Source organism: Pseudomonas sp. ATCC 43928 (assembly GCF_005938665.2).
Classification (GTDB): Bacteria; Pseudomonadota; Gammaproteobacteria; order Pseudomonadales; family Pseudomonadaceae; genus Aquipseudomonas.
In genome coordinates this window covers 6,010,001-6,067,033 of sequence record NZ_CP041753.1, presented here as the reverse complement: position 1 = coordinate 6,067,033, position 57,033 = coordinate 6,010,001, and the positions used below count along the sequence as shown (strand labels likewise).

At 59.4% G+C, this 57,033-nt stretch carries 51 protein-coding genes (2 of these 51 only partly in view); 25 read left to right on the top strand and 26 right to left on the bottom strand.

Features of this window, described 5'->3' with window-relative positions:
* The 4 genes from FFH90_RS28015 to rpsU all read right to left on the bottom strand — a co-directional run.
* A protein-coding gene (locus FFH90_RS28015; protein ID WP_138866400.1) for a bifunctional diguanylate cyclase/phosphodiesterase crosses the window boundary here: on the bottom strand, window positions 1-3,500 show its 5' portion. Its footprint begins 247 nt before the window's first position; only the first 3,500 of its 3,747 coding nucleotides appear in the window; the start codon lies at window positions 3,498-3,500; its stop codon lies beyond the left edge, outside the window.
* A 123-nt stretch (window positions 3,501-3,623) separates the two neighbouring features.
* The gene (gene rpoD / locus FFH90_RS28010) at window positions 3,624-5,471 is read right to left on the bottom strand and encodes an RNA polymerase sigma factor RpoD (RefSeq protein ID WP_007936542.1); all 1,848 of its coding nucleotides are present in this window, start codon (window positions 5,469-5,471) and stop codon (window positions 3,624-3,626) included.
* Between the two features lie 67 nt (window positions 5,472-5,538).
* Window positions 5,539-7,506: a DNA primase gene (gene dnaG, locus FFH90_RS28005; protein WP_138866814.1), complete on the bottom strand. Its 1,968-nt coding sequence runs from the start codon at window positions 7,504-7,506 to the stop codon at window positions 5,539-5,541.
* A 483-nt stretch (window positions 7,507-7,989) separates the two neighbouring features.
* On the bottom strand, window positions 7,990-8,205 hold the full coding sequence (gene rpsU / locus FFH90_RS28000; RefSeq protein ID WP_002551877.1) for a 30S ribosomal protein S21: 216 nt from the start codon (window positions 8,203-8,205) through the stop codon (window positions 7,990-7,992).
* A gap of 199 nt (window positions 8,206-8,404) precedes the next feature.
* On the opposite strand from rpsU, the gene tsaD reads away from it, so the two are divergent.
* Window positions 8,405-9,430, top strand: coding sequence for a tRNA (adenosine(37)-N6)-threonylcarbamoyltransferase complex transferase subunit TsaD (gene tsaD / locus FFH90_RS27995; RefSeq protein ID WP_018928841.1), 1,026 nt, complete (start codon window positions 8,405-8,407; stop codon window positions 9,428-9,430).
* A 23-nt stretch (window positions 9,431-9,453) separates the two neighbouring features.
* On the opposite strand, the gene plsY is transcribed toward tsaD, so the two are convergent.
* Window positions 9,454-10,023 carry a glycerol-3-phosphate 1-O-acyltransferase PlsY gene (gene plsY, locus FFH90_RS27990; RefSeq protein WP_018928842.1) on the bottom strand — a complete coding sequence of 190 codons (570 nt, stop codon included), beginning with the start codon at window positions 10,021-10,023 and terminating at the stop codon, window positions 9,454-9,456.
* A gap of 74 nt (window positions 10,024-10,097) precedes the next feature.
* On the opposite strand from plsY, the gene folB reads away from it, so the two are divergent.
* Both folB and folK read left to right on the top strand, forming a co-directional pair.
* Window positions 10,098-10,451, top strand: coding sequence for a dihydroneopterin aldolase (gene folB, locus FFH90_RS27985; protein ID WP_018928843.1), 354 nt, complete (start codon window positions 10,098-10,100; stop codon window positions 10,449-10,451).
* Window positions 10,442-10,960: a 2-amino-4-hydroxy-6-hydroxymethyldihydropteridine diphosphokinase gene (gene folK / locus FFH90_RS27980; protein ID WP_138866399.1), complete on the top strand. Its 519-nt coding sequence runs from the start codon at window positions 10,442-10,444 to the stop codon at window positions 10,958-10,960. Before folB ends, folK begins: the two co-directional genes overlap by 10 nt.
* A gap of 79 nt (window positions 10,961-11,039) precedes the next feature.
* Here folK and FFH90_RS27975 read toward each other — a convergent pair whose 3' ends face one another.
* The 11 genes from FFH90_RS27975 to FFH90_RS27925 form a co-directional block, all read right to left on the bottom strand.
* A complete protein-coding gene (locus tag FFH90_RS27975) occupies window positions 11,040-12,263 on the bottom strand; it encodes a multifunctional CCA addition/repair protein (protein ID WP_138866398.1) in 1,224 nt (407 codons plus the stop codon).
* A gap of 63 nt (window positions 12,264-12,326) precedes the next feature.
* Window positions 12,327-13,889 (bottom strand): SpoVR family protein, encoded by a 1,563-nt coding sequence (locus FFH90_RS27970; RefSeq protein WP_138866397.1) that lies wholly within the window; start codon window positions 13,887-13,889, stop codon window positions 12,327-12,329.
* The gene (locus FFH90_RS27965; protein WP_018928847.1) at window positions 13,886-15,157 is read right to left on the bottom strand and encodes a YeaH/YhbH family protein; all 1,272 of its coding nucleotides are present in this window, start codon (window positions 15,155-15,157) and stop codon (window positions 13,886-13,888) included. Before FFH90_RS27965 ends, FFH90_RS27970 begins: the two co-directional genes overlap by 4 nt.
* Before the next feature lie 203 nt (window positions 15,158-15,360).
* A complete protein-coding gene (locus FFH90_RS27960) occupies window positions 15,361-17,283 on the bottom strand; it encodes a PrkA family serine protein kinase (protein WP_007904259.1) in 1,923 nt (640 codons plus the stop codon).
* A gap of 296 nt (window positions 17,284-17,579) precedes the next feature.
* Window positions 17,580-17,909 carry a thiosulfate sulfurtransferase GlpE gene (gene glpE / locus FFH90_RS27955; RefSeq protein ID WP_018928848.1) on the bottom strand — a complete coding sequence of 110 codons (330 nt, stop codon included), beginning with the start codon at window positions 17,907-17,909 and terminating at the stop codon, window positions 17,580-17,582.
* 33 nt (window positions 17,910-17,942) lie between these two features.
* Entirely contained in the window at window positions 17,943-18,824 is an 882-nt protein-coding gene (locus FFH90_RS27950; RefSeq protein ID WP_111452917.1) for a symmetrical bis(5'-nucleosyl)-tetraphosphatase, read from the bottom strand.
* Window positions 18,824-19,204, bottom strand: a complete 381-nt coding sequence (gene apaG / locus FFH90_RS27945; protein ID WP_018928850.1) for a Co2+/Mg2+ efflux protein ApaG — start codon at window positions 19,202-19,204, stop codon at window positions 18,824-18,826. The genes FFH90_RS27950 and apaG overlap by 1 nt, the downstream gene beginning before the upstream one ends.
* 115 nt (window positions 19,205-19,319) lie before the next feature.
* Window positions 19,320-20,138, bottom strand: a complete 819-nt coding sequence (gene rsmA / locus FFH90_RS27940; RefSeq protein ID WP_018928851.1) for a 16S rRNA (adenine(1518)-N(6)/adenine(1519)-N(6))-dimethyltransferase RsmA — start codon at window positions 20,136-20,138, stop codon at window positions 19,320-19,322.
* Complete coding sequence (pdxA, locus tag FFH90_RS27935; protein ID WP_019580736.1) at window positions 20,135-21,124, bottom strand: 4-hydroxythreonine-4-phosphate dehydrogenase PdxA; 990 nt, start codon at window positions 21,122-21,124, stop codon at window positions 20,135-20,137. The genes rsmA and pdxA overlap by 4 nt, the downstream gene beginning before the upstream one ends.
* Window positions 21,121-22,437, bottom strand: coding sequence for a peptidylprolyl isomerase SurA (surA, locus tag FFH90_RS27930; RefSeq protein ID WP_138866396.1), 1,317 nt, complete (start codon window positions 22,435-22,437; stop codon window positions 21,121-21,123). The genes pdxA and surA overlap by 4 nt, the downstream gene beginning before the upstream one ends.
* On the bottom strand, window positions 22,418-25,219 hold the full coding sequence (locus FFH90_RS27925; RefSeq protein ID WP_138866395.1) for an LPS-assembly protein LptD: 2,802 nt from the start codon (window positions 25,217-25,219) through the stop codon (window positions 22,418-22,420). Before FFH90_RS27925 ends, surA begins: the two co-directional genes overlap by 20 nt.
* A gap of 130 nt (window positions 25,220-25,349) precedes the next feature.
* On the opposite strand from FFH90_RS27925, the gene FFH90_RS27920 reads away from it, so the two are divergent.
* Genes FFH90_RS27920 through FFH90_RS27910 form a run of 3 tightly spaced genes read left to right on the top strand, consistent with a single transcriptional unit; the run spans window position 25,350 to window position 27,803 of the window.
* Window positions 25,350-26,369 carry an aminoglycoside phosphotransferase family protein gene (locus FFH90_RS27920; RefSeq protein WP_138866394.1) on the top strand — a complete coding sequence of 340 codons (1,020 nt, stop codon included), beginning with the start codon at window positions 25,350-25,352 and terminating at the stop codon, window positions 26,367-26,369.
* Window positions 26,366-27,037, top strand: a complete 672-nt coding sequence (gene murU, locus FFH90_RS27915) for an N-acetylmuramate alpha-1-phosphate uridylyltransferase MurU (protein ID WP_138866393.1) — start codon at window positions 26,366-26,368, stop codon at window positions 27,035-27,037. The genes FFH90_RS27920 and murU overlap by 4 nt, the downstream gene beginning before the upstream one ends.
* A gap of 1 nt (window position 27,038) precedes the next feature.
* Window positions 27,039-27,803, top strand: a complete 765-nt coding sequence (locus FFH90_RS27910; protein WP_064620755.1) for a TerB family tellurite resistance protein — start codon at window positions 27,039-27,041, stop codon at window positions 27,801-27,803.
* A 43-nt stretch (window positions 27,804-27,846) separates the two neighbouring features.
* Here the strand turns inward: FFH90_RS27910 and FFH90_RS27905 are convergent, their stop codons facing one another.
* Window positions 27,847-28,839 (bottom strand): alpha/beta hydrolase family protein, encoded by a 993-nt coding sequence (locus FFH90_RS27905; RefSeq protein ID WP_138866392.1) that lies wholly within the window; start codon window positions 28,837-28,839, stop codon window positions 27,847-27,849.
* A gap of 74 nt (window positions 28,840-28,913) precedes the next feature.
* On the opposite strand from FFH90_RS27905, the gene FFH90_RS27900 reads away from it, so the two are divergent.
* From FFH90_RS27900 to FFH90_RS27835, 14 genes are all read left to right on the top strand, one after another.
* Window positions 28,914-31,310: a PAS domain S-box protein gene (locus FFH90_RS27900; protein WP_138866391.1), complete on the top strand. Its 2,397-nt coding sequence runs from the start codon at window positions 28,914-28,916 to the stop codon at window positions 31,308-31,310.
* A 72-nt stretch (window positions 31,311-31,382) separates the two neighbouring features.
* Window positions 31,383-32,024 carry a response regulator transcription factor gene (locus tag FFH90_RS27895; RefSeq protein WP_172901164.1) on the top strand — a complete coding sequence of 214 codons (642 nt, stop codon included), beginning with the start codon at window positions 31,383-31,385 and terminating at the stop codon, window positions 32,022-32,024.
* Between the two features lie 339 nt (window positions 32,025-32,363).
* Window positions 32,364-33,488: an ABC transporter ATP-binding protein gene (locus tag FFH90_RS27890; protein WP_018928861.1), complete on the top strand. Its 1,125-nt coding sequence runs from the start codon at window positions 32,364-32,366 to the stop codon at window positions 33,486-33,488.
* Window positions 33,489-33,543: 55 nt separating this feature from the next.
* The gene (locus tag FFH90_RS27885; protein WP_018928862.1) at window positions 33,544-34,587 is read left to right on the top strand and encodes an ABC transporter substrate-binding protein; all 1,044 of its coding nucleotides are present in this window, start codon (window positions 33,544-33,546) and stop codon (window positions 34,585-34,587) included.
* 120 nt (window positions 34,588-34,707) lie between these two features.
* The gene (locus FFH90_RS27880; RefSeq protein ID WP_018928863.1) at window positions 34,708-35,955 is read left to right on the top strand and encodes an ABC transporter permease; all 1,248 of its coding nucleotides are present in this window, start codon (window positions 34,708-34,710) and stop codon (window positions 35,953-35,955) included.
* Between the two features lie 12 nt (window positions 35,956-35,967).
* Entirely contained in the window at window positions 35,968-36,792 is an 825-nt protein-coding gene (locus FFH90_RS27875) for an ABC transporter permease (protein WP_018928864.1), read from the top strand.
* Window positions 36,793-36,931: 139 nt separating this feature from the next.
* A complete protein-coding gene (locus tag FFH90_RS27870; RefSeq protein WP_019580746.1) occupies window positions 36,932-38,080 on the top strand; it encodes an iron-containing alcohol dehydrogenase in 1,149 nt (382 codons plus the stop codon).
* A gap of 91 nt (window positions 38,081-38,171) precedes the next feature.
* Window positions 38,172-38,846 (top strand): ribulose-phosphate 3-epimerase, encoded by a 675-nt coding sequence (gene rpe / locus FFH90_RS27865; protein WP_007941649.1) that lies wholly within the window; start codon window positions 38,172-38,174, stop codon window positions 38,844-38,846.
* Window positions 38,843-39,661: a phosphoglycolate phosphatase gene (locus FFH90_RS27860; RefSeq protein WP_028940282.1), complete on the top strand. Its 819-nt coding sequence runs from the start codon at window positions 38,843-38,845 to the stop codon at window positions 39,659-39,661. Before rpe ends, FFH90_RS27860 begins: the two co-directional genes overlap by 4 nt.
* A gap of 70 nt (window positions 39,662-39,731) precedes the next feature.
* Window positions 39,732-41,213, top strand: a complete 1,482-nt coding sequence (gene trpE, locus FFH90_RS27855) for an anthranilate synthase component I (protein WP_111452910.1) — start codon at window positions 39,732-39,734, stop codon at window positions 41,211-41,213.
* A gap of 467 nt (window positions 41,214-41,680) precedes the next feature.
* On the top strand, window positions 41,681-42,274 hold the full coding sequence (locus tag FFH90_RS27850; RefSeq protein ID WP_018928869.1) for an aminodeoxychorismate/anthranilate synthase component II: 594 nt from the start codon (window positions 41,681-41,683) through the stop codon (window positions 42,272-42,274).
* A gap of 9 nt (window positions 42,275-42,283) precedes the next feature.
* Complete coding sequence (gene trpD, locus FFH90_RS27845; protein WP_111452909.1) at window positions 42,284-43,333, top strand: anthranilate phosphoribosyltransferase; 1,050 nt, start codon at window positions 42,284-42,286, stop codon at window positions 43,331-43,333.
* Window positions 43,330-44,166, top strand: a complete 837-nt coding sequence (gene trpC, locus FFH90_RS27840; protein ID WP_111452908.1) for an indole-3-glycerol phosphate synthase TrpC — start codon at window positions 43,330-43,332, stop codon at window positions 44,164-44,166. Before trpD ends, trpC begins: the two co-directional genes overlap by 4 nt.
* A 98-nt stretch (window positions 44,167-44,264) precedes the next feature.
* Window positions 44,265-44,966, top strand: coding sequence for a lipoate--protein ligase family protein (locus tag FFH90_RS27835; RefSeq protein ID WP_138866390.1), 702 nt, complete (start codon window positions 44,265-44,267; stop codon window positions 44,964-44,966).
* A 26-nt stretch (window positions 44,967-44,992) separates the two neighbouring features.
* Here the strand turns inward: FFH90_RS27835 and crp are convergent, their stop codons facing one another.
* On the bottom strand, window positions 44,993-45,637 hold the full coding sequence (gene crp, locus FFH90_RS27830) for a cAMP-activated global transcriptional regulator CRP (protein ID WP_018928873.1): 645 nt from the start codon (window positions 45,635-45,637) through the stop codon (window positions 44,993-44,995).
* Between the two features lie 246 nt (window positions 45,638-45,883).
* Between crp and FFH90_RS27825 the strand changes: the two genes are divergently transcribed.
* Together FFH90_RS27825 and speD are read left to right on the top strand one after the other, a co-directional pair.
* On the top strand, window positions 45,884-46,306 hold the full coding sequence (locus FFH90_RS27825) for an OsmC family protein (RefSeq protein WP_007941657.1): 423 nt from the start codon (window positions 45,884-45,886) through the stop codon (window positions 46,304-46,306).
* A 238-nt stretch (window positions 46,307-46,544) separates the two neighbouring features.
* Window positions 46,545-47,339: an adenosylmethionine decarboxylase gene (gene speD, locus FFH90_RS27820; RefSeq protein WP_018928874.1), complete on the top strand. Its 795-nt coding sequence runs from the start codon at window positions 46,545-46,547 to the stop codon at window positions 47,337-47,339.
* 93 nt (window positions 47,340-47,432) lie between these two features.
* On the opposite strand, the gene coq7 is transcribed toward speD, so the two are convergent.
* The 6 genes from coq7 to hemJ all read right to left on the bottom strand — a co-directional run bounded on the left by coq7 (window position 47,433) and on the right by hemJ (window position 51,956).
* Window positions 47,433-48,080: a 2-polyprenyl-3-methyl-6-methoxy-1,4-benzoquinone monooxygenase gene (gene coq7 / locus FFH90_RS27815; RefSeq protein WP_018928875.1), complete on the bottom strand. Its 648-nt coding sequence runs from the start codon at window positions 48,078-48,080 to the stop codon at window positions 47,433-47,435.
* A gap of 121 nt (window positions 48,081-48,201) precedes the next feature.
* Entirely contained in the window at window positions 48,202-48,540 is a 339-nt protein-coding gene (locus tag FFH90_RS27810; protein WP_007906873.1) for a histidine triad nucleotide-binding protein, read from the bottom strand.
* A gap of 80 nt (window positions 48,541-48,620) precedes the next feature.
* Window positions 48,621-49,409, bottom strand: coding sequence for an SDR family oxidoreductase (locus FFH90_RS27805; protein ID WP_018928876.1), 789 nt, complete (start codon window positions 49,407-49,409; stop codon window positions 48,621-48,623).
* A gap of 62 nt (window positions 49,410-49,471) precedes the next feature.
* Window positions 49,472-50,431 carry a DUF805 domain-containing protein gene (locus FFH90_RS27800; protein WP_064620732.1) on the bottom strand — a complete coding sequence of 320 codons (960 nt, stop codon included), beginning with the start codon at window positions 50,429-50,431 and terminating at the stop codon, window positions 49,472-49,474.
* Between the two features lie 91 nt (window positions 50,432-50,522).
* The gene (locus FFH90_RS27795; protein ID WP_019650353.1) at window positions 50,523-51,491 is read right to left on the bottom strand and encodes a nitronate monooxygenase family protein; all 969 of its coding nucleotides are present in this window, start codon (window positions 51,489-51,491) and stop codon (window positions 50,523-50,525) included.
* Window positions 51,492-51,524: 33 nt separating this feature from the next.
* Window positions 51,525-51,956 (bottom strand): protoporphyrinogen oxidase HemJ, encoded by a 432-nt coding sequence (hemJ, locus tag FFH90_RS27790; RefSeq protein WP_018928879.1) that lies wholly within the window; start codon window positions 51,954-51,956, stop codon window positions 51,525-51,527.
* A 135-nt stretch (window positions 51,957-52,091) separates the two neighbouring features.
* Between hemJ and argC the strand changes: the two genes are divergently transcribed.
* The gene (gene argC, locus FFH90_RS27785; RefSeq protein ID WP_138866389.1) at window positions 52,092-53,126 is read left to right on the top strand and encodes an N-acetyl-gamma-glutamyl-phosphate reductase; all 1,035 of its coding nucleotides are present in this window, start codon (window positions 52,092-52,094) and stop codon (window positions 53,124-53,126) included.
* A 167-nt stretch (window positions 53,127-53,293) separates the two neighbouring features.
* The gene (erpA, locus tag FFH90_RS27780) at window positions 53,294-53,644 is read left to right on the top strand and encodes an iron-sulfur cluster insertion protein ErpA (RefSeq protein WP_007906865.1); all 351 of its coding nucleotides are present in this window, start codon (window positions 53,294-53,296) and stop codon (window positions 53,642-53,644) included.
* Window positions 53,645-53,717: 73 nt separating this feature from the next.
* Here the strand turns inward: erpA and FFH90_RS27775 are convergent, their stop codons facing one another.
* Both FFH90_RS27775 and FFH90_RS27770 read right to left on the bottom strand, forming a co-directional pair.
* Window positions 53,718-54,809 (bottom strand): anhydro-N-acetylmuramic acid kinase, encoded by a 1,092-nt coding sequence (locus FFH90_RS27775; protein WP_138866388.1) that lies wholly within the window; start codon window positions 54,807-54,809, stop codon window positions 53,718-53,720.
* A gap of 3 nt (window positions 54,810-54,812) precedes the next feature.
* Window positions 54,813-56,231, bottom strand: coding sequence for a peptidoglycan DD-metalloendopeptidase family protein (locus FFH90_RS27770; protein ID WP_138866387.1), 1,419 nt, complete (start codon window positions 56,229-56,231; stop codon window positions 54,813-54,815).
* Window positions 56,232-56,441: 210 nt separating this feature from the next.
* On the opposite strand from FFH90_RS27770, the gene tyrS reads away from it, so the two are divergent.
* Window positions 56,442-57,033, top strand: partial view of a tyrosine--tRNA ligase gene (gene tyrS / locus FFH90_RS27765; protein ID WP_064620726.1) — the start only. Its footprint extends 608 nt past the window's final position; only the first 592 of its 1,200 coding nucleotides appear in the window; its start codon is at window positions 56,442-56,444; the stop codon falls past the right edge of the window.

The following is a 57,033-nucleotide window of genomic DNA, read 5'->3' as shown; positions in this document are numbered from 1 at the left end:
GGCAAGCCGCGGACGAAGGACTGGTCGATCTTGAGGATGTCCAGCGGCAGGCGTTTGAGGTAGCTCAGGGACGAATAACCGGTGCCGAAATCGTCGATCGCCAGCTGCACGCCCAGGCGTTTGAGTTGGTGCAGGACCGTCAGCGCTTCTTCGGCCTGGCTCATGATAAAGTTTTCGGTAATCTCCAGTTGCAGAAAATCAGGTTTGAGGCGGTTGTCCTTGAGCAATTGCTCGATCCGGCCGAGCAGGTTCGGCTGGCGTAATTGAGCGCCCGCCAGGTTGACCGAGAGTGGGCCGAGGCACTCATAGACCTGATTCCACTCGTACATCTGCTGGCAGGCAGTCTCCAATACCCAATCACCGATTTGCAGGATCATGCCGTTTTCTTCGGCCAGGGGAATGAAGTGCTCGGGGGGCACATCGCCGAAGGTCGGGTGATGCCAGCGAATCAGCGCTTCGGCACCGACCAGCCGATGATCCTTGAGGCTGATTTTGGGCTGGTAGTACAAAAACAGCTCATTGCGCTCGATGGCGCGTCGCAGTTCATGCTCCAGTGCCACGCGTTCGCTGGCCTGGGCGGTGAGGTCGCGGGTGTAGCTTTCAACCCGGTTACGGCCCTTGGCCTTGGAGCGATACATCGCGGCATCGGCGTTCTTGACCAGCGTGGCAACGTCGCAGCCGTCCTTGGGATACAGGCTGGTGCCGATACTGGCGCTGATGAAAAACTCATGCTCACCGGCCTGGAAAGGGGCGCTGAAGCAATTGAGCAGCTTGGTGGCAATGTTGTCGGCATCGCTGGCCTGTTGCAGGCCGGGGAGCAGGATGATGAATTCGTCGCCACCCAGTCGCGCCACGGTATCGATATCGCGCAACTGCTCCTTGAGGCGCACGGCGATGCCTTTTAGCAGCAGGTCGCCGACCGGGTGACCGAGGCTGTCGTTGATGTGTTTGAAACGGTCCAGGTCCAGGAACAGCACGGCGCCCTGGCCACCGTTTTCCTGCTGGTTGTTCAGCGCGGTCAGCAGACGGCTTTCGAACAATGTACGGTTTGGCAGGCCGGTCAACGGATCGTGGTGCGCCTGGTAGTCGAGTTTGGCTTGCGCGTGCTTGAGGCTGGAAATGTCCGCGAACACCGCGACAAAGTGGGTGATGAGATTGTCCCGGTTGCGCACGGCGCTGATGGTCAGCCAGCTCGGGTAGAGCTCGCCGTTCTTGCGCCGGTTGGAAATCTCGCCTTGCCAATGACCTTCGGCGGTCAGTTGATGCCACATCGCAGCATAGAAGGCGCTGTCGTGCAGGCCCGAGGCGAGCAGGCGAGGGGTGTGGCCCAGTGCTTCGGTCTCGCTGTAGCCGGTGATTTCGGTGAATGCCCGATTGACCGCGCTGATGTGCTGTTGGGTGTCGGTGATCAAGACGCCCTCGGCGGTGCTTTCGAACACGGTGGCGGCCTGTTGCAGTTTTTCCTGCATCAGGTGCCGCTCGGTAATGTCCCGGGCGATGGTCAGCATGCAGTCTTCATCGCCGATGGGCAGTGGCCGGCTTGAAACTTCGCAGAGCCGGATCTGCCCGTCCTTGCGGCGGATGTGGCAACTGAAATCGCGGACGAAACCATCCCGGTGCAGCAATTCGAGCATCTGTTTGCGCTCGTTGAGATTGACCCAGATCCCCAGGTCCAGCGCCGACCGATCTACCGACATCGCACTGTTGAACCCGGTTATACGGCTGAAACCTTCGTTGACCTCCAGCAGCAAGCCGTCGCTCTGCCGGGACAGCAGCAAGCCGTCGGGGGAGGCGTGGAAGGCCTTGGCGAATTTCTCTTCGGAGGTTTGCAGCTGTTGCTGGGTTTCCTTGAGCTGACTGATGTCTCGTACGACGACCACCAGGGCCGGGGTCGTGTCGAGGTCGAAAGGCTCGGCGGAGATCAGGCCGGTAAACACCTGGCCATTGTTGCGGCGAAAGGGCATCTCCAGGTTGCGGATACTGCCGGCCTGCAATCGCTGCAGCAAACCCGGTCCCACGCCAGGAACGCCCCAGATGTTCAGGTCGGTGGCCGTCTGGCCTATGACGTCTTCGGCCTTGAGGCCGATCTGTTCCTCGAACGCTTCGTTGACTTCCAGCAGGCAGCCATCGGAAAGCCGTGCGATCACCAGAATATCCGGGCATTGCTGGAACACTGAGGCGAACTTCTGTTCCGACAGGCGCAGCGCCTCTTCGGTGCGTTTGGCTTCGCTGATATCGATCATCAGCCCGCGCAGGACCGGTTCACGGCCATGTTCGATCAGGCTGACGATATCGCGGACCCACAGGCAACGGCCATCAGCGGTGATGACCCGGTAATCGACACTGTGATCGCGCCCGGCCGCCACTTCACGGTCGCAGAAGGCCTGGGCCCGGGTGAGGTCCGCGGGGTGGATGATGTTGCGCCAGAAGCCCGGAATCAGCCAATGGGACAGGGGATAACCGAGGAGGTCCTGGGCATGGGGCGACACGTAACTGTAGGTGTAATCGCTGATCTGCGCTTCCCAGGCGATGGCTGAAAGACTCTCCACCAGCCCGCGGTAATGGTATTCGCTGCTGCGCAGCTCCTGTTCCAGATTGACCCTGCGGGCTATTTCCGAGCTCAGTCGGCGGTTGATCCGGATAACCACTGCCAGAACGACGATCAGAAGCAGTAGTCCTGGGAGGCCGTACATCAGCACATCGGACCAGAAGGTTCGATGATCGAGGACATTACCGACCCAATGTTCCTGGATGGCACTGATTTCACTCGGGCTCATGTCTGCCAGGACTTTGTCCAGGATACTGACCAGCAGCTTGTCGTTCGGCGGGACGGCCATCGCCAATTGATAGCGGTAGGGCGTTTCACCGCTGACGTAGAGCCCTTCGAGCTTGAGCTGGCGCAGGCTCCAGACGCTGGAGGCAAGATCGCCCACGACGGCGTCCACCGCATCGGTGGCAAGTGCCTGCAGCGCCGAGCTGACATTGGGCATTGCCACCAGATTCAAGTCGGGATGCTGGGTGCGCAACAGTTCATGGGGAGCGTAGTTTTCCACCACGGCGATCTTCAGCCCGTACAGATCTTTGAGTTTGCGCGGTTGGGGGCCTCCGACGTGGGCCAGAATGACAATCGGAAAATCGAGGTAGGGGCGGGTGAACGACAGATAGGTCTGGCGCTCGGGGGTCGACATGATGCCCGGCAAGATGTCTAGCTTGCCTTGTTTGGCCTGCTGCAGCACTTCAGTCCAGCTGACCGGTTCGATGGGCGTGAGTTTGATGGCCAGCCGTTGCCGGATGACGTTGATATAGTCCGCTGCCAGGCCCTGATAACGCCCATGATCGTCGCGAAACTCAAACGGCGGCCAGGAGGCATCGACGCCCAGGCGCAATTCCGGGTGAGCCGCCAGCCAGCTACGTTCTTCGTCGGTCAGAGTCAGCGCGCCAGCCGTTGCGGTCCAGGTCATCAGCGACAGCAAAAAAAGCACGGTCGACCATCTGGGCATAACGGTCTCGTTATGGCTTTGGGGGAATGCTTCGAGTGTAGACGGGCTATTCGGCGGGTGGGACGTGCGGGGCATTTAATCTGCATAAAGCAAAACCCCCGGCCTGGGCCGGGGGTTCTGTGATCACTCGTCGAGGAAGGAGCGCAAATGCTCGCTTCTCGTCGGGTGGCGCAGCTTGCGCAGCGCCTTGGCTTCGATCTGACGAATCCGTTCACGGGTCACGTCGAACTGCTTACCAACCTCCTCGAGGGTGTGGTCGGTATTCATGTCGATACCGAAACGCATGCGCAAAACCTTGGCTTCACGGGCAGTGAGGCCGGACAGGACTTCGCGAGTCGCTTCTTTAAGGCTCTCAACGGTGGCGACATCGATTGGCGACTGCATGGTCGAGTCTTCGATGAAGTCACCCAGATGGGAGTCTTCGTCATCACCGATCGGGGTTTCCATGGAGATCGGCTCTTTAGCGATCTTCAATACCTTGCGGATCTTGTCCTCAGGCATTTCCATGCGTTCGCCCAGCTCTTCCGGGGTCGGTTCGCGACCCATTTCCTGCAACATCTGCCGGGAAATACGGTTGAGCTTGTTGATCGTCTCGATCATGTGCACCGGAATACGGATGGTGCGGGCCTGGTCGGCGATCGAGCGAGTGATCGCCTGACGGATCCACCAGGTGGCATAAGTCGAGAATTTGTAGCCGCGGCGGTATTCGAACTTGTCTACCGCTTTCATCAAGCCAATGTTGCCTTCCTGGATCAGATCGAGGAACTGCAGGCCACGGTTGGTGTACTTCTTGGCGATGGAGATCACCAGACGCAAGTTCGCTTCGACCATCTCTTTCTTCGCGCGGCGGGCCTTGGCCTCACCGATCGACATGCGACGGTTGATGTCCTTGATCTCGGCGATCGTCAAACCGGTTTCGGTTTCCAGCGCGGTCAGCTTCTGCTGGCAACGAATGATGTCCGGTTGCAGGCGACCAATGGCTTCAGCGTATTTGCTTTTGCCTTTGGCCAGTGCATCGCTCCAGCTTTCGTCGACTTCATTGCCCGGGAACTGGCGCAGGAAGTCGGCACGCGGCATGCGGGCATCACGAACGCACAATTGCATGATCGCGCGCTCTTGCTGACGCAGACGATCCAAGGCGCTGCGAACACGCTCGACCAGGCCTTCGAATTGCTTCGGCACCAGTTTGATCGGCATGAACAGCTCAGCCAGGGCCAACAGCTCGGCAATCGCAGCCTTGTTGTAGCGACCGTGCTTTTTCAGCGCCTTGCGGGTGATTTCCATCTGATCGGCGACAGCGCCAAAACGCTGTGCGGCGATGACCGGATCCGGACCGCTTTCGGCTTCTTCTTCGTCATCGCTTGCTTCGGCGTCATCGTCGTCGGTGTCGTCGTCCGCTTTCACGGCTTTCGGGTCGACAGGCGGTGGCACTTCGGCTGCAGGCGGCGCAATGCCGTCGTCCGGGTCGATATAACCGCTCAGGACGTCGGACAGGCGGCCACCTTCGGTGGTGACGCGAGTGTACTCGGAGAGAATATGGTCAACCGTGCCAGGGAAGTGCGCGATTGCGCCCATCACTTCGCGGATGCCCTCTTCAATACGCTTGGCGATTTCGATTTCGCCTTCACGTGTGAGGAGCTCTACCGTACCCATTTCACGCATGTACATGCGCACTGGGTCGGTGGTGCGACCAATGTCGGTCTCGACCGCTGCCAACGCTGCTGCTGCCTCTTCGGCCGCGGCTTCGTCGGTATCGGCGTCGGCCAGCATAAGGGAATCCTTATCTGGCGCAACCTCGAATACGTTGATCCCCATGTCATTGATCATGCGGATGATGTCTTCCACCTGTTCCGGATCTGAAATATCCTCCGGCAGGTGGTCGTTGACCTCCGCGTAAGTCAGGTAGCCCTGCTCACGACCAAGTGTGATCAACTCTTTGATACGAGACTGCTGTTGCGCTTTTCCGGACATAACACCCTATCCACTGAAGGTCTTGGCGGGCAAAAAACAAGCCGAGGATTATACCTGAGCTATGACCTCACGCGCCAGTTGAGGTCGGGTTTGATGCGCAAACATTGCGGCTTAAAAGGTCGCGCAGTTGATTTTTCTCTTCGGCACTCAACTCACTTTGACGCGCTTTTCGAAGAAGTTGTTCCAGATTTCGCTCGCGTTGGCGGGCTGACAAGCTAGTAATGGTGTCGAAAAACTGTTGTTCAAGGTTATCTCCATCAATCAGCCATTCCTTTTCTGCCAGCGCTTTCAGCAGTCGGCCCTGTTCAGTGCCGTGCCAACGCGCAATCAGTTGAAATGAGTTTAGCTTGGGATTCTTCTGTACGGCTTCGAGCAGGGCGACCAGCAGTTGCGTGTTAGTGTGGTCTTCGGCCGCAAAGTGCCCGGCATCCTCGACTTTTTCGGCCAGTTGCGGGTGATGCAGCAACGTGCGCAAGGCGGCCAGGGTGGGTGGCTCTACAGCAGCCGGTACCCGTGGCGCGCGCGGTTGATCGCGATCGCCGCCACGTTTGCCGTTCTTGTCCCACGGCTTCTTGTCCCATTTCTTGCCGCCAGCGCCGGGTTTTTTCGGCGTCCACTCCTGCTGCGGCACATACATCTCTTGCGCCTGCGGCTGATGGTAGTCGCTGTAATCGGGCATGGCGTCGTAATCAATGCCCGGGTCGTAAGCCGGTGGTGCTTCCTGAGGTGCGCTTTGCACCAGTTGACTCACGGCTTCACCGCTGAGCCCGGTAATTTCGGTCAGGCGCTGGCGCATCAGAATGCGTAGGTTGGCGCCCGGAACCTTGTCGATCAGTGGCGCGGCGAGGGTAGCCATGTGGGCCTTGCCTTCAAGCGAGCGCGGGTCCGATTCCTCGGTCAGCTGTTGGAAAAAATAATCGGCCAATGGCTGTGCATGCTGATTGATCCGCGCGCGGAAGGCGTCAGTGCCTTCGGAGCGGACCAGCGTGTCCGGGTCTTCGCCTTCGGGCAGGAATAGAAAGCGTGCGCGCCGTCCGTCCTGCAGGCTCGGCAACGTCGCTTCCAGTGCACGCCAGGCAGCGTTGCGGCCGGCCTGGTCGCCGTCGAAGCAGAACAGTACGTTGGGTACGACGCGAAACAGTCGCTTCAAGTGCTCTTCGCTGGTGGCGGTGCCCAGGGTTGCCACAGCATTGCGCAGGCCTTGCTGGGCGAGGGCGATGACGTCCATGTAGCCTTCGACGACGATGATTTCGTCGAGGTTGCGGTTGTTCTTGCGCGCTTCGTAAAGGCCATAGAGTTCCTGGCTCTTATGGAAAACCGGGGTTTCCGGTGAGTTCAGGTATTTCGGCTTGTCGTCGCCCAGTACCCGGCCGCCGAAGGCGATGATGCGCCCGCGACTGTCGCGGATCGGGAACATCACGCGATCGCGGAAGCGGTCATAGCGCTTGCCGGTTTCGGTGTTCTCCACCAGCAGGCCGGCATCGATCATGGCCTTTTGCTGCAGGGTGTCGCTGCTCAGATGCTTGAACAGATTGTCCCAGCCGGGCGGAGCGAAACCGAGGCCGAAATCCCGAGCAATTTCGCCGGTCAATCCACGACCTTTCAAGTAATCCACGGCCGCTTTGCGCGCCGGATGGCTTTTCAGGGCCTGGCGGTAAAAGTCGGCGGCAGCGGTGAGCAGCGGATACAGCGGCGAATCGGTGGGCTGCCGCGGTTTGTGCGGTCGGCCGCTTTCTTCGCGGGGGATTTCCATGCCGGCGGCTTTGGCCAGTTCTTCGACTGCCTGGGGGAAGTCCAGGTTGTCGTGGTCCATGATGAAGCCGAGGGCGTTACCGCCAGCGCCGCAACCGAAGCAGTAATAGAACTGTTTGTCGGGGCTGACGCTGAAGGAGGGGGTTTTCTCTTTGTGAAACGGGCAGCAGGCAGTGTAGTTCTTGCCGGCCTTTTTCATTTGCAGGCGCGAGCTGACCACATCGACGATGTCGGTGCGGTTCAGAAGGTCGTCAATGAAGCTCTGGGGAATTAGCCCGGCCATGGCGTTCTCGTCATCTGCGCTGAAATGGACCCGAAACGAAGTGCGGCCGAACGCAGGTCGTTGTTTGAGGCGCGCAGGGTGTGCGGCTCGACCGGTGTCGTCTGCGTAATCGCTGTCGGGAAGTGTATCTGCCGAAAATCCACTGACGTTAGTACCAATCAGCATTCGACTATTCGAAAGTGTTTCGCTGAGTCCGGCGACGGCCAATCTATGGCCTCGGATAGCTCAATAAGCGGGCACGCAAGAAGGTGCCTTGGGCTGATCGTCGTGAGAGGAATCAGTGGGTGTGCTCGTCAGTAGCCTTGAAAGGCTCGTCAGAAAAGACGTGCACCGCTGGCAAAAGAGCCAGGTCTGACGCTGTGAAGCAGGTTTGTCTCGGTCGCGTCTGCGGCTTTGACGGTGAAGCATCAAGCGTTGTCCGCAAATGCCATTAGCCCGGCTGAGGGCCGGGCTTGGCAGAAGCTTGCTACGATCGTCTGTGTATTAGTACAGACGAACGGCGCGGCGCTGTTCGCGCTGTACTTTCTTGGCGTGACGCTTAACAGCGGCTGCTGCTTTGCGCTTACGCTCAGAAGTAGGCTTCTCGTAAAATTCGCGGCTACGAACTTCAGCCAGTACACCGGCTTTTTCGCAGGAGCGCTTGAAACGACGCAGAGCTACGTCGAAGGGTTCGTTCTCTTTAACTTTGACGGCTGGCATCCAGAGCTACCTTCATTCATTACCGGGGTCAACATCCTCGCGGCAAAAGAGCACTTGAAGACGTCGGTTTTTAAGGGTTGCGGATGTTAACCCCTCATCGCTCGGAATGCAAAGCCTCTGATCGAAAACCGCTGGTCGGGGCATCACGCGACGACTATTATGCGCGCCTTCGAATTCAGCCTCTACAAGGCGCAAACCCATGCTAGTACTGGGATTAGAAACCTCTTGCGACGAAACCGGTGTCGCACTTTACGACAGTGAACGCGGGTTGTTGGCCGATGCGCTGTTCAGTCAGATCGACCTGCATCGCGCTTATGGCGGCGTTGTGCCGGAGCTGGCTTCGCGCGATCACGTCAAACGCATGCTGCCCTTGATCCGTCAGGTGCTGGCGGAGGCCGACTGCGTGCCGACCGAGATCGACGCCATCGCTTATACCGCCGGCCCCGGCCTGGTCGGAGCCCTGCTGGTAGGGGCTTCCTGCGCGCAGGCGCTGGCTTTTGCCTGGGGTATCCCGGCACTGGGCGTGCACCACATGGAAGGTCACTTGCTGGCGCCGATGCTGGAGCCGCAGCCACCGGAGTTCCCGTTCGTCGCTTTGTTGGTCTCGGGCGGTCATACGCAGCTGGTTCAGGTCGACGGGATCGGTCAGTACACGCTCTTGGGCGAGACCCTCGACGATGCCGCCGGCGAAGCGTTCGACAAAACTGCAAAAATGATGGGCCTCAATTACCCGGGCGGTCCGGAGATCGCTCGTCTGGCGGCGCAAGGCGTTGACGGACGTTTCGTCTTCCCGCGTCCGATGTGTGATCGTCCGGGCCTGGCGTTTAGCTTCAGCGGTTTGAAAACCTTCGCCTTGAACACCTGGCAGCAATGCGTCAGCGCCGGGGACGACGGCGAGCAAGCCCGTTGCGACATCTCGCTGGCGTTCCAGCAGGCCGTGGTGGAGACTTTGACCATCAAGTGCAAGCGTGCCCTGAAACAGGCTGGCATGAAGCGTCTGGTGATCGCTGGTGGCGTCAGCGCCAACAAGGCGTTGCGTACGTCACTGGAAAAAATGCTCGGCGACATGAGGGGCGATGTGTTTTATGCCCGTCCGGAGTTCTGTACCGACAACGGTGCGATGATTGCGTTTGCCGGCTGCCAGCGCTTGCGGGCCGGTCAGCACGAAAGCCTGGCAATCAGCGTGCAGGCGCGCTGGCCGATGGAGCAGTTGTCGGCTCTGTGATGAGTGGCGCTCACGTGCGGTATTTAAAAATGCCGTTCGCGCCCGGCAAACAGGTCGCGTAGATTGCCGCGATGACGCCAGACGATCAGCCCCGTGAGTGCGCTCATGGGCAGCAGTGCCGCCGGTTCTTGCCAGGCGAGCAGCGGCAGGGTCAGGGGTGTGGCAATCAGGGCGGCGAGTGAGCTGGTGCGGGTCAGGTAGAACGTCAACAGCCAGGCACAGACCGCCAGCAGCGCAGCGGGTGGATAGAGCCCCAGCAGCATGCCGGCCGCGGTGGCGACACCCTTGCCGCCGCGAAAGCGGAAGTACAGTGGAAACAGGTGACCGATGACGGCGAAGACGCCGATCCAGGCCTGTTCCTGCAGTGAAAGGCCCATTGCACCTGCGACCAGCACTGGCAGCAGGCCTTTGCAGAGGTCGCCGAGCAAGGTCAGGATGGCGAGTTTTTTGCCGGCCAGACGAAACATATTGGTGGCACCGGCATTGCCCGAGCCACTCATTCGCGGATCGGGGTTACCGGTCAGGCGGCTGAGCAAAATGGCGAAGGACAGAGAGCCGAGCAGGTAGGCGAAAATCGCCAGTGACCAAAACATGCTAACTATTCCGGGCGAGGACGCCCTGATTCTAACGGCGCATTGCGCCCTTGTCGTGCAGCGGAGAGAAGTGCTTGGACAGAGTGTTTATCGAGGGCCTGGAAGTCGACACCGTGATTGGTGCCTACGACTGGGAACGAGGCATCCGACAGTGTCTGCGACTTGATCTGAGCTTCGCCTGGGACAATCGTCCGGCCGCTGCTGGTGATGACCTGACTCTGGCGCTCGACTACGCGAGCGTTTCGTCACGCATCCAGGCTTTTGCCGAGCAGGCGCAGTTCCAGCTGGTCGAGACGTTTGCCGAGCGTCTGACAGAAGTGCTGATGAGTGAGTTCAAGATCACCTGGATGCACCTCAAGCTGACCAAGCCAGGTGCCGTTCCGGCGGCCAAGGGCGTGGGTGTGGAGATCGAGCGCGGATGTCGCTGACTCAGGTGTACCTCGGGCTCGGTAGCAATATCGAGCGCGAATCCCATTTGCAGGCTGGCCTGGACGCCCTGGCGGGTTTCCTGGTGGATATGCGCTGCTCGGCGGTGTTCGAAAGCCAGCCGGTGGGGATCAAGAGCGGGCCGTTTTTCAACTTTGTGGTCTCGGCCTATACCGATCTACCGTTGATGGAGCTGGATCGACGGCTGAAATTCATCGAGGCGGATAACGGCCGTTACGCGCCGGACCGCAAGGGCTTGCCGCTGGATATCGACGTGCTGCTGTTCGGCGATCTGGTGGGCAATTTCGATGGTTTGGTCTTGCCGCGGGTAGAGATTCTGAAAAACGCATTCGTGCTGTGGCCGTTGTCGCTGATTGCGCCGGACAGAGTGCATCCGGGTGTAGGCAAAAGCTTTGCGACCTTGTGGAGCGAGGCGCGGATCGATCAGGTGTTGGCGCCGGTGGCTTTTGAGTGGCGCGGTGAGCAGTTGACCCCTTCCGATATGCTGTAAAGCAAAAGATCGCAGCCTGCGGCAACTTCTACGCCGATCTCTGTAGGAGTTGCCGCAGGCTGCGATCTTTTGCCCTTGCTTATGCTTTTTCTTTGTAGGCCTTCAGCGCCTTGAGCCGCTCGCGCTTGATCGCCTCGCCCAATTCCGGCCCCTTGAATCCCTTCTCCAGCAACGGCTGAACCGCCACGCTTCGCGCTGCAGTCGCCGCACCGCGCAAATAATCCGCCTGTGGATAACTTCGCTGCTCCAGGCCTTTGCGCCCTCGAGCGTCCATCTCGCACGCCGCAATAAACTCCTCAAAGCGCTGAGGTCGACGATAGACGTCGAAACTCTGCAGCAACTCCAGCAAGGTCGACGGTTTCAGTTCCAGAGCCCGGTGGCCATGGGTGTGATACTCGCCCACCAGCAGTGCCAATTCCTGACAATCCTTCGGTGCCTTGAAGCGCTCGTTGACCGCTTTGATCAGCTTCAGGCCTTTTTGCTCGTGGGCGATGTGGCGGGGCCATTCCTCCTCGGGCGTCAGTCCTTTGCCCAAGTCGTGCAGCAGGCAGGCCCAGCGCACGGTCAGCGGATGTTTGTGCTGTGCCGCTTGCTCCAGCACGCTCAGGGTATGCACGCCTGTGTCGATTTCCGGGTGATGGGCCTCGGGTTGCGGTACACCGAACAGCGCATCGACTTCCGGCATCAGCACTTTGAGCGCACCGCACTCGCGCAGCACCTGGATGAACACCTGGGGTTGGTCTTCCATCAGCGCACGGGCGATTTCTTTCCAGCTGCGTTCCGCGGTCAGTGCCTCCAGTTCACCCGATTCGCTGAGTTGCCTCATCAGCGCCAGTGTCTCGGGGGCGACGGTGAAGCCCAGTCCTGCATAACGCGCGGCGAAGCGGGCAACGCGCAGAACGCGGAGCGGATCTTCGGCGAACGCGGGGGAAACGTGACGAAGCAGGCGAGCCTCGAGATCCCGCTGGCCATGGTAGGGGTCGGTCAGGTTCTGCTGATCGTCTTCGGCCATGGCGTTGATCGTCAGGTCACGACGAATCAGGTCTTCTTCGAGCGTGACTTCGGGGCTGGCGTGAAAGGTGAAGCCGCCGTAACCGCGCCCGCTTTTGCGTTCGGTGCGGGCGAGGGCGTATTCCTCACCGCTTTTGGGGTGAAGAAATACCGGAAAATCCGCACCCACCGGGCGAAAGCCCTTGGCGAGCATTTCTTCGGTGGTGGCGCCTACCACGACCCAGTCGATATCGGTGACAGGCCTGCCCAGCAGGCGATCGCGTACCGCACCACCGACTTTATAAATCTGCATAAAAAACCTCCGTTAGCCCGACAGAATAACCTTTGCGTCGAACTTCCGGAGGCCGAAACAGGATCAAAGATGAATGACAGCCAAGTCTAGCCGGCCGTAGTCTCCCTCGCCGTGTTCGCTTCTGGGTGGAACATGGTGGGTTTTCACCACCTGATCCCCTTGCAGGGTTTCCAGGTGAATGTCGAAGCCCCAGAGCCGATGCAGGTGCTTGAGCACTTCCTCGGTGGAATCGCCGAGCGGCTTGCGGTCGTGCTGCTGGTGACGCAGGGTCAGCGAGCGGTCCCCGCGCCGGTCGATGCTGTAGATCTGGATGTTGGGTTCGCGATTGCCCAGGTTGTATTGCGCCGCCAGGGTTTCGCGGATGGTTCGATAGCCCTCTTCGTCGTGGATCGCCTGAACCAGCAGATCATCCTTTTGGTCGTCATCGAGGATGCTGAACAGCTTCAGGTCGCGGATCACCTTGGGTGACAGGTACTGCAGGATGAAGCTCTCGTCTTTGAAGCTGCTCATGGCGAATTTGATGCTGGACAGCCAGTCTGTGCCGGCGATTTCCGGGAACCAGCGGTAGTCCTCTTCGGTAGGCTGTTCGCATATCCGCCGGATATCGCGATACATGGCAAAACCGAGGGTGTAGGGGTTGATTCCGCTGTAGTAGGGACTGTCGAAGCCCGGCTGGAACACCACGCTGGTATGGGACGTCAGGAACTCCATCATGAAGCCATCGGTGACCAGGCCTTCGTCATACAAGTCGTTCATCAAGGTGTAGTGCCAGAAGGTGGCCCAGCCTTCGTTCATCACCTGTGTCTGGCGCTGTGGATAAAAATACTGGGCGATCTTGCGCACGATCCGCACGATTTCACGTTGCCATGGCTCCAGCAGCGGGGCGTGTTTTTCGATGAAATACAGGATGTTTTCCTGAGGCTCGGCGGGGAAGCGTGCGTTGTCCTTGTCGCTGAATTTGTCCGCGCCTTTTGGAATGGTCCGCCACAAATCGTTGATCTGCTTTTGCAGATGTTCTTCCCGATCCTTCTGCCGACGGCGTTCTTCTTCGGCGGAAATCGGATAAGGGCGTTTGTAACGGTCGACCCCGTAATTCATCAGCGCATGGCAGGAATCGAGCAAGTCCTCTACCGCGTCGATACCGTGGCGTTCTTCGCACTGCATGATGTACTGCTTGGCGAACACCAGGTAATCGATGATCGAGCTGGCGTCGGTCCAGGTGCGGAACAGGTAATTACCCTTGAAGAAGCTGTTATGGCCATAGCAGGCGTGAGCCACCACCAGGGCCTGCATGCAGATGGTGTTTTCTTCCATCAGATAGGCGATGCAAGGGTCCGAGTTGATCACAATCTCGTAGGCCAGCCCCATCTGGCCGCGGCTGTAGGATTTTTCGGTACTTAGGAAGTGTTTGCCATAGGACCAATGGTGATAACCCAGGGGCATGCCCACAGAGGCGTAGGCGTCCATCATCTGTTCGGCAGTGATGACTTCGATCTGGTTGGGGTAGGTATCGAGCGCATAGCGGGCCGCGAGACGACTGATTTCGCGGTCGTAGGCCTGGATCAGCTCGAACGTCCATTCGGAGCCGGTGGAAATGGGTTGGCGCTTTTGCTCTTTGGCGGTCATGTCACTAACCTGCGCTGGAAGAGTTCACGGAAGACCGGATAGATATCCCCGGCCGAGACCAGTTGCTGCTGGGCAAAAGTGTCAGAGAAGGCTTCGGCGATGCGTTCGTACTCGAACCACAGGGCCTGGTGTTCGCGCGGGGTAATCTCTACATAAGTGTAGTACTGCACGAACGGCATGATCTGATTGATCAGAATGTCGCGGCAGATCGGCGAGTCGTCGTTCCAGTTATCGCCGTCGGACGCCTGGGCGGCATAGATATTCCACTCATTGCTCGGATAACGCTCGGCCATGATCTCCTGCATCAGTTTAAGGGCGCTGGAAACGATGGTACCGCCGGTTTCCCGGGAGTAGAAAAACTCCTCCTCATCCACTTCGCGGGCACTGGTGTGGTGGCGGATGAACACAACGTCGATTTTGTCGTAGTTCCGCTTGAGGAACAGGTACAGCAGGATGAAGAAGCGCTTGGCGATGTCCTTGGTCGCCTGGGTCATGGAGCCGGACACGTCCATCAGGCAGAACATCACTGCTTTGGAGCTCGGGTTCGGCTGTTTGATCAACAGGTTGTACTTGAGGTCAAAGGTGTCGAGAAATGGCACTCGGTGAATGCGCGCACTGAGCTTCTCGATTTCCGCTTCGAGTTCCTGGATGTCGCCGAAGTTGTCCGGCTCCTCCCGTCTAAGCCGGGCGAGCTCCTCTTTGACTTCGCGCAGTTTTGCCCGGCTGCTGCCGGACAGGGCGATTCGCCGGGCATGGGCCGAGCGCAGCGTACGGATAATGTTGATCCGTGACGGGTTGCCCTCGTTGCTGATGCCCGCGCGTACGGTCTTGAAGGTGTCGGTGCCGGTCAGGTGACGTTTGACCAGGTTAGGCAGTTCAAGGTCCTCGAACATGAATTCGAGGAATTCTTCCTGGGTGATCTGGAAGACGAACTCGTCCATCCCTTCACCCGAGTTACCGGCCTTACCGGGGCCTCTGCCGCCGCCACCTCCGGGCGGGCGGGCAATGTGCTCGCCGCTGGTGAACTCCTTGTTGCCCGGGTGCACGATGGTCTGCTTGCCGCCCCGGCCATGGTGAAGCACCGGCTCGTCGATGTCGCGGCCGGGAATGCTGATTTGCTCGCCGTGTTCCATATCGGTAATGGAACGCCGGCCTACCGCCTCTTCGACGGCCTTTTTGATGTGATCACGGTAGCGCCGCAGAAACCGCTGACGGTTTACCGTGCTCTTGTTCTTGCCATTGAGACGTCGGTCGATCACATAGCTCATGACTGCTCCTTAGAAGCTGTCCTGAAAGGGGCGAGCGGTTATGCAGCATCGACCTGTGCCGAGGGATGTTCACGCTCCCCCAAGCGCTTCTGGATGCTGCCTGAACCTCGTTACCGACTTTCGAACACCTCCCAGAGGTCTGTGTAACAGAAAATGCGTACACAGGCCTCTGGCTAACGACAACCGGTCTGACCGGCAGCGGGTTACTGTGATTTTCTGACCCGCAAGTACCACTCGGACAGCAGTCGTACCTGTTTGTCGGTGTAGCCCCGCTCGACCATCCGTGTGACGAAGTCGTTGTGCTTCTGCTGGTCCTCTTTGCTGGCCTTGGCGTTGAAGCTGATGACCGGCAGAAGGTCCTCGGTGTTGGAGAACATTTTCTTCTCGATGACCACCCGCAGTTTTTCGTAGCTGAGCCAGGTTGGGTTCTTGCCGTTGTTGTTGGCACGGGCGCGCAGTACGAAGTTGACGATTTCGTTGCGGAAATCCTTCGGATTGCTGATGCCGGCCGGTTTCTCGATTTTCTCCAGTTCCTCGTTCAGGGCTACGCGGTTGAGGATCTCGCCGGTTTCCGGATCGCGGTATTCCTGATCCTGAATCCAGAAGTCGGCGTACAGCACATAGCGATCGAAGATGTTCTGGCCGTACTCGCTGTAAGACTCGAGATAGGCAGTCTGGATCTCCTTGCCGATGAACTCGATGTAACGCGGCGCCAGGTACTCTTTCAGGAAGCGCAGATAGCGTTCGCGGGTCTCGGCCTGGAATTGTTCCTGTTCGATCTGCTGTTCCAGCACGTAGAGCAGATGCACTGGGTTGGCGGCGATTTCGTGCGGATCGAAGTTGAAGACCTTCGACAGGATCTTGAAGGCGAAGCGGGTCGACAGACCGTTCATGCCTTCGTCGACACCTGCTGCATCGCGGTATTCCTGGATCGACTTGGCCTTCGGATCGGTGTCCTTGAGGTTTTCGCCGTCATACACGCGCATCTTGGAGTAGATGTTGGAGTTTTCCGGCTCTTTAAGGCGCGAGAGCACGGTGAACTGAGCGAGCATTTTCAGCGTGTCGGGTGCGCAATGGGCCTTGGCCAGCGAGCTGTTGAACAGCAGCTTGTCGTAGATCTTCACCTCGTCGCTGACGCGCAGGCAATACGGCACTTTGACGATATAGATCCGGTCGATGAAGGCTTCGTTGTTCTTGTTGTTCCGGAAAGTGTGCCATTCCGATTCGTTGGAGTGGGCCAGCAGAATCCCGGTGAACGGAATTGCCCCCAAGCCTTCGGTGCTGTTGTAGTTGCCTTCCTGAGTGGCCGTCAGCAATGGGTGCAGCACCTTGATCGGTGCCTTGAACATTTCGACGAATTCCATCAGGCCCTGGTTGGCCCGGCACAGCGCACCCGAATAGCTGTAGGCATCGGCGTCGTTCTGCGGGAACTCTTCCAGTTTGCGAATATCGACCTTGCCCACCAGTGCCGAGATGTCCTGGTTGTTTTCATCGCCCGGTTCGGTTTTCGCAACTGCAATCTGGTTGAGGATCGACGGATAGAGTTTCACCACGCGGAACTGGCTGATGTCGCCGCCGAATTCGGCCAGGCGCTTGGTAGCCCATGGCGACATGATGGTGTTGAGGTAGCGCCGGGGAATGCCGAAGTCTTCCTCGAGGATCGCGCCATCTTCAGTGGCGTTGAACAGACCCAGGGGGGACTCGAAAACCGGCGAGCCCTTGATTGCGTAAAAGGGCACTTTCTCGATCAGCTGTTTGAGCTTTTCGGCCAAAGATGACTTACCGCCACCGACTGGGCCAAGCAGGTAGAGGATCTGTTTCTTTTCTTCCAGACCCTGAGCGGCATGGCGGAAATACGACACGATCTGGTCGATGCATTCTTCCATCCCGTGGAAGTCTTCAAAGGCCGGATAGCGGCGGATCACCTTGTTGGAAAAGATGCGCGACAGCCTCGAGTTGGTTGAGGTGTCGAGCAGTTCCGGTTCGCCGATGGCCAGCAATAGACGCTCGGCCGCGGAAACGTAGGCGCTGCGGTCCTTTTTGCACAGTTCAAGATACTCTTGCAGCGAGAGTTCTTCCTGGCGCGTGGACTCGAAGCGTTGTTGGAAGTGGCTAAAGATACTCATGACGTCACCTCGCTCGATACGTGGAGCCGACGCCGGATCACTCAGTCGATGCTGGCAGCAACCGAACAGGCAGTTGCTGTTTACCCCCCAGAACTCTTCCGGAGCTGACTACTCCGAAAGCTACTCCCGATGACCCGTGCGCCGGTGTACCGGCTCTCCCCTGTTTTGGATGGCCTGCGCTTAAGGATAGTTGGGAATTTGGGAGGTAAAGGCAAGATACGTAATTAGTTGTGGCGGACCGTTCGTCTGTAATCGCGCGAGCCCACGGGGGCCGGGGCTTGCGCATTACAAAATAATTATTCGGAAGTGCCTTGCGCCGTTTCCGAAGGATAGGTCGTACGCCACAGCTCAAAACCGCCGTCCATGCTGTAGACGTCGGAAAAGCCCTGGCTGATCAGATAAGCAGCTGCGCCCTGGCTGGAATTTCCGTGATAGCAGACCACTACCGTCGGTGCATCCAGATCGGCGCCCTGGATGAAAGCATGCAGAGAATGGTTATCCAGATGCTTCGAACCGGTGATGTGCAGTGCGGCAAATGTTGCCGGGTCGCGGACATCGACCACCACCGCGCCTTGTTCGCGCAGGGCCTGGGCCTGTTCTGGGGGGATACGTTTGAATTCGCTCATGGCGGGCTCCTGTGGCTCGGCTGAAAGCGCAGTCTAGCGCGGGGCGCTGGCTGACGTTTGTTCGGGAATAGAGGTGGCGACTGCCGGTCGAAGGTGGCCATGGGCGTCGCATTTGCATTGCAGGCGCTCAAAGGTGTCGACATTCATCAGGGTCATGGCACCACCCCAGACGCAACCGCTGTCGAGGGCAAAGAGCCCCGGTTCGTTGCACTGGCCTTCGAGCGCCGCCCAATGGCCGAAGATGATCTTCAGGCCTTTGGTTTTACGCTCCTTGTGCGCGAACCACGGCGCATAGCCCGGCGGTGCGGTGTCGATGCCTTCCTTGCCCTTGAGGTCGAGTTTGCCGTCGCTGGTGCAAAAACGCATCCGGGTGAAATAGTTGGTGATGACTCGCAGGCGGGCGGCGCCTTTGAGGTCGCTATTCCATTTCACCGGCTCGTTGCCGTACATGCCGTCAAGGTAAGGCGCGAAGCGGTTGTCATCGTGCAGGGCTTCTTCGACTTCGGCGGCGCACTTCAAGGCTTTGCGCAGCGACCATTGCGGCGGGATACCGGCATGGACCAGGGCGATATCGCGTTGTTCATCGTAGTGCATGAGCTTTTGCTGGCGAACCCACTCCAGCAGGTCCGCGCTATCGGGTGCTTCGAGGATCTCACGCAAGGTATCGGCTTTCTTCAGGCGCTCAATGTTTTGCCCGACGGCCAGCAAGTGCAGGTCATGGTTGCCGAGTACGCATACCAGCGACTCGCGGATGCCATAGAGGAAGCGCAGGGTTTCCAGCGACTGTGGGCCACGGTTGACGAGATCACCCACCAGCCACAGGCGATCTCGGGCAGGGTCGAAGGCCACTTGCTTGAGCAGGCATTTGAGCGGTTCAAGGCAACCTTGGACATCACCGACGGCATACGTCGCCATCAGTGCAACGCCCCTGGGACCGCCAGACGGAACGGCGCGATGATGGCGTCGAAGTGCTTACCGTCTTCGGCGAGCATCTGGTAGGTGCCCTGCATCGTGCCGACCTTGGATGTCATGACGGTGCCGCTGCTGTACGTGTGGCTCTTGCCCACCTCGATCAACGGCTGCTGGCCGACGACGCCCGCACCGCGAACCTCCTCGACATGGCCGTCACCGTCGGTGATGACCCAATGCCGTGAAAGCAGTCTGGCGGGTAGCAGGCCATTGTTTTGCACGGTGATGGTGTAGGCGAAGGCAAAGCGGTCTTGCTCGGGTTGCGATTGTTCTGCCAGATAGCGGGTGACGACGCTGACGTCGACCTGGTAACGAGGATCGGACATGCAAAAGGCCTTAGAAACGAAGCGGAACGCGGGGCGTAGCTGATAGAACTCAGTCTAGGCCAAGTATCGGGTAGTAAACCAGAGTGGCGTCCTACCCGATAGCGCTCATCGCCTGTCAGTCAGTGGCAGGCTTTTGTAGGGCTTGTTCACTGAGCTTGTCGGCCAGGCGTACGAAGGCGGCCAGGTCGAGTTGCTCGGGGCGCAAGCTGCCATCGACGCCGGCAGCTTCGATTTCGGCATTGCTCAGCAAAAGTTTCAGTGTGTTGCGCAGGGTCTTGCGGCGCTGGTTGAAGGCTTCACGCACAACGCGCTCCAGCAGGCGATGATCCTTGGCCGGGTGCGGCAGTACCGCGTGGGGCACCAGGCGCACGATCGCGGAGTCGACTTTCGGCGGAGGATTGAACGCGCCCGGGCCGACGTTGAACAGATGCTCGACCCGGCAATGGTACTGAACCATGATCGACAGGCGACCCCAGTCACCGCCACCCGGACCCGCCGCCAGACGTTCGACCACTTCCTTTTGCAGCATGAAGTGCATGTCGCGAATCAGGTTGGCGTTGTTCAGCAGATGAAAGATCAGCGGCGTCGAGATGTTGTACGGCAGGTTACCGACCACTCGCAGGCTGTTTGGCGCAGCGTTCAGGCTGTTGAAGTCGAACTTCAGCGCGTCACCCTGATGCAGGTTGAAGTTGCTCTTGCCGGCGAACTGCTGATTGAGAATCGGGATCAGGTCCTTGTCCAGCTCTACGACGTCCAGTTGAGCGCCGCTGTTGAGCAGGCCGGCGGTCAATGCACCCTGGCCCGGACCGATTTCCAGCAGGCGGTCTTCAGGTTTGGCGTGAATGGAGCGCAGGATGCGATCGATAACGCCGGCATCGTGCAGGAAGTTCTGGCCGAAGCGCTTGCGCGCCCGGTGTTGGTAATGCTCGGTCATAAACGGGTCTCGGCCATCTGGTAGGCGGTTTCCAGGGCGACTTGCAGGCTGCCGGTGTCGATGTTGCCGCTGCCGGCCAGGTCCAGGGCGGTGCCGTGGTCGACCGATGTGCGGATGATCGGCAAGCCGAGGGTCACGTTGACTGCCGCGCCGAAGCCTTTGTATTTCAGCACAGGCAAGCCCTGGTCGTGGTACATCGCCAGCACCGCGTCGCAGTGCTCCAGATATTTGGGGGTAAACAGAGTGTCGGCGGGCAGGGGGCCGCGAAGGTCCATGCCCTCGCCGCGCAGGCGCTCTAATGTAGGTTCGATGATGTCGATTTCTTCATGGCCCAGATGACCGCCTTCACCGGCGTGCGGGTTGAGCCCGCAAACCAGGATGCGTGGCTGGGCGATGCCGAATTTTTCTTTCAGGTCGGTGTGCAGGATCCGCGTGACCCGCTCCAGCCGCTCCGGCGTGATCGCGTCGGCAATCTCGCGAAGAGGCAGGTGAGTGGTGACCAGCGCCACGCGCAAACCGCGGGTGGCGAGCATCATCACTACTTGCGCGGTGTGGGTCAGGTCAGCGAGAAACTCCGTGTGCCCGGAAAAGGCGATCCCGGATTCGTTGATCACGCCCTTGTGCACCGGCGCGGTGATCATGCCGGCGAAATGCCCATCCAGACAGCCCTGGCCAGCACGGGTCAGGGTTTCCAGAACGAAAGCCGCATTGGCCTTGTCCAGTTGCCCGGCGGTGACCTTGGCGTTGAGGGGCGTATCCCACACATACAGGCTGTTGGCGGGTGCAGGAGCATCCGGCCAGCTGTCCGGCGTTACCGGCAGCAGATCGACAACCACGCCCAGCTGCGCGGCCCGCTCAAGGAGCAGGTCGCGGCTGGTAATGGCAATCAGGGGGTGTGGCTGGGCTTGCGAGGCGAGCAGCAGGCACAGGTCGGGACCTATGCCGGCTGGTTCGCCGGGGGTCAGCGCGAAACGCTTGGGTTTCACTGCGCTGCCTGGTCTGCACCAGGGAGTTTGATTTCTACGTACGCTTCGTCACGGATCTGACGCAGCCAGGTTTGCAGCTCTTCGTCGTATTTGCGGTTACGCAGTACGGTCATCGCTTGCTGCTCACGGGCCTGGGCGGTGCTGTCGGTGGCGCGGCGGCCAAGAACTTCCAGTACGTGCCAGCCATATTGGGTCTTGAACGGCTTTGACAGCTGACCTTGCGGGGTCTTGGCCATCACTTCGCGGAATTCAGGCACCAGCGCGTTCGGGTCGATCCAGTTCAGGTCGCCACCGTTGAGGGCGGAACCCGGATCCTCCGAGAAGCTTTTCGCCAGCTCGCCGAAATCTTCGCCCGCTGCGATACGGGTATAGAGCGACTGAGCCAGGGCCTTGGTTTTTTCTTCGTCGCGAATCGGACTCGGTTTGACCAGGATGTGCCGCACGTGGACTTCGTCACGCACCTGGGATTCGCCGCCACGCTTGTCGAGGATCTTCAGGATAATGAAGCCGCCCGGTGTGCGCATTGGTTGGGTCACGTCGCCAACGGCCATGGTGCCGAGCAAACGATCGAACGGAGGTGGCAGTTGAGCGGCTTTACGCCAGCCCATGTCGCCGCCTTCCAGCGCGGTTTCGCTGGCGGACTTGGCGATTGCCAACTGACCGAAGTCAGCGCCTTGCTTGAGTTGCTGGTAAACCGCGTCGGCTTGCTTGGCGGCATTCTGAATCGCGTCGGAGTTGGCGCTTTCCGGCGTAGGAATCAGGATGTTGGCCAGGCGGAACTCTTCGGACAGCTGCATTTTGCCCAGATCGGATGCCAGGAAGTTCTTCACTTCCTGCTCGGACACCTGGATGCGCTCCGCCACACGGCGCTGACGCACACGGCTGATGATCATTTCGCGGCGGATCTGGTCACGGGCATCGTCATAAGACAGGCCGTCGCGAGCCAAAGCGGCGCGGAATTGTTCGATCGACATGTTGTTGCGCTGGGCAATGGTGCCGACAGCCTGGTTCAGCTCTTCATCGGTAATGCGGATGCCGGAACGCTCGCCGATCTGCAATTGCAGGTTTTCGACGATCAGACGCTCGAGCACCTGCTGATCCAGTACGCCGGTAGGCGGTACGGCAGCACCGCGTTTGGCGATGGTTTGCTGAACTTCGTGAACGCGCCGGTCCAGTTGGCTCTGCATGACCACGTCATTGTCGACGATGGCCACCACTTTATCGATGGACTGTACCGCGGCGTTGGCCGCGGTACCCAGGAACAGCGCGCCCAGCATCAGCGGGCGCAGACAATCAGAAAGCTTGGTCTTCACGTTCACGATAACCTTGGATGCCTTTGTCGAGGAAACTCTCTACTTTGGCGCCGGTGAGGCCGCCGAGTCCCTTCAGAACAATTTGGAGGAAGACGCCGTGGTCGCCTTTTTCGTTTTGTGGAGCTTCCTGACTGAATTCGTCATAGGAAACCCAGTAACGGTTGATCAGGCGTAGTTTCCAGCAGCAGTTGTCGTACTCGAAACCACCAAAGGCTTCCAGGGTACGGTTGCGGTTGTAGTCATACTGCCAGCGGCTGATGGCGTTCCATTGCGGCACGATCGGCCAGATCACCGAGAAGTCGTGCTGTTTGATCTTGTAGTAGTCCTTCACGTAGCCAGGTTGGCCCGGGGTGCCGTAATCGCCACCGCCCACCGACCATTTACCGGTGTTCTGGTCATAACGGACCTGGTCATTGCGATAGCGATAGCCGGCGTTGATGACCTTGTTCGGGTTGTCTTCAGGCTGGTAGTGGAACATCGCGCTGCCCGAGCGAGGGCTGCGGCTGTCCGGGTCCCAGTTGTAGTCGGCCGTGGTACGCCAGTCGCGGTTCCAGCGGTATTCGTATTCCAGTGCATATGGCGAAACGTTGGCCTTGGCATCGTCACGATCATCGAAAGCAATGCCTGGCAGTTGGACTTTACGGTCCTTGAAGTACAAGGCCTGGCCGACGCTGATGCGTTGACGTTCGAAACCATTGTCTTCGATCCAGCGGCTGGTCACGCCCAGGGACAGTTTGTTCTCGTCGCCGACACGGTCGGAGCCGGAGAAACGGTTGTCACGGAAGAGCGACGCGTAATTGAAGGTGTATTCGCTGGTGTCGAACACTGGAATATCCTTCTGGTCTTCCTCAGGTACATAGAGGTAGAACAGACGCGGTTCCAGGGTCTGACGGTAGTTTTTTCCGAACCAGGAAGTGTTGCGGTCAAAGTAAAGACCGCTGTCGATGCTGGCGATCGGTACCCCACGGTTCTGGTTGCTGCTGAATGTGCCGTTGAGCCTGTCCTGCTCCGCGCTTTGCGAAGCGATTTCGCTTTTGCCCCGGCCGTCCAGATCCAGTTGATACTGTGTGTACTGGTACTTGAGCGATGGCTTGAAGAAACCATAGGTCCAGTACAGCGGCAGGCTGACACCTGGTTTGAGATTCAAACGGTCGCCGTTGGCGCGTGCCAGACCAAAGATGTTGTTATCCAGACGTGACTCAGTGGTAATCCCGTCCTGCTGGACGAATGTTCCAGTCTTCAGATCCCGGTCAAATCGAACGATCTCTGTCTCGTAATCGAAGTCCAAACCTTCCGGATGATACGGCAGCTGACCATTAAAGGTGATCTGCGGCAAACGGTCATACGGCGTGATGTTCGAAACGGTCGCCAGCTGATAGGCCTGGGCGTTCAAGCGAGCGGTGTAGCTGTCGCCACGATAGGTGACAGAGCCCTGCTGGTTCACGTAGTCAGCGCTTTTCACGCCAATCTGGTCAGTCTGCAGATCCTGGAAGTAATACGGATCGCTGATCTTGGTGTAGTCAACCTGCGTAAAGACGCGCGAGTCGAGGCCACCCTTGTGCTGCCAGTTGTACATGTAGCGGTTTTTTTCGTAGTCGGTCTGCTTGCTGCGTTCGGTATCTTCGTCGTTGAGGTAGGCGGCGCCGAACTGACCTTCGCTGGACTTGGTCAGGTAGCGGAATTCGCCTTCCATCAACAAACCGTGCTTGTCCATGTAGCGCGGGTACAACGTGGCGTCGTAGTTTGGCGCCAGGTTGAAGTAGTACGGAGTGACCAGCAGGAAGCCGGTATCGCTGCCGGTACCGATGGTCGGCGGCAGGAAGCCGGACTGGCGACGGTCATCGATCGGGAAATAGATGTACGGCGTGTACAGAACCGGAATGTCCTTGACCCGCAACGTCACGTTGGTCGCGGTACCGAAACCGGTGGCCGGGTTCAAGGTGATGTTGTTGCCCTTGAGCTGCCAGGCGTTGCTGTTCGGTTCGCACGTGGTGTACGTACCATCCTTGAGGCGGATGATCGCGTTCTCGGCACGTTTGGCATATAGCGCGTTACCGCGGATACGCGACTTGTGCATCACGTACTCGGCGTTGTCGACCTTGGCTTCACCGGTGTCGAGCTGTACGTCGGCGTGATCGCCGACGATCAGCGCGCCATTGTCGCGAATGCGCACGTTGCCGGCCAGTTCGCCACGGCTCTCGGCCTGGTACAGGTTCGCTTCGTCGGCTTCGACCTGCATGCTGCCCTGACGCATGACCACGTCACCGGCCAGGGTCGCGACCTGCTCTTCCTGCTTATAGCGGGAGGCCTTGGCGCCGATAAAGGTTGGAGCGTCACTTTTATTCGTCTTGTCGTTCATGCCAGGACGAATCGGTTCGATATAGGAACCAGAGCAGTAAGGACCGGTTTCGGCCAATTGCGCTGCGGTGAGCTTCTCGCGCGGAACCCAGTCGAGGTGGCTGTAGTCTTCACTACGCGACTTCAGGCCGCGGCCCTTGGACTCGGTAACCAGCACAGGCTTGGCACCGGTGTCTTCGCTGGAGGCGGTGCCTGCCGGGGTTTCTCCAGTAGCGGAAACTGCGCTGCCTTCATGCACGGGGCGCGGCGGCAATGCAGCGGCCGGTGCCTTTGGCGCACAGTCCCAGGCACCCGAAGCAGATACTGAGCAGTCATACTGTTCCGCGGCGACCACGAACGACGTGGCCAGGGGTTGCAGGGCCAGCAGACTGCCGGTAACCAACAACGGAAATTTTTTACGAAACGCGGGGGATTTCAATGCCATCTTATTAGTCCGGGCTTCCTGCGTGCCATCTGCCCGCGGTGTGGGCCGCACGCCTCTCGATGGTCTGAAAAAGATGCTGGATAATAAAGCATGACCCGCTTGACGGCTAGCGCCGTCGGAGACCCTTGCAATGCCTGACCAAGATGTACGCTTGCAACACCTGAAAGTTTGGCTCGATGAACAGTTGGCTATCCTCTTTGCAGAACAAGGTTGGGGCACCGTGCCCCCGGCCACGTTGACCGCGGCCAGTAGCGACGCGAGTTTTCGGCGCTATTTCCGCTGGGAAGGCGCAGGCAGAAGTTTCGTCGTGATGGACGCGCCACCGCCCCAGGAAAACTGCAAACCCTTTGTGGATATCGCTTTTCTGCTGGCGAAATCCGGCATAAACGTGCCGAAAATTTATGCCGAGGACCTCGAGCGCGGTTTCCTTTTGCTCAATGACTTGGGCAACAAGACTTATCTGGACGTGATCGACAGCGAAAATGCCGACGATTTGTTCAAGGATGCCCTGCAAGCGTTGGTGGCTTTCCAGCAATTGCCGATGGTGGCGCCGCTGCCGAGTTATGACGTCGCGCTGCTGCGTCGCGAGCTCGAACTGTTCCCCGAGTGGTACGTGAAGCGCGAACTGGGTATCGAGTTCGATGCTGCGCAGCAGGTGCTCTGGCAGCAGGTCAGCGACCTGCTGATCGACAGCGCTCTGGCTCAGCCTAAAGTCCTGGTGCATCGCGACTACATGCCGCGCAACCTGATGATCAGCGAGCCGAATCCTGGCGTGCTGGATTTCCAGGACGCAGTCTACGGGCCGGTGACCTATGACGTGACCTGCCTGTTCAAGGACGCCTTCCTCAGCTGGCCTGAAGAACGCGTGCGCGGCTGGCTGGAAGATTACTGGCAGCAAGCCGGTGCGCTCGACATCCCGGTTCAGCCGGACTTTGAAGACTTTCTGCGCGCCAGCGACCTGATGGGCGTGCAGCGTCACTTGAAAGTCATCGGCATCTTCGCCCGCATTTGCCATCGCGACGGCAAGCCACGCTATCTCGGCGATGTGCCGCGTTTCTTTGCTTATATAGACGCGGTCATTGCCCGTCGTCCTGAACTGGCTGAGCTGGATGTGTTGCTGGCCAGTCTGCGTGCTGGAGTGAAGGCATGAAGGCAATGATTCTGGCGGCGGGTAAAGGCGAGCGCATGCGTCCGCTGACCCTGACCACGCCAAAACCACTGGTTCGTGCCGGCGGAGCGCCCTTGATCGAGTATCACCTGCACGCGCTGGCGGCTGCGGGGTTTACCGAGATCGTGATCAACCATGCCTGGCTCGGTCAGCAGATCGAAGATTATCTGGGCGATGGCTCGAAATATGGCGTGAGCATTCAATATTCGCCGGAAGGTGAACCGCTGGAAACCGGTGGCGGTATTTTCCGCGCGTTGCCTTTGTTGGGGGATGAGGCTTTTGTGGTGGTCAATGGCGACATCTGGACCGACTACGACTTCAGCGTGTTGCACCAGCCCATCGTCGGGCTCGCCCATTTGATCCTGGCGGACAACCCGGCGCATCACCCGAACGGGGATTTCACCCTGGTCGATGGCCATGTGCAGGACGGTCAGCCGGGTACCTCAACCCTGACCTACAGCGGCATCGCCGTGCTGCACCCGCAGCTGTTTGACGGTTGCTCGGCCGGGGCCTTCAAGCTTGCGCCATTGTTGCGCAAAGCCATGGCCGATGGACAAGTGACGGGCGAGCGCCTGAATGGACATTGGGTGGATGTCGGCACTCACGAGCGCCTGGCTGAAGTAGAAACCTTGATAGAAGCGAGACGCTGACATGTTGTGGCCAGGGACTCTGATTGGAGCCGGAGCGGGCTTTGCCATAGCCAGCATTCCGGGGGCCATGCTCGGTGCTTTATTGGGACAGGCGCTGGATCGGCGCTTGCACCTGCAGAGCTGGGCGCATTTATGGGAAAAATTCGGTGGCCGCTCGGTGCTGCGCAACGATGAACTGCTGTTCGTGTTGCTGGGCCGATTGGCCAAGAGTGATGGGCGGGTAGTGGATGGCCACATTCAGCAGGCGCGACAGGAAATGCGTGCGCTGGAGATGACCGAGTCGGCGCAACGTCGGGCGATAGCGGCGTTCAACCGCGGCAAGTCGGGGCGTGATCGGTTGCGTGGCTATCTGCGACGCTTGAGTGCTCAGCCCCATGCCGCGGAAGGCGTGTTGCGTGCCTGTTGGCGGATGGTCTGGGCCGATGGCCGCGCCGGTAGCAGCGAGCGCGAACTGATTGCCCAGTGGGGCAAATGGTTGGGCTGGACGCCGCAACAGGTACAGGCACTGGCGAGTGACTACGAGCCGAAGCGACCATTGGTCAGCAGCGCGATTACGTATCAGGACGCCTTGCGGCTATTGGGCGTGTCGGCGACCAGCGAGCCAGCACAGATCAAACGCGCCTATCGACGCCTGCTCAGTCGCCATCATCCGGACAAGATTGCCGGCAGCGGTGCGACGGCGTTGCAGGTTCGTGAGGCGACGGACAAGACTCGTGAATTGCACAACGCCTACACGTTGATTCGTGAACGGCGGGACTTTCGATAGCAGGGCAGAGTTGTGTCGCCCGCGAATGGGGCGACGCGATCCATCAGTCCGCCGCAGGCTGCGGATTCAACCATCCCCGCACCCGGCGAACCAACTGCTCTTGCTCAGCCTTGGCATTGCCCGGCAGTGCCTTGAGCGAGACCTGGCTGAACGCCGATGTCTTCAAGCGTTTATTGGCCTGCAAGCGTTCCAGTGCCGCGTTGCGATCCAGTGGTTTGTCCATATAGAAGATGTCGGCAGTCGGCAGCTTGATCGTCGGCGTCAACTCGGCAAGCTCAGGCTTCGCCGTAACAGGCGTCTGGGCGGCGACCATCACGAACTTCTCGACTTGCGATGGCTGCTTCTCGCTCAGATAGCGCGCGGCCCAGTAAGCGCCGGTGCCATGCCCCAGCACGACGACTTTGCGAGCGCTTTGCTGTTCGGCATAAGCGATGGCCGCGTCGATGCGGGCGAAAATTCGCTCGGCGTCGGCTTTGGCGTGTTCTTCGGTGGTTTCGGCGATAGCCTTGTCGGCCACCTCCGCTTCGCCGCCGGCGGCCTGTTCGATGGGCGCCGCGGTGGTCGAGTCTTTGCTGCCGGTATCAGGCGCTTTGGGCGCTGGTGCCACTTCGACGATACGTGGCGCAATGGCTTCGCTTTGCAGGTCCGGCAAGGTGATACTCAGGCTGCTCCACTCGGCGTCCGGCAATTGGCGGCGCAACGGGCTGATCGCTTGCGGCCAGTCAACGGTTTCGCCGGCACCCGGGATGATAATCACCGCGCCTTTGGGGTCGGCGGTATTGGCCGGCTTCCACAGGGCGAGAAAACTGTCGGTACCGGCTTGCAGTTGCTGCTGTTCCTGCGCAGGAATTTGTCGCTCAAGTGCCGTCGATTCTTCCTGGCTACGCTCAAGCAGCGGCTGGCGTTCGACCGGTTTTTCTTCGGCGGGCTTTTCCGCAGTGGCAGGTGCCGGGTCGGCCGCCTCGACGGAAAAGGCGCACGGCAGGATCAGCGACAGGCACAATGCTGGCAGTGCCAGGCGGTAGACAGGGGGCATCGGATATTCCAGGCCAGAAGTTAATTCCGGCAGCCTAATGGGTTGGTCAGTATTTGTCAGTGTGTGAGACTTCGATGATGCATTTTCGCTGCCTGTGGGTTATCGGCTGTTTGTGGTTTCCCTTGATGGGCTGGGCTGCTCCCGCGCCACCGGCGCATGTCGTGTCATTGTCTTCGGCGCAACAGCAATGGCTGGCGCAGCATGAAGAGTTGCGGGTCGGGGTTGTATTGCAAGTGCCCTATGCCCAATACGATCGCCGCTTGCAGCGCCTGTCCGGGGTCAACATCGAGTTGATGAAGTGGCTGGCCAAGTCGCTCAAGGTCGAGCTGAGCTGGCGTAATTATCCTGATCTTGCGCAACTGGAAACCGCCGCGCGCGAAGGCGATATCGATATCGCGCCGGGGCTGACCCAAACCCCCGCCGGTTTACGACTCTGGCAATTTTCCGATCCGTACATGCGGGTGCCGCAACTGGTGGTCAGCGACCAGAAGAGCACCGGTGTGGTGGAGCTGGAAAAACTCGACAGTCAGACCCGCGTCGCCGTGCGCATGCCCAGCGTCACCGCCGATTTCTTGCGTAGTACCTATCCGCATTTGAACCTGCAGGGCGTGCCACTGGAGCGCCAGGCGCTGCAACTGTTGTTGAGTCAGCAGGCCGGTTACGCGGTGGTCGATGAAGCGCAATTCGGGCGTCTGTCAGCCGAACCCGAGTTTGCCGGGCTGGCCGTGGTGGGCGACATCGGTTTCCCGCAACTGTTGCGAGTGGCCACGCGTCGGGACTGGCCGGAGTTGGCCGGCATCGTCGAAAACGCGCTGCGCGCGATTCCGGCCAAAGACCTCGAGCGACTGCACGATCAATGGCTGCAACCCAAGTACCCGCGGCTGTCCGATTCACCGGTTTTCTGGAAAAACCTCTGCCTGCTGTTGCTGGTGTTATTGCTGAGCAGCATGGCCATTGTGTTCTGGCAGCGTCGTCAGCAACACAGTCTGGAGCAACGTTTGCTGGCGGCGCGCGAAGACATTGCCCTGCGCGAGGCCAGCGAAGAAGCCTTGCGTCTCACGCAGTTTTCCATCGATCAAAGCACCGTCGGCATCCTTTGGGTCAACTGGGACAGCCATGTGCGCTACGCCAACCGTGCCGCCGAAAGTATGCTCGGCTATCCGGCGGGCGGGATCATTGATCGACCCTTGATCGATTTCGAGCCCGGTTTGCACATGGACCGCTGGCTGAGCCTGTGGAAACGCGCCCGGGCCAGTGAGGAAGGGCCGCTAAGTTTCGAAACCAATTGTGTGCGGGCCGATGGCAGTATTCTGCCGGCGGATGTCTCGTTGAGCTTCCTGCGTTTTCGCGAGGGCGAATACCTGGTGGTTTACCTCAATGATGTCACCGAGCGTCGTCGCGCCCTGGCCGCCTTGCAGGAAAGTGAAGCACGGCTGCAGGGGATCGCCGCCAACGTCCCCGGGCTGGTCTTTCGTCTGGAGCGCGCGCCAGTGACCGGGCAGATCGACTTTGCCTACATCAGTGAAGGCAGCGAGAGCCTGGTGGGCTACTCGCCCGCCACCCTGGCCCATCGTGACAAAGGCCTGCGCAGCCTGGTGCATCCGGATGACAAGGCCAGTTATCACCAGACCCAGGACCATGCACTGGACACCGACAGCGACTGGTCGTGGCAGGGACGGATTCTGACCCGTCAGGGCGAACAACGCTGGGCTGAGATCAAGGCCATTACCCGCCGACTGGAAGACGGCGCCTATGTCTGGGACGGGATCGTCTGGGACATCACCGAGAGCAAGCGCATCGAGCTGGAGCCGGCCAGCTCCCGTGAGCAGTTGCGCGAGTTGTCTGCCCACCTGGAAAGCGTGAGGGAAGAGGAGAAGGCGCGGATTGCCCGGGAAGTTCACGACGAGCTGGGGCAGATGTTGACGGTGTTGAAGCTGGAAACGTCCATGTGCGAGTTGGCGTACGCGCAGCTCGATCCGGGCCTGCACGAGCGCTTGAACAGCATGAAGCGTTTGATCGCGCAGCTGTTTCAACTGGTGCGTGATGTGGCCACGGCGCTGCGGCCACCGATTCTCGATGCCGGGATCGCCTCGGCCATCGAGTGGCAGGCCCGACGGTTCGAGGCGCGCACGCATATTCCGTGTCTGGTACAAGTGCCGGATAATTTGCCGGTGCTCAGCGATGCCAAGGCCATCGGCCTGTTCCGCATCCTTCAGGAAGCGCTGACCAATGTCATGCGCCACGCCCAGGCGCATACTGTTGAACTGACGCTGGCCCTTGAGGGCGATGAACTTTGTCTGACTGTCAGCGATGATGGCGTAGGATTTGTCGCTGCGCCTGGCAGGCCGACATCCTTCGGTGTGGTCGGCATGCGTGAGCGGGTGTTGATCATGGGCGGGCAATTGTCGCTTGAGAGTGAGCCGGGGGAGGGCACGACCCTGACGGTGCGAGTGCCGCTGGATGAAGCCTGATGGTTTTGTGTTGTTTGAGCTGGCGCCTTTGCAGGCAAGCCCGCGATAGATCTTGGTTCTGACATAAGAAGAATGGAGAAGAACGTGATCCGTGTATTGGTAGCCGAAGACCACACCATCGTTCGCGAAGGCATCAAGCAATTGATCGGCCTGGCCAAGGACTTGCTGGTGGTCGGGGAGGCGAGCAATGGCGAGCAGTTGCTCGATACCTTGCGCCATGTTCCCTGCGAAGTGGTGTTGCTGGACATCTCCATGCCCGGGGTCAACGGCCTGGAGGCGATCCCGCGGATTCGCGCCATGAGCAATCCGCCGGCGATTCTGGTGTTGTCGATGCACGACGAAGCGCAGATGGCCGCTCGGGCGTTGAAGGTCGGCGCTGCGGGTTACGCGACCAAGGACAGCGATCCGGCATTGTTGCTGACGGCGATTCGCAAGGTCGCGGCGGGCGGGCGCTACATCGATCCGGACCTGGCCGACCGCATGGTTTTCGAGGTTGGCCTGACCGATGCGCGGCCGTTGCACTCGTTGCTGTCGGAGCGTGAATTCTCGGTATTCGAACGCCTGGCCCAGGGCGCGAACGTCAACGACATCGCCCAGCAACTTGCCTTGAGCAGCAAAACCATCAGTACCCACAAGGCGCGGCTGATGCAGAAACTCAACATCACCTCCCTGGCCGAACTGGTGAAGTACGCGATGGAACACAAACTCCTGTGATCCAGGGTTCACTGTGGATTTTGTAGGAGCGAGGCTTGCCCGCGAAGCTTTTGGCGCCAGTGAGATCGCCTTCGCGGGCAAGCCTCGCTCCTACAGAAAGAAGAGGCATGTCCATTTACGACATGCATGCAAAGCCGCTTTTACCGGTTCCTGTGGCTTGCAGCTCACCGTCTGTCGCCATCAAGAATCGACATATCCATCCCCGCCATCCTTGTAGGGCAATCCCTACCCCCAACCTTCCATCCGGCTGAGGCGATTCTCTCCTGCGCCCCGATTTGCGCGGCTCCCAGCGTCCACTAGGCTTAGTCCACAGCAGTCATCAATAACAAAGGTGTGGGTATGAGCCAGGTTGATTCAAGTGCAGGGGCCAGCGATATTCTGGTCAGCTTTCGTGGAGTGCAAAAGAGCTACGACGGCGAGAACCTGATCGTCAAAGACCTCAACCTGGAAATTCGCAAAGGCGAATTCCTGACCTTGCTCGGGCCGTCCGGTTCCGGCAAAACCACCAGTCTGATGATGCTCGCCGGCTTCGAAACGCCGACCGCCGGGGAGATTCAACTGGCCGGGCGTTCCATCAACAACGTGCCACCGCACAAGCGCGACATCGGCATGGTGTTCCAGAACTACGCGTTGTTTCCGCACATGACCGTGTCCGAGAACCTGGCGTTCCCGCTGACCGTGCGCGGCTTGAACAAGAGCGACGTCAGTGACCGGGTCAAGCGTGTGCTGAGCATGGTTCAGCTCGATACTTTCGCCCAGCGCTATCCGGCGCAACTGTCCGGCGGTCAGCAGCAGCGTGTGGCCCTGGCCCGTGCCCTGGTGTTCGAACCGCAACTGGTGCTGATGGACGAACCCCTCGGCGCACTGGACAAACAACTGCGTGAACACATGCAGATGGAAATCAAACACCTGCACCAGCGCCTCGGCGTGACCGTGGTCTACGTGACCCACGACCAGGGCGAAGCCCTGACCATGTCCGACCGCGTCGCCGTATTCCACCAGGGCGAGATCCAGCAGATCGCGCCACCGCGCACGCTCTACGAAGAGCCGAAAAATACTTTCGTCGCCAACTTCATCGGCGAGAACAACCGCCTCAACGGCCGCTTGCATAGCCACACCGGTGATCGCTGCGTGGTCGAGCTTGGTCGCGGTGAAAAGGTTGAAGCACTGGCGGTCAACGTCGGCAAGACCGGCGAACCCGTCACGCTGTCGATTCGTCCGGAGCGCGTGAGCCTCAATGGCTCGAGCGAGTCCTGTGTCAACCGCTTCTCGGGAAGGGTGGCGGAATTCATCTATCTGGGCGACCACGTCCGGGTTCGCCTGGAAGTCTGCGGCAAGACCGACTTCTTCGTGAAACAACCGATTGCCGAGCTCGATCCTGCGCTGGCTGTCGGCGACGTGGTACCGCTTGGCTGGCAGGTCGAACACGTTCGCGCGCTCGACCCACTTCTAGAGGCGCATTGATCGCCCCCTGCTTCACCAACACCAACACCAACCCTGCACGTGGAGAGAACAATAAATGTTGAGATCCCTGAAATTCACCGCCCTGGTCGTCGGCATGATCGGCGCGGCGCACGCGATGGCGGCTGGCCCGGACCTGACCGTGGTGTCCTTTGGCGGGGCGAACAAGGCGGCGCAGGTCAAAGCCTTCTACGCACCATGGGAAGCGGCGGGCCACGGCAAAATCGTCGCTGGCGAATACAACGGCGAAATGGCCAAGGTCAAAGCCATGGTCGACACCAAGAGCGTGTCCTGGGACCTGGTGGAAGTTGAATCGCCGGAACTGTCCCGTGGTTGCGACGAAGACATGTTCGAGCAGCTTGATCCGAAGCTGTTCGGCAAGTCTGAAGACTACGTCAAAGGCGCTATCCAGCCTTGCGGCGTGGGCTTCTTCGTGTGGTCGACCGTGCTGGCCTACAACGCCGACAAGCTGAAAACCGCTCCGACCAGTTGGGCTGATTTCTGGGACACCAAGAAATTCCCGGGCAAGCGCGGCCTGCGCAAAGGCGCCAAGTACACCCTGGAATTCGCACTGATGGCTGACGGCGTTGCGCCGAAAGACGTCTACAAAGTGCTGGCCGGCAAAGATGGCCAGGACCGCGCGTTCAAGAAACTCGATGAACTCAAGCCAAGCATCCAGTGGTGGGAAGCCGGCGCACAACCGCCGCAATACCTCGCCTCCGGTGACGTGGTCATGAGCTCGGCCTACAACGGCCGGATCGCCGCGGTACAAAAAGAAAGCAACCTGAAAGTGGTGTGGAACGGCGGCATCTACGACTTCGACGCGTGGGCGATTCCAAAAGGTCTGGACAAGACCCGTGCTGAAGCTGCGAAGAAATTCATCGCCTTCTCGGTACAGCCGCAACAGCAGAAGACCTACTCGGAAAACATCGCCTACGGCCCGGCCAACACCCAGGCAGTGCCATTGCTGTCCAAGGATGTCCTGAAAGACATGCCGACCACCCCGGAAAACATCGCCAACCAGGTGCAGATCGACGTCAGCTTCTGGGCTGACAACGGCGAGCAACTGGAGCAGCGCTTCAATTCCTGGGCTGCCAAGTAACCACAACACTGTGGGCTTGCCTCTCCTACAGGGGCTGATGTGTAGCTAACAAGAACAGAGGTGGCCTCCCAGTTATGGAGTGCCACCCTCTGTAACGATCAAAGATTTCCGGAGTACGCCATGGCTATCGCCGTTCCCGTGAACGCGGGCACCGACCCCACCTTGAAGCAGCGGCTAAAGCACGCCGAGCGAATCAACCGCTGGAAAGCACAAGCCTTGATCGCGCCGTTGGTGCTGTTTCTGTTACTGGTGTTTCTGGTGCCGATCGTGGCGCTGCTCTACAAAAGCGTCGGTAACCCGGAAGTGGTCGGCGTGATGCCGCGCACTGTGGCTGCCATCGCCAGTTGGGATGGCCGAGGCCTGCCGGCAGAGCCTGTGTACAAGGCCGCCAGCGAAGACCTCGCCGAAGCCCGCAAGAATCAGACCTTGGGTGATTTGTCCAAGCGCTTGAACATGGAGTTGGCCGGCTACCGCAGCCTGCTGACCAAAACCGCGCGCGCCTTGCCGTTCGCCACGGAGCCTGCTTCTTATAAAGAAGCGCTGGAAGGACTCGACGAACGCTGGGGCGATCCGGCCTATTGGCAGGTGGTGCGTCGCAACACCAGTGGCGTGACGCCTTATTACCTGCTGGCCGCCGTCGATCACCGTATCGACGACCTCGGCGAACTGGCCCGGGCCACTCCCGATCAGGCGATCTACCTCGACATCTTTGCCCGTACGTTCTGGATGGGCCTGATCATCACCATGATCTGCCTGGTGCTTGCTTATCCGCTGGCCTACCTGCTGGCGAACCTGCCCTCGCGCCAAAGCAACCTGCTGATGATTCTGGTGCTGTTGCCGTTCTGGACCTCGATTCTGGTTCGGGTCGCGGCGTGGATCGTGTTGCTGCAATCGGGCGGCTTGATCAACAGCGGCCTGATGGCCATGGGCGTCATCGATAAGCCGCTGGAGCTGGTGTTCAACCGCACCGGGGTCTACATCTCGATGGTGCACATCCTGCTGCCGTTCATGATTCTGCCGATCTACAGCGTGATGAAAGGTATCTCGCCGACTTACATGCGTGCGGCGATTTCCCTGGGCTGCCACCCGTTCGCCAGTTTCTGGCGGGTGTACTTCCCGCAGACCTATGCCGGTGTTGGCGCCGGTTGCCTGTTGGTGTTCATCCTCGCCATCGGCTACTACATCACCCCGGCGTTGCTGGGCAGCCCGAACGATCAGATGGTCAGTTACTTCGTCGCCTTCTACACCAACACCAGCATCAACTGGGGCATGGCGACCGCGCTCGGTGGACTGTTGCTGCTGGCGACCGTGGTGCTTTATCTGATTTACAGCTGGCTGGTGGGCGCCAGTCGCCTGCGCCTGAGCTAAGGGGAGAGTGAAATGCTGAGTCCTTATATGTCGCCCATCGAACGGGTGTGGTTCTACAGCTTGCGGATTCTCTGCGGCTTGATTTTGTTGTTCCTGATCTTGCCGGTGCTGGTGATCATTCCGCTGTCGTTCAACTCAGGGAGTTTTCTGGTCTACCCGCTGCAAGGCTTCTCGCTGCACTGGTATCAGGACTTCTTTGCCTCGGCGGAATGGATGCGTTCGTTGAAGAACAGCATGATCGTGGCTCCGGCAGCGACCGTGCTGGCGATGATCTTCGGTACGCTGGCGGCGATCGGCCTGACCCGTGGCGACTTCCCGGGCAAGGCGCTGGTGATGGCGCTGGTGATTTCGCCGATGGTGGTGCCGGTGGTGATCATTGGTGTGGCCAGTTACCTGACCTTCGCGCCACTGGGGTTCGGCAACAGCTATACCTCGTTGATCGTGGTGCACGCCGTGCTGGGCGTGCCGTTCGTGATCATCACGGTATCGGCGACCTTGCAGGGGTTCAACCAGAACCTGGTGCGGGCCGCGGCCAGCCTGGGAGCTTCGCCGCTGACGACGTTCCGCCGGGTGACCTTGCCGTTGATTGCGCCGGGGGTGATTTCCGGTGCGCTGTTTGCCTTCGCTACCTCGTTCGATGAAGTGGTGGTGACGCTGTTCCTCGCCGGTCCCGAACAAGCGACCTTGCCTCGGCAGATGTTCAGCGGCATCCGCGAAAACCTCAGCCCGACAATCGCCGCTGCCGCGACGCTGCTGATCGCATTCTCGGTGATCCTGTTGCTGACCCTGGAATGGCTGCGTGGGCGCAGCGAAAAACTGCGCACCGCCCAAGCCTGACGCCAACTGTGATCGTTCCCGCGCGAGCGTGGGAACGATCGACAGAAGCACCTCGATCATTCACCAACTTAATAGCAGACAAACCCCAATCCCCAGCTACTATTGTGCCCAGCTCCCCTATCTATAAGAGGCTGCGCACATGAGTCTTTCCTCTTTCAAAATCGCTCACAAACTGATCACCGGCGCAGGTGCCATCGAGCAACTGGCGGCCGAGCTCACACGTCTGGACATCGACAACCCGCTGATCGTCACCGATGCCGCGCTGGTCAAGTCCGGCACGGTGGAGCTGGCGCTGGCGCAGCTGGGCGAGCGCAGTTATGAGATTTTCGACCGGGTGTTGCCGGACCCGGAAATCGCCATCGTCGAAGATTGCATGCGGGTTTACCGTGAGGGTGGGCATGACGGGCTGATCGGCCTCGGCGGCGGCAGCGCCATCGACATCGCCAAGAGTGTTGCCGCCTATGCCGGTTATCACGGCGCGCTGGAGGATTTGTTCGGCATCGATCAGGTGCCGCGCAAAGGCCCGCCGCTGATCGCCATCCCGACCACCGCTGGCACCGGTTCGGAAGTGACCAACGTGGCCATCCTCTCCGACAAGGTCGCGCAGCTGAAGATGGGCATCATCAGCGATTACCTGTTGCCGGACGTGGCGCTGGTCAGCCCGCAAATGACCCTGACCTGCCCGCGCAGTGTCACCGCCGCCAGTGGCGTCGATGCGCTGGTGCACGCCATCGAGTCCTACCTGTCGCTCAACGCCTCGCCCATCACCGATGCCTTGGCCATTGGCGCGATCAAACTGATTACCAAGGCGCTGCCCAAGGCTTACGCCAATCCCGCCCACCTGCAAGCCCGCGAAGACATGGCCACCGCCAGCCTGATGGCCGGCATGGCGTTCGGCAATGCCGGGGTCGGTGCGGTGCATGCGTTGGCGTATCCGCTGGGTGGGCGTTTCAACATTGCCCATGGTGTCAGCAATGCCTTGCTGCTGCCGTATGTCATGACCTGGAACAAGATGGCCTGCGTGGAACGCATGCAGGATATTGCCGAGGCCATGGGGGTGAAGACCGCTCATCTGAGCGCCAGTGAGGCGGCGGATAAAGCCGTGGAGGCGATGACCGAGCTGTGCGCCGCCGTGGAGATCCCGCGAGGTCTGCGCAGTTTCGGGGTGCCCGAGGAGGCGATCCCGGCCATGGCCGTGGAAGCCGCTGGCACCGAACGCCTGATGCGCAACAATCCGCGCAAGTTGAGCGCCACCGATATCGAGAAGATCTACCGAGCGGCCTATTAGGACTTGCCCCAATCATCGCAGCACGGTGCGCGCGTCAAAGCATGAGGTATACAATGCGCGCCATCGTGATTCTGCTCAGAAAAGGTGCGTCATGCAGCCCTTCGTTATTGCTCCGTCGATTCTCTCCGCCGACTTCGCCCGCCTGGGCGAGGAAGTGGACAACGTCCTGGCCGCCGGCGCCGACTTCGTGCACTTCGATGTCATGGACAACCACTACGTGCCGAACCTGACCATCGGCCCGATGGTCTGCTCCGCGCTGCGCAAGTACGGCGTGACCGCGCCGATCGACGCGCACCTGATGGTCAGCCCGGTGGACCGCATCGTCGGTGACTTCATCGAAGCCGGTGCGACCTACATCACCTTCCACCCGGAAGCCACGCTGCATGTCGACCGTTCCCTGCAACTGATCCGCGAAGGCGGCTGCAAGGCGGGCCTGGTGTTCAACCCGGCGACCCCGCTGGACGTGCTCAAGTACGTGATGGACAAGGTCGACATGATCTTGCTGATGAGCGTCAACCCGGGCTTCGGCGGGCAGAAGTTCATTCCAGCCACCCTCGACAAGCTGCGTGAGGCACGGGCGCTGATCGATGCTTCCGGGCGTGACATTCGCCTGGAAATCGACGGCGGGGTGAACGTGAACAACATTCGCGAAATCGCCGCTGCTGGCGCCGACACTTTCGTGGCCGGCTCGGCGATCTTCAATGCGCCGAACTACCAGGAAGTGATTGAAAAAATGCGCTCCGAACTGGCGCTGGCTCGCCCATGAGCGGTTTTGAGCAGCTGTTCCCGGGGCGTCTGCCGCGGCTGGTGATGTTCGATCTGGATGGCACGCTGGTCGATTCGGTCCCTGACCTCGCAGCGGCTGTGGATAACATGCTGCTCAAACTCGGGCGTGACCCGGTCGGCATCGAACCGGTGCGTGAGTGGGTCGGCAACGGCGCGCCGGTGCTGGTGCGCCGTGCACTGGCCGGCGGCATCGATCATTCGTCGGTCGATGATGGCGAAGCCGAGGGTGCACTGCAGATTTTCATGGAGGCCTACGGTGAGGGGCATGAGCTGACCGTGGTCTATCCCGGTGTGCGCGACACCCTGAAATGGCTGCACAAGCAGGGCGTGGCGATGGCGCTGATCACCAACAAGCCGGAGCGCTTCGTCGCGCCGTTGCTGGATCAGATGAAGATCGGCCGTTACTTCAAATGGATCATCGGTGGCGACACCCTGCCACAACAGAAACCTGATCCGGCTGCGCTGTTTTTTGTGATGAAAATGGCCAACATTCCGGCGTCGCAATCATTGTTCGTCGGCGACTCGCGCAGCGATGTGCTGGCGGCGAAAGCGGCGGGGGTCAAATGCGTGGGGCTCAGTTACGGCTATAACCATGGCCGGCCGATTGCCGAAGAGTCGCCGGCGCTGGTGATCGATGATCTGCGCAAACTAATTCCCGGTTGCCTGGATCCGGCCGCTGAGATAACGTTGCCCGACGCTGTTCAACCCCCTGCTGGAAACGCCATCGTGGTGGTCACTCGCAAACTCTGGATGAAAGTCATCAAGGCCCTGGCCCGCTGGCGTTGGCGCGCCTGACTTGTTCCTGGCCGGCGTACCGGCGCGTTTGCATACCTGACCGTTAGACCCTCAAGCCACGAGGCACCTCATGATCCGCGAAGAATTCCTGCGTTTGGCCGCTGCCGGCTACAACCGCATCCCGCTTGCCTGCGAAACCCTGGCCGACTTCGACACGCCGCTGTCGATCTACCTGAAACTGGCCGACGAGCCGAACTCCTATCTGCTGGAGTCGGTGCAGGGCGGCGAGAAGTGGGGCCGCTACTCGATCATCGGCCTGCCGTGCCGCACCGTATTGCGGGTTCACGATCACCACGTCAGCGTGACCCACGACGGCGTCGAGATCGAAAGCCACGACGTTGAAGACCCACTGGCCTTCGTCGAAGCCTTCAAGGCGCGCTATAACGTGCCGACCATTGCCGGTCTGCCGCGCTTCAACGGCGGTCTGGTCGGTTACTTCGGTTACGACTGCGTGCGTTATGTGGAGAAGCGTCTGGGCAAATGCCCGAACCCGGATCCGCTGGGCGTGCCGGACATTCTGCTGATGGTGTCCGATGCGGTGGTGGTGTTCGACAACCTCGCCGGCAAGATGCACGCGATTGTCCTGGCCGATCCGTCGCAGGAAGATGCCTTCGAACAAGGTCAGGCGCGTCTGCAAGCGCTGCTGGAACAACTCCGTCAGCCAATCACTCCGCGCCGTGGCCTGGACTTCAGCAAGCAGCAATCGGCCGATCCGGTGTTCCGTTCGAGTTTCACCCAGGACGATTACGAGAAAGCCGTCGACACCATCAAGGAATACATCCTGGCCGGTGACTGCATGCAGGTCGTGCCGTCCCAGCGCATGTCGATCGACTTCAAGGCTGCGCCTATCGATCTTTACCGGGCGCTGCGTTGCTTCAACCCGACGCCGTATATGTACTTCTTCAACTTCGGCGACTTCCACGTCGTCGGCAGTTCGCCGGAAGTGCTGGTGCGGGTCGAAGACAACCTGATCACCGTGCGCCCGATTGCTGGCACTCGCCCACGCGGGGCCAACGAAGAGGCGGACCTGGCGCTGGAAAAAGACCTGCTGTCGGACGACAAGGAAATCGCCGAACACTTGATGCTGATCGATCTGGGCCGCAACGATACTGGGCGCGTCTCGGAAATCGGTTCGGTGAAGCTCACCGAGAAGATGGTCATCGAGCGTTATTCCAACGTGATGCACATAGTGTCTAACGTCACCGGCCAATTGAAGGCCGGGCTGACAGCGATGGACGCACTGCGGGCGATCCTGCCGGCCGGCACCTTGTCCGGCGCACCGAAGATTCGCGCGATGGAAATCATCGACGAGCTGGAACCGGTCAAGCGGGGCGTCTATGGCGGCGCGGTCGGTTACTTCGCCTGGAACGGCAACATGGACACCGCGATTGCGATTCGCACCGCCGTGATCAAGAACGGTGAACTGCATGTGCAGGCCGGTGGCGGCATCGTCGCCGACTCGGTACCGGCGCTGGAATGGGAAGAAACCCTGAACAAGCGTCGCGCGATGTTCCGCGCCGTGGCCCTGGCCGAACAAGCCCCGGAAAACTGATCCACATAGAAAACGCGGTGCCTGCGAGGGCGCCGCGTTTTTTTATGCCTGTCATTCCCCTTTTAATCTTTTGATCTTGTGCTTCGGCCGCTCTCGACACCGCCAAAAAACTTCCAGCTTTTTGCCATCTGTCGCTAACCCTTCGATTGTTTCGCGAGCTGTCGCTCCGGCCATATTGCACGCTCTGCCCAGCTACGTTACTGTGCCCAGACGTATGAATGAGACCTTTCCCGTGTTGATCGTCAGCAAACTCCTGGATCAAGTCATCAAGGCACACGCCCGTTGGCGTTGGCGCGCCTGAATCTTTTCTGCCGGCCTGGCCGGACCTGTACCGCTTTGCCTTCTTTACCTGTACGAAATGCCGCTTTGCTGGCGCCACTCCAGCACCCGTCAAAGCGCAGCGCACTGCGGGTAAATCATTCGAAGGCCGTATTAAAAGTCAGTGAATTCAAGAGGTTCTTAACGCCATGTTGCTGATGATCGATAACTACGACTCTTTTACTTACAACGTTGTGCAATACCTCGGCGAGCTAGGCTCCGAGGTCAAAGTCGTGCGCAACGATGAACTCACCATTGCCGAAATCGAAGCCCTCAAGCCTGAGCGCATCGTCGTGTCTCCCGGTCCTTGCACCCCGACCGAAGCCGGTATTTCCATTGAAGCGATCAAATACTTCGCCGGCAAGCTGCCGATTCTCGGCGTTTGCCTGGGTCACCAATCCATCGGCCAGGCGTTTGGCGGCGATGTGGTCCGTGCCCGTCAGGTCATGCACGGAAAGACCAGCCCGGTATTTCACGAGGACAAGGGCGTATTCGAAGGTCTGAATCGCCCGTTGACGGTCACCCGCTACCATTCGCTGATCGTCAAGCGCGAAACCCTGCCCGATTGCCTGGAGCTGACTGCCTGGACCCAGCTCGAAGACGGCTCGGTGGATGAGATCATGGGCCTGCGTCACAAGACGCTGAACATCGAGGGTGTGCAATTCCACCCCGAGTCTATCCTCACCGAACAGGGGCACGAGCTGTTCGCCAACTTCCTCAAACAAACTGGCGGCACGCGCTAAGGACTTTCCATGGATATCAAGACAGCCCTGAGCCGTATCGTCGGCCACCTCGATCTCAGTACCGATGAAATGCGTGATGTCATGCGCGAAATCATGACTGGGCAATGCACGGATGCGCAGATCGGCGCGTTCATGATGGCTATGCGCATGAAGAGCGAAAGCATCGACGAGATCGTCGGCGCCGTGACGGCGATGCGCGAGTTGGCGGACAAGGTCGAACTCAACACCCTCGACGGCGTGGTCGATGTGGTCGGCACCGGCGGCGACGGGGCCAATATCTTCAACGTCTCGACTGCTTCCTCATTCGTGGTCGCAGCGGCTGGTTGCACCGTGGCCAAGCACGGTAACCGTGCAGTGTCGGGCAAAAGCGGCAGCGCCGATTTGCTGGAAGCAGCCGGTATCTACCTGAACCTGACCCCGGTTCAGGTTGCACGCTGCATCGACAACGTCGGTATCGGTTTCATGTTTGCCCAGACTCATCACAGCGCCATGAAGCACGCCGCCGGTCCGCGCCGCGAGCTGGGCTTGCGCACCTTGTTCAACATGCTCGGCCCGCTTACGAATCCGGCCGGTGTGAAACACCAGGTGGTGGGTGTGTTCAGTCAGGCGTTGTGCCGGCCATTGGCCGAAGTCTTGCAGCGCCTGGGCAGCAAACACGTGCTGGTGGTGCACTCCAAGGATGGTCTGGACGAATTCAGCCTGGCGGCCCCGACCTTTGTCGCGGAGTTGAAGAATGACCTGATCACCGAGTATTGGGTCGAGCCCGAAGACCTCGGCATGAAGAGCCAGAGCCTGCACGGTCTGTCGGTGGAAAGCCCGGCGGCTTCCCTGGAACTGATTCGCGATGCCTTGGGCAAGCGCAAGACCGAGAATGGTCAGAAAGCCGCCGAGATGATCGTGCTCAATGCCGGCGCCGCGCTGTACGCCGCCGACCATGCCAGCAGTTTGAAAGAAGGCGTTGCCCTGGCGCACGATGCGCTGCACACAGGCCTCGCTCGGGAAAAACTTGAGGAGTTGGGTGCATTTACCGCGGTATTCAAAGTGGAGAATGAGGGATGAGTGTACCGACGGTTCTGGAAAAAATTCTGGCCCGCAAAGTCCAGGAAATCGCCGAGCGTAGCGCTCGTGTGAGCCTGGCAGAGCTGGAAAACCTGGCCAAGGCGGCCGATGCACCCCGTGGTTTCGCCAAGGCATTGATCGATCAGGCCAAGAAGAAACAGCCGGCGGTGATTGCTGAAATCAAGAAAGCTTCGCCAAGCAAGGGCGTGATTCGCGAGAACTTCGTGCCTGCGGACATTGCCAGGAGTTACGAGAAGGGCGGGGCTACTTGCCTGTCGGTGCTCACCGACATCGACTACTTCCAGGGTGCGGATGTGTATCTGCAACAAGCCCGGGAGGCGTGCAAGCTGCCGGTGATCCGCAAAGACTTCATGATCGATCCGTACCAGATCATCGAGTCCCGCGCCCTGGGCGCTGATTGCGTGCTGTTGATCGTCTCCGCACTGGATGACGTGAAAATGGCCGAGCTGGCGGCCGTGGCCAAAAGTGTCGGCCTCGATGTGCTGGTGGAAGTCCACGATGGCGACGAGCTGGAGCGGGCCTTGAAAACCCTCGACACGCCGCTGGTGGGCGTGAACAACCGCAACCTGCACACCTTCGAGGTCAGCCTGGAAACCACCCTCGACTTGTTGCCGCGTATTCCGCGTAATCGTCTGGTGGTCACCGAGAGTGGCATTCTTAACCGCGCCGATGTCGAGCTGATGGAAATCAGCGACGTGTATGCGTTCCTGGTCGGCGAAGCGTTCATGCGCGCCGAAAGCCCGGGTACTGAACTGCAGCGCCTGTTCTTTCCTGAGCGCGGTGTTCCAGTGAGCGGCTCTACGCTCGACTGAACACATTTTCGCAGGCAACCCGATCCCCTGTGGGAGCGGGTTTGCCCGCGAGTAGGTCATCAAGCCCCCCAAAGACTTCATGTCTTACGGAGTCGTCCATGTCCCAGCCAACCTCTCTGACCATCGAAGCCGGCCTGCTCGCCGAACAGGACCTGTTGGCCCATGTGTGCACCGGTGATTCGGAGTTCGGCTTGCTGTTCTGGCAACCCACAGACCAGGCATTGGTCATGCCGCGCCGCTTGAATCGCTTGCCGGGTTTCGAGGCAGCGTGCGAGATATCAGCCGCTGCCGGTTGGCCGGTACTGCTGCGCGAAACCGGCGGCGAGCCGGTGCCGCAATCGGCATCGACCCTCAACATCGCGCTGGTCTACGCGCCACCGCGTAGCGAGGGCGACCAGAACCGGATCGAAACCGCCTATCGCCGACTCTGTGACCCGATTTGCCAGCTGCTTGACGAGTTGGGCGGTGTGTCGTCCCTGGGCGAAATTGAAGGCGCGTTCTGCGATGGCCGTTTCAACGTCAACCTCGATGGTCGCAAGATGGTCGGTACCGCTCAGCGCTGGCGGCAGAGCAAGGGCGGTCAGCGTCCGGTCGGGCTGGTGCACGGGGCGATGCTGATCGATAACGAGCGAGAGTCAATGGTCGCGGCGGTCAATCGTTTCAACGAAGCCTGCGGTCTGGAACAGCGGGTTCGCGCAGAAAGCCACATTGCCCTGCATGAAAAATTTGCCGCTCCCGATGCACTGGAACGGCTCGATGCGTTGTATCGCAAAATGCTGGCAGAAGTGCTCGGGGCTTAAGTGTTCCAGGCTTCGGTTTTCAGAGCCTAGCGCGTACCGAAGACCACCATGGTCTTGCCTTTGACGTCGACCAGGTTGCGTTCTTCCAGATCCTTGAGCACGCGGCCGACCATCTCACGGGAACAACCGACAATCCGGCCGATCTCCTGGCGGGTCACCTTGATCTGCATGCCATCCGGGTGGGTCATGGCGTCTGGCTGCTTGCACAGCTCCAGCAGGCAGCGCGCCACGCGGCCGGTCACGTCGAAGAACGCCAGGTCGCCGACCTTGCGCGTGGTATTGCGCAGGCGTTGTGCGATTTGTCCGCTGAGCACGTAAAGAATGTCTGGATCCTGTTGAGACAACTCGCGGAATTTCGCGTAGCTGATTTCCGCGACTTCGCATTCGACTTTGGCGCGAACCCAGGCGCTGCGCTCCTGTTCCAGCCCGGCTTGCTCGAACAGACCCAGTTCACCGAAGAAGTCGCCGGAGTTGAGGTAGGCAATGATCATTTCACGGCCGTCGTCATCCTCGATCAGGATGGTCACCGAACCCTTGATGATGAAGAACAACGTGTCCGAGCGGTCGCCGGCACAAATGATGTTGCTCTTGGCGGCATAGCGACGGCGCTGGCAGTGCATCAACAGTTTGTCGAGGTTCTTGATTTTGGATATGGGGGTAATAGCAACCATGGTTGTATCCCGAAAAGACTGCACGGTATGTTTGTTTTTTGTAGGGGGCTGGTGAAGCCTGGTTTTTTGTTCGCTACAAAGCTGGCTAAGCGCCATTGAATTGGCGTCAGCTTAACAGACACATTCCTTCAAGATTCGAGAATTTACCTACGACCCATACGGTTATGTCCTAGGAAGGCGAAGCGCTGCCAATCAAGGGCCCTGTGCTAAGCTGGCGACCCTTTTTTATACAGTGGAGTCTTGGCGATGAAGGCACGCATCCAATGGGCAGGCGAAGCCATGTTCCTCGGTGAATCCGGCAGCGGTCATGTCGTGGTCATGGACGGTCCGCCCGATGCCGGCGGTCGCAACCTGGGTGTCCGCCCGATGGAAATGCTCCTGCTGGGTGTTGGCGGTTGCAGCAATTTCGATGTGGTCAGCATCCTCAAGAAGTCGCGTCAGGCCGTCGAAAGCTGCGAAGCCTTCCTCGAAGCCGAGCGTGCGACCGAAGATCCGAAGGTGTTCACCAAGATCCACATGCACTTCGTGGTCAAGGGACGCGGGCTGAAAGAAGCCCAGGTCAAGCGCGCCATCGAGCTGTCGGCCGAGAAGTACTGCTCGGCCTCGATCATGCTCGGCGCGGCTGGCGTGGCGATTACCCACGACTACGAGATTATCGAGCTCGGTTGAATCGACATTCAACTATCATAAAAGCGGTGCAGACTCTGGTGATCCATAGCTGACGTCTGCATAATGCGCCACTTTTTTCAGGGCAGTGATCGGTCACCCGACAGGTCGCTTGCCTGAACAGACAACCAAAATCGCCATCGCGAAGAGGTGTTAACCGTCCTACGCAGGTGCGTCGTTCGCATCTGACGGGCATGCTTGATCACGCGGCCAGCCCGCAATACATAGAGAGTTTTTAACGGTGAAAAGCAAACTCAAGCTCCACGGGTTCAATAACCTGACAAAGACCTTGAGCTTCAACATCTATGACATCTGCTACGCGGAAACCCCGCAAGACCAGCAGGCTTACGTCGAGTACATCAATAAAGAGTACAACGCCAAGCGCCTGACGCAGATCCTCACAGAAGTTGTCGATATCATTGGTGCCAATATCCTGAACATCGCCAGTCAGGACTATGAACCCCAGGGCGCCAGCGTCACGATTCTGATCTCTGAAGAGCCGGTAACCCCCACCGACAGTCAGATTGAAGAGTCTCCGGGCCCGTTGCCCGAAATCATCCTGGCCCACCTCGACAAGAGCCACATCACGGTGCACACCTACCCGGAAATCCATCCGGTGGACGGTATCGCGACGTTCCGTGTGGACATCGACGTGTCGACCTGTGGCGTCATTTCACCGCTCAAGGCGCTCAATTTTCTGATTCACCAGTTCGATTCGGATATCGTGACTGTGGATTACCGCGTGCGCGGCTTCACCCGTGACGTTGAAGGCAAGAAACACTTCATCGACCACGAGATCAACTCGATCCAGAACTACCTCTCCGAAGACACCCGCGACGCGTACCAGATGACCGACGTGAACGTGTATCAGGAAAACCTGTTCCACACCAAAATGCTGTTGAAGAACTTCGAACTGGATAACTACCTGTTCGGCGACGCCACCAGCAACCTGTCCTCTGAGCAGCGTGCCCAGGTGACTGAGCGTGTAAAACACGAAATGCTTGAAATCTTCTACGCGCGCAACATGCCGAGCTGAGAGTTCCGAGTACAAAAAAAGGCGACTACCGCAAGGTAGTCGCCTTTTTCATTGCTGTTGTCCGCGAAGAGTCCCGATCAAACAACGCAACCGTCAGATCCGATAAGTGCTCTTGGTCATCACCTTGGCCAGCAGACTCATTCCGAACTTCACCGGCGCAGGAAAACGGAACCCTCCAGCATCCAGCGCACTTTCGGCGTGATGTTCTTCATCAATGCGCATCTGCTCAAGGATCGCCCGGGATTTTTCGTCCTCGGCGGGCAGTTGTTCAAGGTGTTCGTTCAGGTGTTTGCAAACCTGATGCTCGGTGGCGGCAACGAAACCCAGGCTGACTTTGTCGCTGATCAACCCGGCCACCGCGCCAATCCCGAACGACATTCCGTAGAACAGCGGATTGAGAATGCTGGTGTGGCTGCCCAACTGGTGGATGCGCTGTTCGCACCAGACCAGATGATCGATTTCTTCTTCGGCGGCATGTTCCATGGCAGCGCGCACTTGCGGCAACTTGGCGGTCAGGGCTTGACCTTGATACAGCGCCTGGGCACAGACTTCGCCGGTATGGTTGATGCGCATCAAACCGGCGACGTGCCGGGTGTCCTCGTCGTTCATTTGCGCATCCGGCTGCACGATGGCAGGCGACGGACGGTAGGGCTGACCGCTGAAGGGCAGCAAAGTACGCATCGCGGCATCGGCTTGCAGCAGAAGACGGTCAATTGGCGAGTAGTGACGTTGGGTAGTCATGCTGACCTCCGGGAAGAATCTCGGCGGCCAGTTTAACCCAATCGGCCGGGGAGGGTTTGCGCTGGGTCATCTGTGGCGAGGGAGCAAGCGCCCTCGCCACATAAACCGGTACTGCTTGCAATCAGCCCGGAGGCCAGTGCATCTGGCGCTGACCCAGCACGTGCATATGAATGTGATAAACGGTCTGCCCGCCCAATTCATTGCAGTTCATGACCACCCGGAAACCTTCTTCACAGCCCAGTTCCAGAGCCAGACGCTGCGCGGTGAACAGAATATGCCCGGCCAGAGCCTTATCGTCCTCGGTGAGATCGTTAAGGGTGCGCACCGGTTTCTTCGGGACCACCAGGAAATGCACGGGGGCCTGTGGGGCGATGTCGTGGAAGGCCAGTACCTGGTCGTCCTCGTAAATGATCTTCGCCGGGATTTCCCGGTTGATGATCTTGGTGAACAGAGTATCCACAGCTGTTTTCTCCGTTGTTTGGCTGGCTTGAGTGTACGCATGGGCCCTGCCTGAGCCCAGTTTTTTACCTTGAAGGCTGGTCAGCGCGGGCAGTACGCCTTATTGACCATGCCCGCGATTGTCCGGGTCAGCCAGCGCGAGCCGAGCCGTGGCAAGAAGGCGAACCAGCGATTCAGGCGACCGGGGATGATAATGGCGCGATTTTTCTCCAGGGCGCGCACGGTGTAGAGCGCGACTTCCTCTGGGCTCATCAGCAATTTGCTCTCGCCCAGCTTGTCGGTGTTCAGTTGCGCGGTGCGAAAAAACGCCGTGCGGGTCGGGCCGGGGCAGAGCACCGACACCTTGACCGCGCATTTTTTCAGTTCGACGCGCAAGCCTTCGGAAAAATTCAGCACATAAGCCTTGCTGGCGTAATAAGTGCTCATCCAGGGGCCGGGATGGAACGCCGCAACCGAGGCGACGTTCAGAATCTGCCCGCCGCCCTGCAAGGCCATGCTGTTACCAATGGCATGACACAAGCGAGTGAGGGCCAGGATGTTCACTTCGATCAGGTCCTGCTCGGTCATCCAGTCCTGGGCCAGGAATGGGCCACAGGTACCGATGCCGGCGCAGTTGACCAGCAGATCGATTTGCCGCTCACCTTCCTCCAGCTCCAGTAGAAATCCGGACAGGCGCAACGGTTCACCCAGGTCACAGGCACGAAACAAAACTTCCACGCCAAAACGTTGAGTCAGTTCAATCGCAATACTTTCCAGCTGATCACGCTGTCGGGCCACCAATAGCAGGCTGCGGCCGCGCCGGGCCAGCGCTTCGGCCATTGCCAGGCCGATGCCGCTGGAAGCGCCAGTGATCAGAGCGTAACGGGTCATGCAGTTCTCCATCGCAACAGCTCCGCGCCAGCGACGCAGGTGTCACGGGCGGGGAGCGCTGTTCATTCTTTTGCAGAGTCTACAGGGGGCTGGGCCGCTTCGGCTGCATCGTCGGTTGAATCTGCTGCCGAGTCGACTTCGACGGGCGCAGCTTCGACTTCATCGGTGGTCACGGAGCTGCTTTGATAGGCGCTATCAGTGGCGCTTTCGTACTCATCCTGAATTGCCGTGAGACCTCCGGTCAGCCCGCCAACGAACATGATCGCAATAAACACCAGCCACAATGAAGCCAGTACCCTGACTGCATTGCTGTTGGGCGGCGGCGGTGCGCCATATCGATTGGCAGTGTTGTTACCCGGCACGATCATTATCACGAACGGGAAAGCGCCCCCCACGAACGGCACAAGGTTCAACAGCCAGAGCCATCCAGACCAGCCGATATCGTGCAGGCGCTGCACACTGAACTGAATGCTGATGAACGCGAGTATCACGATCAGAATAACGGCCAGCAGACCCGCGACAATCAGGCCGGCAGTCGAGTTGGTGCTGATGAGGCCGAAGCCGAAAATGGCCAGCACCGAGCCAATGCCCAACGTCACCAGCGTCAGAGCCATTGTCCAGGCCAGAAAGCGCAGTCGGCCGATGCGGCCACTGAAACTGAATGCCTTGAGTGTGGCGAACTCCGGCAGCGCTTCGCCGACCGTGGCGCGTGGCGGAGCGTAGGGGGAATCGGGCTCTGCCGATGGCGGTGGGCTGACGTGAACGTCGGACAGGTTTAGCTCGATCGAGGGTTCGGCTTCGATTCGGGCATCGATGCCGGTTTTCGTCAGCGCCTGAAGATAAGTTTGCGCGTCGGCGTGTGACAGGTCGCGTTTGAGCGCAACCGTCCGGCCACTGAACAGGCGTTCGATGGCTGCGACATCGCTTTTGAACAGCTCGGCGAGATTGAGCTTGGCGGTGGTGGCATCAACACCGGGCAGCAAAGCACCATCGAAGACGATCTTGAAACGGTTTTCGCTCATGGCCGAGGCATCCTTGTCGCGAGAGTTGTAATGGAAAGTGTAACAAGAGGGAGTTTAAGGCCGGCCGGGTTGGGCTGGCCAAACTTTCCTGTCAGCGCGGCCAGCGCTTGGGCAGTGCTGCCGCCAGTTCCAGCGCCTTGCGGTATTCGGTGCCGAGACGTTCGACCAGTTGATCGACACTCGGCAGATCCTCGATCTCCCCGACACCCTGGCCCGCAGACCACACGGTTTTCCAGGCTTTGGCTTCATCGTTCAACGGCTTGAGCTTGGAGCCGAAGTCCACCTCGCCCTTGCTTTGCAGCGCCGCCATGTCGAAACCGGCGGCCTCCAGGCTCTGACGCATGAAGCTTGCCGGAACCCCAGACACCGCTGGAGTATGGACGATGTCCGCGGCTCTGGCAGTCAGGAGCATCTCCTTGTAGGCGTCAGGCGCATGACTTTCGGTGGTGCCGATAAATCGCGTACCGAAGTAGGCCAGATCCGCACCGAGCAATTGCGCGGCAAGAATCTCGTGGCCATGGTTCAGGCAGCCAGCCAGCAGCAGGGTCTTGTCGAAAAACTGGCGAATCTCGGCGATCAGCGAAAACGGGCTCCAGGTCCCGGCGTGACCACCGGCCCCCGCGGCAACGGCAATCAAACCGTCGACACCGGCTTCGGCGGCTTTTTCTGCGTGGCGACGGGTCGTCACGTCGTGAAACACCAGGCCACCGTAGCTGTGCACGGCATCGACCACTTCCTTCACGGCGCCGAGGCTGGTGATCACGATCGGTACTTTGTGTTCGATGCAGATCGCCAGATCCGCCTGCAATCGCGGATTGCTGTGGTGGACGATCAGGTTCACCGCGTAAGGCGCGGGGTTTTCCAGTGTCGCCAACCCTGCTTCGATTTCTTCCAGCCAGGCCTTGAACCCACTGCTCTCACGCTGGTTCAGCGCAGGGAAACTGCCCACCACGCCATTACGGCAGCAGGCGAGCACCAGCTCAGGGTTGGAGATCAGGAACATCGGTGCCGCCACCACCGGCAGTCGCAAGCGTTGTTCGAGCAGAGCGGGCAGCGACATTGGAAGTACCCCGGGTGAGCGTGTCTGTTGGATTTAAAACGGCCGGACGACGACCAGAATTACGATAGCCAGCAATATCAGAACCGGCACTTCATTGAACCAGCGATAAAAGACATGGCTGCGGGTGTTTTCGCCACGGGCAAAACGTTTTACCTGTGCGCCGCACATGTGGTGGTAGCCGATCAGGATCACCACCAGGGTCAGCTTGGCGTGCATCCACGCGCCCTGGCCGAAATAGGCGCTCGGGTTGAGGCTGATCAGCCAAATGCCGAACACCAGGGTGGCGATCATCGCTGGCCCCATGATGCCTCGGTACAGCTTGCGCTCCATGATGCTGAAGCGTTCCTTGCTGACGGTGTCTTCGCTTTGCGCGTGATAGACGAACAGGCGCGGCAGGTAAAACAGGCCGGCAAACCAGCAGACCATGCTGATGATGTGAAGCGCTTTGAGCCACAGATAAAGCATTTTTGGTTATTCCCAGGTTCACGGTAGTGAAGATAGTAGGGGGTAGAGCGCCCGCACGTCACCTTGACGGTTGTCGCAGGGCCGCGCGGCCCCTATTATCGACGGCTTTCCAGTGGGTTCGTTGAGGGCAGGTTTATGGTCAAGGTCGGTATCGTCGGCGGCACGGGTTACACCGGTGTCGAACTGCTGCGTCTGTTGGCACAGCATCCGCAGGCAGAAGTGGTGGTGATCACTTCCCGATCCGAGGCCGGCCTGGCCGTGGCCGACATGTACCCGAACCTGCGAGGCCATTACGACGGCCTGGCGTTCAGCGTTCCGGACATCAAGACCCTCGGGGCTTGCGATGTCGTGTTCTTCGCCACGCCGCACGGTGTCGCCCATGCCCTGGCGGGTGAATTGCTGGCTGCCGGCACCAAGGTTATCGACCTGTCGGCAGACTTCCGTTTGCAAGACGCCGATGAATGGGCCAAGTGGTACGGCCAGCCGCACGGTGCGCCGAAACTGCTGGATGAGGCGGTCTACGGCTTGCCGGAAGTCAATCGCGAGCAGATCAAGCAGGCACGCCTGATTGCTGTACCGGGTTGCTACCCGACCGCGACGCAATTGGGTTTCCTGCCATTGCTCGAAGCCGGTCTGGCCGATACCACACGCTTGATTGCGGACTGCAAATCCGGTGTCAGTGGTGCCGGTCGTGGCGCTTCCGTAGGTTCGCTGTACTCCGAGACGTCGGAAAGCATGAAGGCCTACGCCGTAAAAGGTCACCGTCACTTACCGGAAATCCGTCAGGGGCTGCGTCGTGCCGCGGGCAAGGACGTTGGCCTGACGTTCGTTCCGCACCTGACGCCAATGATTCGCGGCATTCACTCGACGCTCTACGCGACCGTCGTGGACCGCTCGGTGGATCTGCAGGCTCTGTTCGAAAAGCGTTATGCCAACGAACCGTTCGTCGACGTAATGCCAGCCGGCAGCCATCCGGAAACCCGCAGCGTGCGTGGTGCCAACGTTTGCCGTATCGCCGTGCATCGTCCGCAGGATGGTGATCTGGTGGTGGTGTTGTCGGTCATCGACAATCTGGTCAAAGGCGCGTCGGGTCAGGCTGTGCAGAACCTGAATATCCTCTTCGGTCTGGATGAGCGCCTGGGTCTTTCCCATGCGGGCATGCTGCCGTAAGCTTTATCCCGCAATGCAAAAAGGCCCGTTGAACGGGCCTTTTTGCATTCTGGTCTGACAATTGGATTGATTGATATACCGTAACAATAGTTGACCGATTTTCTGGGAGAAGCGGATAATGCGCGTCATCACGCATTATGGCGGCGTAACGCCGGGAGATAGTCAGCATGAGCGTCGAATCCTTCACCCCCACGGCTTTGCAATTCACCCACGGTGCTGCGCACAAGGTGAAGAGCCTGGTCGATGAAGAGGGGAATGATCGCTTGAAGCTGCGCGTATTCGTTACGGGCGGCGGTTGTTCAGGGTTTCAGTACGGCTTCACCTTCGATGAAGAAGTGGCCGATGACGACACCATTGTCGAGCGCGAAGGCGTCAGCCTGGTGGTCGATCCGATGAGCTTCCAGTACCTGGCAGGTGCCGAGGTGGATTATCAGGAAGGTCTGGAAGGTTCGCGTTTCGTGATCAAGAACCCGAACGCCACCACCACGTGTGGCTGCGGCTCTTCGTTCTCGATCTGATCGCAACTCTCCGCATCAACAAGCGCCGCAGGGTCTCAGGATTCTGCGGCGTTTTGCTGTCTGGAGTTAAGGTTCAGGCGGGGTAGATGGCGCCGAGAATGCGCAGGCCACGGGCGCCGGTGACGCTTGGGCGGTTGGTCGCGATACCTTCCAGGCAGCAATGAGCCAGCCAGGCAAAGGCCATGGCTTCAACCCAGTCCGGGTCTACACCATAAGCGGCAGTGCTGCTGACTTTCGCGTTCGGCAACAGGCTGGCCAACCGTTTCATCAACGTGGCGTTGTGTGCGCCACCGCCGCAGACCAGCAGCTCCCGGGTATCCGATTGAGCGCTTTGCAATGACTCGACGATGGTCAGGGCGGTCAGCTCAAGCAGTGTGGCCTGTACGTTTTCGGCTGCGAAGGTTGGCAGTTGTGACAGATGCTGCATCAGCCATGGCAGATTGAACACTTCGCGGCCAGTGCTCTTCGGGCCTTGAGTTACAAAGAACGGATCACTGAGCAGCTCATTCAACAGAGCCGGTTCAACCTTGCCGCTGGCGGCCCATTGGCCATCGCGATCGAAGTTGTCGCCGCGTTGCCGGTGAATCCAGGCATCCAGCAGGACATTCCCCGGGCCGCAGTCAAAACCCGCGACAGGCTTGCCGGGTTCGATCAGGCTGAGGTTACTGAACCCGCCGACGTTCAGCACCGCGCGGTTACCGGGCTGCTGTTCAAACAAGGCTTCGTGAAAGGCCGGAACCAATGGGGCGCCTTGTCCGCCAGCGGCTACGTCGCGGCTGCGGAAATCGCTGACCACGGTGATGCCGGTCAGCTCGGTGAGCAGCGCAGGGTTGCCGATCTGCACCGTGAACCCGCGTGCCGGTTCGTGGCGAATGGTCTGGCCGTGGCTGCCAATCGCGCGAATGTCGTCGGGCTTGAGGTTTTGTTGGTCGAGGATGGTGTGAATGCCCTGTGCGGCCAGCTTCACCCAGTTTTGCTGGGCAATGGCGGAGCGGGCAATCTCGTCCGGACCGCTGGCGCACAAGCCAAGCAGCTCGGCGCGCAGGGATTCGGGCATGGGGATGTAATGCGTGGCGATCAGCTTGATCGCCGGGGCTTGCTCGATCAGCGCAATGTCCAGGCCATCAAGGCTGGTCCCGGACATCACACCTATATAGAGCGCCATGGCTTAGCGTTTGCTCGAAGCCAACAGGGTGGCTTTCTCTTGGTCCATACGCGCCATCAGCGGTTGGCTTTGCGCAAGGAAGCGTGCGCGTTCAGCTTTGGAGATCGGATCGGCCATCGCTACCTTCTGACCCAGTGGATCGACGTGCACGCCATTGACCTGGAACTCGTAGTGCAGGTGCGGGCCGGTGGAGAGGCCGGTGGTGCCGATGTAGCCGATCACCTGACCTTGCTTGACGCTACCGCCAGTCTTGATGCCTTTGGCGAAGCCCTGCATGTGGCCGTACAGCGTACGGTAAGTACTGCCGTGCTGGATAATCACGGTATTGCCGTAACCGCCCCGGCGACCGGCCAACAATACCTGGCCGTCGCCGGCAGCCTTGATCGGTGTGCCGCGCGGTGCTGCGTAATCGACACCCTTGTGGGCGCGGATCTTGTTCAGGATCGGGTGCTTGCGGCCCATGGAGAATTTCGAGCTGATGCGGGCGAAGTCTACCGGAGTACGGATGAACGCCTTGCGCATGCTGTTGCCGTCAGCCGTGTAGTAGCTGCTGTTGCCTTGTTTGTTGGTGTAGCGCACAGCGGTGTAAGTCTTGCCACGGTTGGTGAAGCGCGCGGAAAGAATGGGACCGTTACCGACGGCTTTACCGTTGACGACTTTCTGTTCATAGATCACATCGAACTCGTCACCCTGGCGAATATCCTGGGCGAAGTCGACGTCATAGCCAAACACGCTGGCCATATCCATGGTCAGGCTATGGGACAAACCGGCACGGGCTGCGGATTGCGACAGCGAACTGTTGATCACGCCATGTACGTAGGCGGTGCGAACAGTGGGCTTGGCGGTAATGCGGTTGAATGTATAACCCTTGCCGTTCTTGGTCAGGCTGATGCTTTCCGTGTCGCTGACTTTGCTGTGCAAATTGGTCAGTTGGCCGTTCGGGCCGAGTTCGAACTCGAGCTTCTGGCCATGTTTGAGCTGGCTGAACTGCTTGGCCTGCTTGTCGCTGGCCAGCACTTCATGCACCGAAGTGGCCGGAAGGCCGACTTTCTCAAACAAGGTCGAGAGAGTGTCGCCTTTGGCAACGATCACTTCCCTGTGGCCTGGCGCCTTCTTTTCTTCGACGACTGGCGCGGGGGCGGCCTGGGCGGCTTCCTGAGTGTTTTCGGTGCTGTTTTCGATCTGCGCGAAAGGGGAGGCTGCCGGCTCATTTGTGGCTTGGACGACGTCGGCGGCGTCTTGATCTTGTGTCAGTTGTTCTACAGGGCTTTCCAGTTCAAGACTCAGGGTCGTCTTTTTGGCTTCAACATCACTGGAAGGAAATACCAGAAGCGCCAGGCTCAGAAGGGCGGCGATACCGCTTGCTGCGAGCAGGTGGGTCTTCGGGTAAAGCGGTGGCGCTTTAGACGATTCTTTGGTCATAAGTAATTTTGACTTTGAAAAAATGAATTGGAAAAGATGAATGACATGATGAAGACGAAATAACTGTATAAAATATAACCAAATCATCTCTGAAGCAAGCCTGCGGACGCTCTGTCCGTGGATTGGCGTCCGTGCGCCGGGCAAAACTTGTATTTGACGCCCGATCTTGTATGGTTGGTCCCCTTTGAATTCGAGTCTTGCAGGTCTGTTATGAAGTCGGTTGAAGAGCAGCTAGCGCTGATCAAACGTGGTGCAGAAGAACTGTTGGTCGAGTCCGAGCTGATCGAAAAGCTCAAGCGTGGCCAGCCGCTACGTATTAAGGCAGGCTTCGATCCGACCGCGCCGGATTTGCACCTGGGTCACACCGTGCTTATTAATAAGCTGCGCCAGTTCCAGGATCTGGGCCATCAGGTGATCTTCCTTATCGGTGACTTCACCGGGATGATCGGTGATCCGAGTGGCAAGAGCGCGACACGTCCACCGCTCACTCGTGAGCAGGTTCTCGAGAATGCCGAGACCTACAAGACTCAGGTCTTCAAGATTCTTGATCCGGCCAAAACCGAAGTGGCGTTCAACTCCACCTGGATGGATCAGATGGGGCCGGCTGACTTCATACGTCTGACTTCGCAATACACCGTGGCGCGCATGCTCGAGCGCGATGACTTCGACAAGCGCTACACGACCAATCAGCCAATCGCCATTCACGAGTTCCTCTATCCGCTGGTTCAGGGTTACGACTCGGTCGCTTTGCGCGCGGATGTCGAGCTGGGCGGTACGGATCAGAAGTTCAACCTGCTGATGG

Excerpts from the sequence above, each read along its gene's own strand:
- murU (WP_138866393.1), top strand. The coding sequence starts at position 26,366 with ATGAAGGCAATGATTCTGGCGGCGGGTAAAGGCGAGCGCATGCGTCCG.
- FFH90_RS27890 (WP_018928861.1), top strand. The coding sequence starts at position 32,364 with ATGAGCCAGGTTGATTCAAGTGCAGGGGCCAGCGATATTCTGGTCAGC.
- rpsU (WP_002551877.1), bottom strand. The coding sequence starts at position 8,205 with ATGCCAGCCGTCAAAGTTAAAGAGAACGAACCCTTCGACGTAGCTCTG.
- rpoD (WP_007936542.1), bottom strand. The coding sequence starts at position 5,471 with ATGTCCGGAAAAGCGCAACAGCAGTCTCGTATCAAAGAGTTGATCACA.
- folK (WP_138866399.1), top strand. The coding sequence starts at position 10,442 with ATGTCGCTGACTCAGGTGTACCTCGGGCTCGGTAGCAATATCGAGCGC.
- erpA (WP_007906865.1), top strand. The coding sequence starts at position 53,294 with ATGAGCGTCGAATCCTTCACCCCCACGGCTTTGCAATTCACCCACGGT.
- FFH90_RS27770 (WP_138866387.1), bottom strand. The coding sequence starts at position 56,231 with ATGACCAAAGAATCGTCTAAAGCGCCACCGCTTTACCCGAAGACCCAC.
- FFH90_RS27975 (WP_138866398.1), bottom strand. The coding sequence starts at position 12,263 with ATGCAGATTTATAAAGTCGGTGGTGCGGTACGCGATCGCCTGCTGGGC.
- FFH90_RS27950 (WP_111452917.1), bottom strand. The coding sequence starts at position 18,824 with ATGGCGACGTATGCCGTCGGTGATGTCCAAGGTTGCCTTGAACCGCTC.
- FFH90_RS27970 (WP_138866397.1), bottom strand. The coding sequence starts at position 13,889 with ATGACCGCCAAAGAGCAAAAGCGCCAACCCATTTCCACCGGCTCCGAA.
- FFH90_RS27960 (WP_007904259.1), bottom strand. The coding sequence starts at position 17,283 with ATGAGTATCTTTAGCCACTTCCAACAACGCTTCGAGTCCACGCGCCAG.
- FFH90_RS27910 (WP_064620755.1), top strand. The coding sequence starts at position 27,039 with ATGTTGTGGCCAGGGACTCTGATTGGAGCCGGAGCGGGCTTTGCCATA.
- FFH90_RS27870 (WP_019580746.1), top strand. The coding sequence starts at position 36,932 with ATGAGTCTTTCCTCTTTCAAAATCGCTCACAAACTGATCACCGGCGCA.
- glpE (WP_018928848.1), bottom strand. The coding sequence starts at position 17,909 with ATGAGCGAATTCAAACGTATCCCCCCAGAACAGGCCCAGGCCCTGCGC.
- FFH90_RS27800 (WP_064620732.1), bottom strand. The coding sequence starts at position 50,431 with ATGAGCGAAAACCGTTTCAAGATCGTCTTCGATGGTGCTTTGCTGCCC.
- crp (WP_018928873.1), bottom strand. The coding sequence starts at position 45,637 with ATGGTTGCTATTACCCCCATATCCAAAATCAAGAACCTCGACAAACTG.
- FFH90_RS27835 (WP_138866390.1), top strand. The coding sequence starts at position 44,265 with ATGTCCCAGCCAACCTCTCTGACCATCGAAGCCGGCCTGCTCGCCGAA.
- FFH90_RS27920 (WP_138866394.1), top strand. The coding sequence starts at position 25,350 with ATGCCTGACCAAGATGTACGCTTGCAACACCTGAAAGTTTGGCTCGAT.
- apaG (WP_018928850.1), bottom strand. The coding sequence starts at position 19,204 with ATGTCCGATCCTCGTTACCAGGTCGACGTCAGCGTCGTCACCCGCTAT.
- FFH90_RS27965 (WP_018928847.1), bottom strand. The coding sequence starts at position 15,157 with ATGAGCTATGTGATCGACCGACGTCTCAATGGCAAGAACAAGAGCACG.
- FFH90_RS27895 (WP_172901164.1), top strand. The coding sequence starts at position 31,383 with ATGGAGAAGAACGTGATCCGTGTATTGGTAGCCGAAGACCACACCATC.
- rpe (WP_007941649.1), top strand. The coding sequence starts at position 38,172 with ATGCAGCCCTTCGTTATTGCTCCGTCGATTCTCTCCGCCGACTTCGCC.
- FFH90_RS27885 (WP_018928862.1), top strand. The coding sequence starts at position 33,544 with ATGTTGAGATCCCTGAAATTCACCGCCCTGGTCGTCGGCATGATCGGC.
- plsY (WP_018928842.1), bottom strand. The coding sequence starts at position 10,023 with ATGTTTTGGTCACTGGCGATTTTCGCCTACCTGCTCGGCTCTCTGTCC.
- FFH90_RS27900 (WP_138866391.1), top strand. The coding sequence starts at position 28,914 with ATGATGCATTTTCGCTGCCTGTGGGTTATCGGCTGTTTGTGGTTTCCC.
- rsmA (WP_018928851.1), bottom strand. The coding sequence starts at position 20,138 with ATGACCGAGCATTACCAACACCGGGCGCGCAAGCGCTTCGGCCAGAAC.
- trpC (WP_111452908.1), top strand. The coding sequence starts at position 43,330 with ATGAGTGTACCGACGGTTCTGGAAAAAATTCTGGCCCGCAAAGTCCAG.
- FFH90_RS27850 (WP_018928869.1), top strand. The coding sequence starts at position 41,681 with ATGTTGCTGATGATCGATAACTACGACTCTTTTACTTACAACGTTGTG.
- hemJ (WP_018928879.1), bottom strand. The coding sequence starts at position 51,956 with ATGCTTTATCTGTGGCTCAAAGCGCTTCACATCATCAGCATGGTCTGC.
- FFH90_RS27875 (WP_018928864.1), top strand. The coding sequence starts at position 35,968 with ATGCTGAGTCCTTATATGTCGCCCATCGAACGGGTGTGGTTCTACAGC.
- FFH90_RS27905 (WP_138866392.1), bottom strand. The coding sequence starts at position 28,839 with ATGCCCCCTGTCTACCGCCTGGCACTGCCAGCATTGTGCCTGTCGCTG.
- coq7 (WP_018928875.1), bottom strand. The coding sequence starts at position 48,080 with ATGACTACCCAACGTCACTACTCGCCAATTGACCGTCTTCTGCTGCAA.
- argC (WP_138866389.1), top strand. The coding sequence starts at position 52,092 with ATGGTCAAGGTCGGTATCGTCGGCGGCACGGGTTACACCGGTGTCGAA.
- FFH90_RS27825 (WP_007941657.1), top strand. The coding sequence starts at position 45,884 with ATGAAGGCACGCATCCAATGGGCAGGCGAAGCCATGTTCCTCGGTGAA.
- FFH90_RS27805 (WP_018928876.1), bottom strand. The coding sequence starts at position 49,409 with ATGACCCGTTACGCTCTGATCACTGGCGCTTCCAGCGGCATCGGCCTG.
- FFH90_RS27795 (WP_019650353.1), bottom strand. The coding sequence starts at position 51,491 with ATGTCGCTGCCCGCTCTGCTCGAACAACGCTTGCGACTGCCGGTGGTG.
- trpD (WP_111452909.1), top strand. The coding sequence starts at position 42,284 with ATGGATATCAAGACAGCCCTGAGCCGTATCGTCGGCCACCTCGATCTC.
- FFH90_RS27880 (WP_018928863.1), top strand. The coding sequence starts at position 34,708 with ATGGCTATCGCCGTTCCCGTGAACGCGGGCACCGACCCCACCTTGAAG.
- FFH90_RS27775 (WP_138866388.1), bottom strand. The coding sequence starts at position 54,809 with ATGGCGCTCTATATAGGTGTGATGTCCGGGACCAGCCTTGATGGCCTG.
- FFH90_RS27860 (WP_028940282.1), top strand. The coding sequence starts at position 38,843 with ATGAGCGGTTTTGAGCAGCTGTTCCCGGGGCGTCTGCCGCGGCTGGTG.
- trpE (WP_111452910.1), top strand. The coding sequence starts at position 39,732 with ATGATCCGCGAAGAATTCCTGCGTTTGGCCGCTGCCGGCTACAACCGC.
- FFH90_RS27925 (WP_138866395.1), bottom strand. The coding sequence starts at position 25,219 with ATGGCATTGAAATCCCCCGCGTTTCGTAAAAAATTTCCGTTGTTGGTT.
- tsaD (WP_018928841.1), top strand. The coding sequence starts at position 8,405 with ATGCTAGTACTGGGATTAGAAACCTCTTGCGACGAAACCGGTGTCGCA.
- dnaG (WP_138866814.1), bottom strand. The coding sequence starts at position 7,506 with ATGGCCGGGCTAATTCCCCAGAGCTTCATTGACGACCTTCTGAACCGC.